Below are 43982 nucleotides of genomic sequence, written 5' to 3' on the forward strand. Positions count from 1 at the left end.
GCGGCTGCACAGTCGACATTGAGGTCGCCTGACCCACCGCCTTCGCAGCCTCGCTAAAGCTCGACAGCTCCCTCAGGGATTTGTGCAACGACGAAGATCCCCTGTGGGCGCTGGCTGGCCTGCGATAGCAGTGGTCAGGTACGGAAGCGACTGACCAACTGATTCAAGGTCTGCGACAACGCCGTCAACTGCTGCGCATCCTGGCGCGTAGAGTCGGCCAGGCTCGCCACCAATTGTGCATCCCCGTGGATCTGGCTGATATGCCGGTTGATGTCCTCGGCCACCTGATGCTGCTCTTCTGCCGCCGTGGCGATCTGGGTGTTCATGTCACGGATCACGTCCACCGATTCACGGATCAAACCGAAGCTGGCTCGCGCCTCATTGATCGACACCACGGTTTCCTGGGACACCTCCAGGCTCGCATGCATCTGCTTGCCCATCTGGTGAGTACGCCGCGCCAGGTTGCCCAACAACCCGTCGATTTCGCCGGTGGAGTCTGCGGTGCGCTTGGCCAATGCGCGCACTTCATCTGCCACCACGGCAAAGCCCCGGCCTTGCTCGCCGGCACGGGCTGCTTCGATGGCGGCGTTGAGCGCCAGCAGGTTGGTTTGCTCGGCGATGGAGCGAATGGTGCCGAGGATCGACTGGATGTCGTTGCTGTCTTTTTCCAACTGCTCCATGGCCTGGGCCGAATGGCCAATCTCATCACTGAGCCGCCCGACACTGCTGACTGCCGCGTCAATCTGCTGCTGCCCGGTATGGGCCTGGCGCTGGCCGTTGTCGGCGGAATCGGCGGCCTGGCTGCAGGAGCGCGCCACCTCATTGGACGTTGCCACCATTTCATGGAACGCCGTCGACACCATGTCCACTGCTTCACGCTGGCGCTCGGCAACGTCGGCCATTTCCACCGAGACTTCAGTGGCGCTGCCGGAGCTGCTGTGAATCTGCCCGGCGGCCTGGCCGATGCGCTGGATCAATGTGCGGATCGCCTCCAGGAACTGGTTGAACCAGCCGGCCAGTTGCGCCGTCTCGTCGCCGCCTTTGACATCCAGGCGTGCAGTCAGGTCGCCTTCGCCCTGGGCAATCCCTTCCAACCCACTGGCCACGCCGCGGATCGGCTTGACGATCAACCCGGCAAACCAGGCCCCCGCCACCGCGAACACTAGGCCGCACACCAACGCAATAGCCGCGATCAACCAGGTGAGCCGCGCCGCACCGGCCATTACCTCACTCTCGCGCACCAGCCCGACAAAACGCCAGCCCAAGGCCTTGGACGGCCACACCAGCGCCATGTAGCGCTCCCCCGCCAACTCCACTTGCACCAGGCCCTGGCCGGCTTCGCTCAATTGGCGATAGCCCTCACCCAGTTCGCCCAGTTTCTTGAAGTTGTGGGACGGCTCGTTCGGGTCCACCAGCACCGTGTTGTCTGCTTCCATCAACATCAGGTAACCGCTCTCGCCCAGCTTGATCTGTTTGACCAGGTCAGTGAGCTGCTTGAGTGACACGTCAATGTTCACCACCCCACCCACTTTGCCTTGGCGATCATTGAAGCTCTGCACGGTACTGACCAGCACCACATCGTCGGCGGCCCAGTAATAGGCTTCGGTGCGCAGGGTCTTGCCCGGTTGGGCCATGGCGGTTTTGTACCAGGGGCGTGTGCGCGGGTCGTAGCTGGCGAGCGCGGGGTCGCCGGGCCAAAACACATAGCCGCCGTCTTCAGTGCCCAGGGACAAGTAGGTGTAGGCCGAATGAGTCTTGGCCAGCCCTTCGAACAGCTTGAACAGGCGCTGATCGTGCTCGCCGGGTGCGACCTGCGCCGCGTCGCTGGCCAGGTAGCGCTTCACATCGCCATTGATGCTTTGCAACTGCGGGTGTGCCGCCAGGTAGGCAACGTTCTGGCTGATGCCTTCGAAAAACAGCTGCATGGCATTGTCGACCTGGCGGATCTCCCGCGCGCTGCTGTCGACAAAACCGTCCCGCGCTTCGTGGCGCACGTTGAGGATGATCAGCACCGCCACCAGAATCACCGGCAGGCTGGCGATGACGGCAAAGGCCAGGATCAGTTTTTGTTTTATGTTCATCAGGCTCGCCTTCCTTGTGAGGTGAGTGTGTCGCCGTTGGAGAGAAAAATTTTGCAGATATTCTGTATTATGGTATACCAACAATCAATCCGTCGACCAGCCGTCTCCCCTGATCGGTTTTACGTTGGCGAGAGCACTTGAGGGCCTGCAGTCGACAGGCCGATCACAATAGATCCGAGGTAAGCGCCATGAAGTTTTCCCTGTTCGTACACATGGAACGTTGGGATGAAAGTGTCAGCCACCGTCAGTTGTTCGAAGACCTGACCGAACTGACCCTGATGGCCGAGGCCGGTGGCTTCAGCACTGTCTGGATTGGCGAGCACCACGCCATGGAATACACCATCTCGCCAAGCCCGATGCCTCTGCTGGCTTACCTCGCGGCCAAGACCACCACGATTCACCTGGGCGCCGGCACCATCATCGCGCCGTTCTGGCACCCGCTGCGGGTCGCGGGCGAATGCGCACTGCTCGACGTGATCAGCAACGGACGCATGGAAGTCGGCCTGGCCCGTGGTGCCTATCAGGTGGAGTTCGATCGCATGGCCGGTGGCATGCCCGCTTCCAGCGGCGGCCAGGCCCTGCGTGAGATGGTGCCGGTGGTACGCGCGCTGTGGAAAGGCGACTACGCCCACGACGGCGACCTCTGGAAGTTCCCCACGTCCACCAGCGTGCCCAAGCCCATCCAGCAGCCCAGCCCGCCCATGTGGATTGCCGCCCGCGACCCGGACTCGCACAACTTCGCAGTGGCCAACGGCTGCAACGTGATGGTCACGCCGCTGATGAAGGGCGACGAAGAAGTCCTGGACCTTAAAAACAAGTTCCAGGCCGCACTCGACAACAACCCGAACGTACCCCGCCCGCAACTGATGGTGCTGCGCCACACCCACGTGCACGCTGAAGACGACCCGCACGGCTGGAAGGTCGGGGCCGAGGCGATCTCGAAGTTCTATCGCACCTTTGATGCCTGGTTCGGCAACAAGACCGTGCCGGTCAACGGCTTCCTGGCGCCAAGCCCGGAAGAGAAGTTCGCAGGGCGCCCCGAGTTCGAACTGGAGAGCCTGCACAAGACCGCAATGATCGGCACCGCCGCCGAAATCATCCCGCGCATCCGGTATTACCAGGCATTGGGGGTGGATGAGTTCAGCTTCTGGTGTGACAACAGCCTGCCCCATGCCGAGAAGAAGAAGTCGCTGGCGTTGTTTATCGAGCAGGTGGTGCCAGCGTTTCGCTGATAGGGGCTTGCCCCGCGCGGCAGTGTGTCAGATACCCCGTTGTTGCCTGGACGGACGCGGCGCGGGGCGAGCCCGCTCACTACACCCCCGTGATCAACCCGGCCTTGTAGTGAGCGGGCTTGCCCCGCGCCGCAGTGTGTCAGGTACCCCGTTTTTACTCGGACGAACGCTGCGCCGGACTAACCCGCTCACGACAAAGGCGTTCGGTGGCGCGCGCGACATTTGGTCTCAGCCCATCATCACAGCATCTGTAATAGTGTATTGCGGAGCATAATGTACTAACCAGTTACTTATCTTGCTAAAATCGCGTCTTTGCCCTCTCACCTTCGAGCATTTATCGATATGAAACGAGCATCGCGCGCCGCTGGCGTCTCTAGATTTATCCTGCTGGGCCTGGGCGTCGTTATCGCCCTGCTCGGCGTGGCGCTGGCCGTTGGCGGCGCCAGGCTGGTCAGCCTCGGCGGCTCCTGGTACTTCCTGGTCGGCGGCCTGGCCATGGCGGTTTCCGGCGTGCTGATTGCCCGGCGCAAGCCTGCTGGGGCGTGGCTGTTTGCGGCGTTCCTGGTGGGCACCGCCGTTTGGGCGGTGGCGGATGTGGGCCTGGTGTTCTGGCCGCTGTTCTCGCGCCTGTTCATGTTCAGCGTGATTGGCCTGGTGGTGGCGCTGGTGTACCCGCTGCTCGCGGGCAAGCCGGCACGCGGCGCCTATGGCGTTGCCGCCGTGCTGGCGGTTGGCGTGGCTGTCGCGGCGGGCAATATGTTCGTCGCGCACCCCAGCGTCGCACCCACCGGCGCAGGCCCAGGTGTAACCCCCGTGGCCCCGGCCGACGCACAGAAAGACTGGGCCCACTACGGCAATACCGAAGGTGGCAGCCGCTTCGCCGCGCTGGACCAGATCAACCGCGACACCGTCAACAAGCTCAAAGTGGCGTGGACCTACCACACCGGTGACGTGGCCATCAGCGACGGCAACGGCGCCGAAGACCAGCTCACCCCGCTGCAGATCGGCAACAAGGTGTTCATCTGCACCCCGCACAACAACCTGATCGCCCTCGACGCCGACACCGGCAAAGAGCTATGGAAGAACGAAGTCAACGCCAAGTCGGCGGTGTGGCAGCGTTGCCGTGGCATGGCTTACTTCGACGCCACCGCGCCGATTGCCGCGCCCACCCAGCCCAACAGCTCGCCGATCATCGCCGCCAGCGTGCCAGCCGGTGCGCAGTGCCAGCGTCGTTTGCTGACCAACACCATCGACGCGCGCCTGATCGCGGTCGACGCCGACACCGGCAAGTTCTGCGAAGACTTCGGCAACCACGGCCAAGTGGACCTGAAAGCCGGCCTGGGCAATGTCCCCGACAGCTACTACCAACTGTCCTCCGCCCCGCTGATGGCCGGCACCACCGTAGTAGTCGGCGGCCGTGTGGCGGACAACGTGCAAACCGACATGCCCGGCGGCGTGATTCGTGGCTTTGACGTGATCACCGGCCAGATGCGCTGGGCCTTCGACCCGGGCAACCCCGAAGACAAGCAAGCCCCGGCCGCCGGCAGCACCTACGTGCGCAGCACCCCGAACAGCTGGGCGCCGATGTCCTATGACCCGCTGATGAACACGGTCTTCCTGCCGATGGGCAGTTCGTCCACCGACATCTATGGCGTGGAACGTACCCAGCTCAACCACAAATACGGCGCTTCCGTATTGGCGCTGGACGCCTCCACCGGTGCTGAAAAGTGGGTGTACCAGACCGTCCACAACGACCTGTGGGACTTCGACCTGCCGATGCAACCCAGCCTGATCGACTTCACCCCACCGGGTAGCGACAAGGCGGTACCCGCGGTGGTGATCGGCACCAAAGCCGGCCAGATCTACGTGCTCGACCGTGCCACCGGCAAGCCGTTGACCGACGTGCGTGAAGTGCCGGTCAAGGCCGCCAACATCCCCAACGAGCCCTACTCGCCCACTCAGCCAAAATCCGTTGGCATGCCGCAGATCGGCGCGCAAACCCTGACCGAATCGGACATGTGGGGCGCCACGCCGTACGACCAGTTGCTGTGCCGCATCGACTTCAAGGGCATGCGCTATGACGGCCTGTACACCGCGCCGGGCACCGACAAATCCCTGAGTTTCCCGGGCTCCCTGGGCGGCATGAACTGGGGCAGCCTCTCCACCGACCCGGTACATGGCTTCATCTTCGTCAACGACATGCGCCTGGGCCTGTGGATCCAGATGGTACCGTCGCAAAACAAAGCCCAGGCCGCCTCCGGGGGCGAAGCGCTGAACACCGGCATGGGCGCCGTGCCGCTCAAGGGCACGCCGTATGCGGTGAACAAGAACCGCTTCCTGTCGGTGGCCGGCATTCCGTGCCAGGCACCGCCGTTCGGCACCCTGACCGCCATCGACATGAAGACCCAAAAGATCGCCTGGCAAGTGCCGGTGGGCACCGTTGAAGACACCGGCCCCCTGGGCATCCGCATGCACCTGCCGATCAAGATCGGCCTGCCGACCCTCGGCGGCACGCTGTCCACCCAGGGCGGCCTGATCTTCATCGCCGGCACCCAAGACTTCTACCTGCGCGCCTTCAACAGCGGCAACGGTGACGAAGTCTGGAAAGCCCGCCTGCCCGTCGGTAGCCAAGGCGGTCCGATGACCTACGTGTCGCCGAAAACCGGCAAGCAGTACATCGTCATCACCGCTGGCGGCGCACGCCAATCCACGGACCGTGGCGACTATGTGATCGCCTACGCCTTGCCATAACCCCTTCTGTTTGCGCGGCGCCTCCCCCGGCGCCGCGCTTTTTTTTGGAAAACGTCGCATGACCCCCACTTCTCAGATTTCCCTTGGGCGCCTGTTGCTGGGCCTGGCCCTGGGCGCCGCCCTGCCCGTGCAAGCCGATGACACCACCTTGACCGGCGACTGGGGCGGCCTGCGCCGCGAACTCGACGAACAAGGCATTCGCTTCACCGGCGACTACAGCGGCGAGACCGCCTACAACGCCGATGGCGGCCTGCATCGCTCGGCGCGCTACTCGCAGAACATCAAGCTCGGCGTGCAGTTCGACCTGGGCAAGCTGTACGGTTTCAACAATGGCGACCGCATCCAGGTCACGATCAACGACCGTCGCGGCAACAGCGCTTCAGAGGACTTGGTGGGCAACCGCCTGCCGATCCAGGAAAACTACGGCGGCCTCTACACCCGCCTCACCGAGCTGAGCTACGAGCGCACCCTGTTCACCCCGGTGCTCAACGTCAAGCTCGGCTACATGGCCATGGGCAACGATCTCGGCGGCCTGGACAGCGGCATCCTGTGCAACTTCATGAACGCCGGTTTCTGCGGCCACCCGCTGAACATGTCCGGAGGCAGCGGCTGGACCAACTACCCGAATGCCCGCCTGGGCGCGCGGGTGAAATACGACTTTTCACCGAACTGGCAACTGCGCGTGGCCGCCTTCAACGTGGACCCGGACAGCAACGGCAACTCCAGCCGCGCCTGGCGCCTGGACCCCAAGCGCACCACCGGCACCGTGCTGCCCATCGAACTGGTCTACAAGCACGCGGGCACCCTGCCGGGTGAATACAAGCTGGGGTATTACTACGACAGCTCCGACGTGAAACGCATCGGCAGTAAACAGGACGTCAGCGGGCGCAGCGGGCATTACCTGCTGGTCGACCAGGCGGTGTGGGCTTCGCACGCTTCCGCCGGCCGCGTGCTGCATGCCTTCGGCCAATACTCGGCAGCAAGCTTGGCCGCGTCGCCCTTCACGAAGTGGTATGGCGCAGGCGTGGTGCTGTATAAGCCGTTCGAAGGCCGCCCGCGCGACACCCTCGCCCTGGGCTATGGCCGCGCCGTGCCCAACCCGCGCAGCCGTGACGCGCAGGAACTGGCGGCGTTCAACGCCGGCACCGACTACCCCAACCTGAACAACGCCGAGCAGTTGATCGAACTCAGTTACGGCTACCAGGCCACACCCTGGCTGACCCTGCGCCCGGACGTGCAATACATCATCGAGCCCGGGGCGTTTTCCGGCAGCGACATCGACAATGCGCTGGTGCTGGGGTTGCAGATCAAGGCGAGCTTCTAAGGCGCCTCAGTAGTAGATGATCTGCACCACCATGATGGCTTCGAACGCCCCGATCTGAGGGTCCCCCTGGGCCACCACCGTTGCGCTGAACGGCACATCGATGTGGCTCACATTGGCCGCAAAGGTCGCCAGGGGGAACGGTTCGTTGATGGGCACCAATGCGTTACGCCCATCGCGCACCTGAATGCCGAACCCGCTGTCGGCCGTCGGCAACACCGTGTACAGGCCTTGCTGGTTGGCGGTCACAAAGGTGGCACCGACGTTGATGGCACTGCTGCACTTTTTCTCCAAGGCCAGGCTGAACGGCTTGGTCGGGCTGGGCGGAGACAGCCCGGTGGCGGTTTTCTGGATCACGCCGAAATCGACAATGCCCGGTTCCGGCGTCACCGTGACTTCGACCGTGCACGCCGTGCCGACAATGTTCTGCAGGCCGCTGAGCTTGAAGCGGAAGTTGTTGAACGGGTTGCCCACCCCACCGTTGAGACCGTACTGGCCGTCAAACTGGAACACGTCGTAGGTGTCCTGGGACGGGCGCTGCAAGGGCAGCAGCCCACGCTTGCGGATCACCACCTGAAACGCAATGTTCGGCGTGGCCAATGAACACGGCAGCATCTCTTCATTGTTGGTGGCCGCCGGGCAGCCACGGGACACGAACCCGGTATTGACGCCCAGGGTCGGGTCGGAACTCCAATCCCCATCCCAGGCCGTCACCTGCCGGTACACCAGGCCGAACTCGATGCCCCAGGCCGTCGCGTTGAGCCCCGCAGGGTTGCCGTAGAAATAGATCGGATCGTCTTCGTTGAAGTGCTGGTCACGCAGTTTCCAGCACTTGGCAGGCACCACGTGGGTTTGCGAGCGCCAGATGATCGTACCGTCGGGCACTGTGTCCGGCACCGACACCGGGCCAATGTATTCGCTGAGAAAATCGCCGTCGGACTGCGACTTGCAAATCAGCGCCCACGAGGCGCTGGAAAACCCCAGCATCAGCAGCGCCAGACCCACCCTGAGCAGTGGCTTGATGTTCACGGTTTCACTGCCTTGCACGCCTCGGCTGCGCACTGGAACAGCGTGTCGGTCTGGCCGCCGAAATCATTCATGTTCGACACCCGCAACTCACCGAGGGCGGTGGTGCTCAACGGCAACCGTGCACCGCTGAACGGCGCGATCATCACGGTCTCGACCGGCAGCTTGGTCATCTGCGGCCCGGCCAGCAGGCCCACCACGGTGATATGGAACGGTGACGGGTTGTCGATCAGCAGTTGCTTGCCGATGGGGTCGATTTTCAGGTTCAGCCGCTGGGCCAGGTCTTCACCGCGCTCACGCTTGACCGACGCCGGGCGGTAGAACAGCTTGATCTTCGATTGCAGGGCAATCTGCATCGCGTTGACCGCATCGCTTTTGGGCGGGATCTCGCGGATGTTGAGGTAGAACACCGACTCGCGATCCTTGGGCAGCGCGGTCTCGGGCAGCTTCACAATGCGCAGCATGCTGCTTTCATTGGGCTCGATGCGTTGCAGCGGCGGCAGCACCATGAACGGCGAGCTGATTTTCTTGCCGCTGGCGTCTTCGATCCATGACTGCACCACAAACGGCAGTTGCAGGTTCTTGTTGCTCACGGTGACGCTCACCGAGGAGGCGCCCTCTTCAAAAATCACCCGGGTGCGGTCGGGGATCACCGCGGCCTGGGCCAGCAGCGGCAGGCAAAACCCCACCAGGGTGGCCAGGCGTTTAAAGGTCAATCGAGGCATCAGGAGTCTCCATGAATCAGGGGTAAGGGGTGAGTCACAAACACCGCACGGTGGTGGCGACGTTGGTGACGACGTCTTCGTCGGGCAGCGTTGCCAACGCGCAGCTGTGGCTGTCATCCCAGCGCGCCACCAGCTCGGCGCCGGTCTTGGCACCCAGCAGGTAAGTCACCCCTGCCTCGCCGACGATGCCTACTTCCTTATGGCTGTGTTTGTCCTGGACCGAAGCTCCGAAAGGCACCGGCTGGCCGTCTGGCCGGATCAACTCGATAAAGGCGTTATGGCCCTGGGCGGCGGCAAAGCTGACGTAGCCGATGGCGCCCTCGGTCAACGCCAGGCGCTGGATCGGGTTGCTCACTTCGGTGCGCAGCGGCAGCTTCTCCAGGTTGACCCGTGCTTCGTAGGCTTGGAACGACGGCAAGCCGTCCATCACCGCATAGCCCTGGCTGTTGGTGCGCGCCCGGCCGGTGAAGGTCACGTCCGGCACGCCGTCGGTGGACACCAGCAAACGCGTGTCGCCGTTGGAACCATTGCCATGGGCCGCCACGCCGTAACGGGTCGCCACCAGCGAGCTGTCGAACTCGCCGGTGAGCGAGCGGTAGGTGCTGCCGTCGGTGGTGGCCGAGGCGTTGGCCCGGTAGGTCGCGGCACGTTGGCCGACGTAGGCGTTGACGTACTTGTTGTCACCCATGCCGCCGTACACCTGGTAGTTCATGCCGTCACCGTCGTCATAGCTGTAGCCGACGTTGGTCGAAGACGCGCCAGCGCTTGAACGCTGCACGTTGCTCGACATGATCGCGTTGCCCCCCAGCGGCACGCTCACGCCGAGGTAGAGCTGTGCGTCGCTGTGTTGCGCGTTCTTGGTCTGGTACGCCGACAAGTTCAAGTTGATGTTCTTGACGTTGCCCAGGGTGAAGCTGCGCGCCAGGGTCAGGCCGAACCGGTCGGACGGCGCGGCGTCCCAAAACGTCGAATGGTCGAAAGATAAGCTGGTCGACAGCCAGGCGAAGCGCTTGGCGAGCATCACCGAATAGCGTTGCTTGCCCGAGTTCAAGGCGTAGGAGTCCGGGTCGCCGACAAACTGCGAAAAGTTGGTGAAGGTGCGGTCGGAAAAGCGATAGCCGAGAAAGCGCAGGTCAGTGCCGATGGCATCGAAATGCTTGGAATAGTTGATGCGGTAGGAGTTGCCCACCGCCGTCTCACCGGTCCAGCGCAATTTGGCGCGCGACGTGGTGACGTCTGCCGACACCGCGCCGAACACTCCCAGGTCGCGGCCCACGCCCACGGCGCTGGACACGTAGTCGGTGGCCGCCAGCATGCCGCCGTACAGCGTCCAGTCACGGGACAAACCGTAGGCCAGTTCGGAGGCGACAAAGCTCGGTTCAGTGCCGCCCCTGCCTGTCAGGCGTGGCTGGCCCGCCGAGAGTTTGTAGCGCAACTCGCCTTCGCGGGCGAGGAACGGCACGGCGGCGGTGGTGACGGTAAATTTCTGCTCGGTGCCGTCTTCTTCGCGCACGGTCACATCCAGCGTGCCTTGCACGCTGCTGTTGATGTCCTGGAGGCTGAATGCACCCGGGGTCACCGTGGTGGAATACAGCACGCGGCCTTGCTGCGACACGGTCACCGTGGCGTTGGTGCGCGCCAGGCCGCTGATCAGCGGCGCGTAACCGCGCAGGTTCGGCGGCAGCATGCGGTCGTCACTGCTCAGGCTCGCGCCGCGCAGGGCGAAGGTGTCGAATACGTCGGAGTTCAGGTAGTCCTCGCCCACCGACAGTTTCGAGCGGATCGACGGCAGCGCCCGGTAGGCATACAGCCGGTTCAGTTGGAACGCCTGGCCATTGTTGCCGCCGCCCTGGTTACCGGTGACTTGCTGGGCCTGGTAATCGGCACGCAGCCGCCAGGCATCAACATTCAGGCCTGCCGTGCCGTAGCTCTGCAACGAGGTGGAGTCGCCGCTGGACGCCGAGCCTGTGGTCTGGCGGCTATTGGCGATGACCCGGTAATCGAGCAATGCGCCGTCGAGCCCTTCGCTCCAGGCGGCCGGTGGAATGTAGCTGGGGTCGTCATATTCGAATGACGCCTGCGGCAGGCTGATCAACAGGCGCCCCAGGTTCTGGGCGTAAGTGACGCTGGCGTTTTCGATCACGCTCAGGTCGACACATTGACCATCGGCAATGCGTGGCAGGCGCTTGTACAGGTCGGGCTTGAGCCCGAAGGTTTCGACCAGCGATGGCGGCAAACAGGCATAACTCTGTTGCGGTTGATCGCCGCTTTTGAATGCTATGGAGCGTGTTCCGAAATAACGTTGATTAACCACGATATCCAATACGTAGTTGCCCGGTACGGTGTAATGCGCATGGGTGAATTGTCCGAGGCTGACGCCGTCATGACCGTCAATATTTAAAAACTCGGTATTAAACTCCAGCGCATAGGTATAACCCGCGCAAGGCAGTAATACGCAAGACAGCATAAGTGTGCGGCAGTACACGGGCATTACCCTTTTATCAGCACCGGATCAGACAATAAAAAAGGGGCTTGCGCCCCAAAGTGTTACAACACCAACAACGAACACCGATAGACAAAACTTGTAGTGAGCGGGCTTGCCCCGCGCCGCGCCGGACCAGCCATCTCATTCCAACTGGAGACACTCAGGGCCCGGGCTGCTGCGGCGCGGGGCGAGCCCGCTCACTACAAGATCAAGGACGAACTCACCCGCGCACGTATCAGTTGTAGGCGACGGTGAAGTTGGCAACGCTGTCGGCTTCACCGGTGGTGACGGAAGCCGCGGTGGCTTCGTACATCGCAGCGAAGGTGACGGTGTTGTTGCCGTCTTGCAGCACCACCGGTGCGACTTGCTCAGTGCCGTTATCCAGCATTTCGCCAGCGCTGGCCTGCAGGCGGATGCCGACGTTCTGGGCCAGACCGGTGGTGGCGAACAGGCCCGGAACCACGGGGTCTTGCACGCCGCTGAAGGTGAAGCGGGCGTTCTTCTGGGTGGAGGTGTCGCACTCGGTCAGGACGATGTCGAACTTGGTCGGCGTCGAACGATCACCAATGGCCTTGAACTGGTTCGACGGCACTTGGCCCAGGGACACGGTCTGGTCCAGAGAGTTGGCATCGATACCGCAAGCGCCGGAAACGATTTCACCAATGAAGCGCACAGTGCCCGGATTGCCGGTGGCAGGCGTCGCAGCGTTGGCGAACGAAGCAAGACCCATAACAACAGTAGCGGCGGTAACAGCGACAAGCTTTTTCATGAGTACAACTCTTGGATTATTAATAGTGGGTTGCGCAAAGACGCTGAATCCTGAATACACAACAATGCGGCACGACAAGTTCCCCCACCAAACAACGTTCATCCGTTAAAACAACTCAAGCATCGACTTGAGTGTTCTCGTTGTTCAGTCAAGTGCAGCCAACATCATTGTTATTCAACAACTTCAACCATCTTTGGTGCGGGGCAAATAATGCGATGTATACCTGAGCCGAAATGTAAGCCCGTTCCGTCCAGGCTGTAGGAATTTTCCCCGCAGCTTCCCTCACAGATTTGTCCTATTGCACCTCATGGCGCCGCACAGGTGGCCGCCATCACACGGTAGCCATCCACCGGTTCGGTCTTGCTGATATCCAGTTCGAACGTGCAACGTTGCGCGGCTTTTTCGCCCCACTTCATGCTGAACCGGGTGCCTTCGCCCACCGCCATCAACACCTGCCCGGCCTGTCCGACCACGCCGACACTCAAGCCCTTGGCATCCAGCACCGAAGTGCCGAACGGTGGCAAGCCGCCGTCGGCGAGGCGCACCGTGGCCACGACTTTCTCCGAACGGCTGGCGGCGAATGTCGCCTTGACCACGGCACCGCGACGCGGCACCACGTTGGTCACGCCGTCCTCGATGTCCACCTGGCTGTCCAGTTCGCTGGTGTCCAGCGCCACGCGGTTCTTGCGATACGGCATCACATAGGGCACCAGCGCGTAGCCCTTCTTGTTGGTCAAGGTGCCAGGGGCATTGAGCACCCCCACGTTCGGCGTGTCCTTGACCTCCACCAGGGCCACGGTTTCGCCCAGGCTTTGCCCGAACTCCACGCCGTCGCCGTGGGCCAACACCGAACCTGCGGCACTCACCGACGTCTGGCGGTAACCACTGCCAACGCTGACACCCGCGCCCAGCTGAGCAAACGGCGCACGGTAGCCGACCAGGGCCGAGCCGTTATTGCCGGCGTTGTCCGAGCGGTTGGCGTTGACGTTGTAAGTCATCTCGCCATCGCGCCCACTGAGGCCCGCGCGCTGGTCCAGGCTGCCGTCGGTGTTGCGCGTGACGGCATAGGTGGCGGTGCTGCGGGTCTGGCCGATCGGCATCGACACGGTCAACACCACCTGATTGTTCTGGCCGAAGTTGTCGGTCAGGGTCTTGCTGGCATAGGCGCCATAGGTCACGCCCTTGTACTGGCTGCTGAAACCCAGTTGCATCTGCTTGTCCTGGCGCGATGAGCCCCAGTAGTTCTGCTGGCTCATGTTCAGGTAGAACGAACCGGCACTCCCCAGCGCCTGGTTGATGCTCGCCTCGACCTTGGAGCGGCGGGACAGGTTGTAGTAGCTGTCGGGCTCTTGCAGGCGCACGGCCTCGTCGAAGTCCCGGTAGCCTTCGGTGGAATAGCGATAGCCGGCAAAACGCACCGAGGTGCCTGTCTCGAAGGCCTTGCCGTAGCGCACGCTGACACTCTGGCCATTCTGTTTGCCTGCCGGGTTACCGGACGCCTGCGGCACCTCGGTCTTGGCTGCCGTCACGTCCATCGACACCGCACCCAGGCTGCCCAGGCTCTTGCCCATGCCGACCAGGCCGGCGTTGTAGAAATTAGCGCCGAGCAGGCCCCCGTACAGCGTCAGGTCGAACGGCAAGCCGTAGGCCAGCGAGGCCTGGGCGAACGAAGGACGCTGGCCGCCGTCGACGGCGTTGTACTCGCCGACGGTCATGCTGTAGCGCCAGGTCTTCTCGCGCAGCATGTTGCCCAGGGTCGCGTAAGGCTGGGTGAAACGTCGTTCGCGGCCGTCGGCCTCGGTAATCACGATTTCCAGGTCACCGCTGCCGGAGGCGGCGTTGAGGTCATCGATCTCGAACGCGCCTGGCGCCACATAGGTGGTGTACAGCGAGTAGCCGTTCTGGCGCACTTCGACCTTGGCCTGGGTTTCAGCGATACCGCGGATGATCGGCGCATAGCCCTGCATCGAGTCCGGCAACATGCCCATGTCCGAGGCCAACTGCACACCGCGAAACGGAATGCTGTCGAACACATCGCCCGGCGTGAAGCTTTCGCCCACGGTCAGCGTGCCTTTCATGGCCGTCACGTCCCGCTGTGCGTAGGTGTTGCTGCGCTGCCAATCCTGCTTGCCCTCCTCGTCCTGGCGGAACGACGAACTGGTGCGAAAGCGCCAGTCGCCCAGGTTGAAACCGCCATTGCTGTAGAGGTTGTATTGCGTACCGCTGCCCCGCGCGTCGGACTGGGTCTGGGCTGCCGAGAACTGATAGTTGAGCATCGCAGCGTTGATCCCGTTGTCCCACTCCTGCGGCGCCACGTAGCCGGCCGCGTCACGGCGCAGGGCGATCTGCGGCACGCTGATGTCGAGGGCCAGGTGGTTGGCGTCGAAGCTGACCGCAGCGCCGTCCACCAGCGCCGCGAGGTCGATGCACTCGGGCAGGGTTTCGCCGGGCACCTGGAAGGCATCCAGCTTGACCCCCAGCTCAGTGAGAAACGCTGCCGACAGGCACGCGCGCACTTCACCGGTTTTTTCGTCCTGGGTGAAGGTCATGTCGCGGCGATCAAAAAAGCTCTGGTTCAGGCGAATGAGCACCGGGTAGGTGCCAGGGCCGAGGCTGCCGCTGTTGGCAATCGCGTTCAGGTCCAGGTTCGGCCCGGCATCGGTGCCGCCAAAGGATTGCATGAAGCTTGAGTCAAACTTCACCGCGTCATCGGCCTGTGCCACACCGGCCATCAACGCAGCCAGGATGGCGGCGGACAGGCGCAGCGGGGCAAACGGCAGTGAAGACCAGTCGAGGTTCAGGGCATCGATTCGCATGACAATACTCAATGGGCCGCCATCACGTTGCCGCGTGGGCAACGTGGGAGCACCTTCGCAAGGACAAGAAAAGTGGGATCAGGGCGTGCTGGTCAGCGCGACTTTGGTCGGTTCGCTGTAGCCGCCGTAGTCATTGATGGCGGAAAACATCACCTCGCCGCCGCGGCCACTGAAGCCGGGCAAGGCATAACGCTGGCTGCTCATCGGCGCGACCATCTTCGGCTCTTCGACCTCCACGGTTTGTGCACCCGCCAACACCTTCACGCCGATGAAGGAGACGTGAAACGCCGACGGGTTGTTGACCACCAGCACCGTCTTGCCCTGCTCCTGCGCGAGGCTCCAGCGCAGTTGCGGCAACGCGTCCAGCGGGTTGCCCTTGAGGCCGGCCGGGCGATAGAACAGCTTGATGCGGGTACGCATGGCGATCTTCAGGGTGTTCTCGTCGGCCTTGCCGGCCACCGGGATTTCCTGAGCGTTGAAGTAGAACACCGACTCGCGGTCTTCCGGCAGCGCGCCCGGGACTTTCTGGATGCGCACCATCTGCTCTTTGCGCGGGTCCAGGCGAAACAGGGGCGGCGTGGCCACGAAGGGGGTAGCGCTGGTGTTGTCGTCAGCCTCGGTGTTGATCCAGGTCTGCACCGCATAGGGCTGTGTGGTGGTGTTGCCGACGCTGATGGACGCATCGCGCTTGCTGCCGTCGAACACGATACGCGTGCCGCCGAGCATCACACCGGCCTGGCTTGCGGTGCCAACCAGCGTCGTGGCGAGCAGCACGGCCAGCATCGCTGTGGCTTTGAATGGGGTCGCAAAACGTTTCATATCGGTCATCCTCTTGGCGCCCCAACCCGGCTGGGCTGGGGCGTGTCACAGGGCTTACTGGTAGTCGACGGTGAACGCGGCCTTGGCGTTGGCCGGGCCCGAGGTCGCAGCACCGGTGGCGATGTAGTTGGCGGTGAAGCGCAACGGTTGGGTCAGGTCCAGGTACGGCGAGGACTCCAGGCCCAGCTGCACGTCCTTGCCGGTGGCGTCCTTGATCTGTACGGCGACGTTGGTGGCCACACCCGGATCTGGGGTCAGGCCGATCCACTGGCCGCTGGCGCCGGCGTTGCCGCTCAGGGACAAGAACTTGACCACGGCTTTCTTGCCGCTGACGCTGCAGCCGGGCGCGGTGGTGTCGATGGTCAGGGTGAACGCACCGCCACCGGCGACTGCACCGGCGGTGGCCAGGGAGGTGGCCGGGACGCTGCCCAGGGTCACGTCACCTGCGCCGGCCGCACCGTTGAGGTCCGCCACCACCACCGGGCACGTGTTGTCGGTGACGCTGCCGATGAAGTTGATTTCGCCATCAGCGGCCATGGCCGCTTGCGATGCACCGCCCAGAACCAGGGCCAGGGTCAAACCTTTGAGAGCGTACTTTTTCATGATCACATCCACAGTTAAGAGAGGGGGTATCTGTGCACCTGCATCAGGCATCCAGACAAAGCGACGGGGCTACCCGACTGCGGGTCAGCGCGTTTCGTCTGGTGTCATTATTGGAAGTTGGAGGGGTACACCTATGTAGGAAACGTCCTCGTAGCTGTAGGAAATTTCCCACGAGCAGGCACCCTTCACCGGGCTGTAGAAACGCCAACGCCACAGGCGCGATGCACCTGTGGCGTTGGCGTTGTGGCGCTGGAACACCTCAGCGATAGGTCACGGAAAAACTCGCGTGGCCATTGGCGGTCCCCGGGGTGGGCGTGGGTCCGTCGGCGGTCTGGATGTAGCGCGCCTTGAGCGGCACCGTGGTGGTGCCGTTGACGATGCGCGTCAGGCGCACCGGCTGGCCCAGGTTCAGCGGCGTGTCGTTGGCCTGCAGCACCTGGATGGCCACGCCCTGGGCGGTGGAATCACTCGACAGGCTCAGGACGCCATTGGCCGCGTCCAGGATGGTCGAGGTCTTGTTACCGTCGACCTGGATATTGGCGTAGTTGCCGTTGAAATAGCCGCTGCCGTTGTTCGGGTAGTTGCTGCCCGCGATGCACGAGTCCAGCGTGACGGCGAAAGGCTGGGCGGGCGTGGTGGAGTGCTTGCCGTTGAACACACGCTTTTCCCAGGTGCCCATCGGCACATCGATCTGATTACCCGGCGCAGCCGGCATCGAACAGCCGGCGACCGTCACCGTGGCGGTAAAGGTCAGGTCGAAAATCGGCCCCCGATCAGACGTGCCCGTGGCCACCAGTTGATTGATGGTATGGGTGCCCGCCGGGATATCACCGGTCTTGACCAGGGCATAGCGCATCAAGGCCCCGGTCATGCCGGCGACGGCATAGGAAATATTCATGTTCAGCTCAAACGGAATGAACCGGCTGGGGTTGTCCGCCGACCCTCTCCACTCGGAAGCAAACCCGGTCATGTAGATGGCCAGGCCGATGCCGGGCACATTGGTTTGCAGCAACGAACTGGCGGGCACCCGCACCACATCCACCGGGACATCGGTGACAACGGGCCCGACCAGCGTGGTGGCGTAACGGGCCACCAGGCCACACACCAGGCGGTCGTTGAACGGCACCGTGCGAATCGGTGCGTTGTTGTTGAGCGTGGTGCCAATTGGCACATCCCGCGGTGCGAACACCGTACCGGCGCCCAGCGTCAGTTGCTTGGGCGTGCCGTTGTTGGAGGCCCAGGTACAGGCCGCCATGGCGGGTGTCGCCGCCAGCGCCAGGGCGACGGCGGCAAGGCCGCTGGTGAGCATTGAGCGTGCTTTCATGATTGAAGTCCCCGTAAGAGTAACTGCAGGCATGGACGGTCTTTGGCCTCACCAGAGGGGTCAGGCACAAGAACCGGGTGAAACCTGATTATCGAAAACAGTCATCGGCCAACCCGTAGCCGATATCCCGCCAACTCGTAGGAAATTTCCTACGGTCAGCGATAGGTCACGGTGAAACTCGCATGCCCATCGGCGGTGCCCGGCATCGGTGTCGGCCCGTCGCCGATCTGGATATAGCGCGCCTTGAGCGGCACCGTGGTGGTGCCGTTGACGATGCGATTGAGGCGTACCGGTTGGCCCAGGTTCATGGGCGCGTCGTTGGCCTGCAACACCTGGATGGCCACGCCTTGGGCCGTGGAGTCGCTCGACAGGCTCAGGATGCCGTTGGCCGCATCCACGATGCTGGAAGTCTTGTTGCCATCAATCTGGATGTTGGCGTAGTTGCCATTGAAGTAACCGTTGGCGTTGTTGGGGTAGTTGCTGCCCGCGATACATGCACTCAGCGTGATGGCAAACGGCGTGGCGGGCGTGGTGGAGTCCTTGCCGTTGAACACGCGTTTTTCCCAGGTGCCCATGGGCACATCGATCTGGTTGCCGGGTGCGGCCGGCATCGAACAGCCCGCCACGGTGATGGTGGCGGTGAACGTCAGGTCGAACATGGGGCCGATGTTCGTCGTGCCAGAGGCCACCAACTGGTTGATGCTGTGGGTGCCGGCCGGAATATCACCGGTCTTGACCAGCATGTAGCGGAACATCACCGAAGGCATCTCGGCGATGGTGCCCGAGGCGTAGGTCAGGTTGAGCGGCACAAACCGGTTCGGATTGTCGGCCGGCCCGCGCCAACCGGCGGCAAAGCCGGTTATGTAGACCGCAAGGCCGACCCCGGGCACGTTGGTCTGCAACAGCGCGTTGGCGGGCACGTTGAGGTAATCCACGGGAATATCGGCGGCCAACGGGCCGATCAGCGCCACGTTGTAGATCGACGACGAACCGCACCGCAGCCGATCACCGAAGTTCACCGCACGGATCGGCGACGGGTTGTTCAGTGTGGTGCCGATCGGCACGTCGCGTGGTGAGAAGACAGCGCCGGCGTTGTACGTCAGCGCCTTGGCCGTCGTGCCGCCCGAGGTCCAGGTGCAGGCCAGCGCGGGGATCGCAACCATCGACAGGGCTGACAGCCCCAGGTAACACAAGAGCCTAGATAGGAATTGCATGGGTGTAATCCTGCTGAGCATGACTGCAGGCAGGAGTTGCCATCAGCCTGTCGGTTGATCGGGTTCGGGCACCAAGGCCCGATGAAGCGCGATTATGGGAAGCCGCCATTACCCAACGCGCAGCCGATTTCCCACCAACTTGTAGGAAATTTCCTCAGGATTATGTTTTCACTCACACCAGGTTGTTGCGCTTGGCAAAGTCGGCCAGGTACACCACCGACTTGACGTTGAGTTTTTCGATCAGGCGGGTCTTGTAGGTGCTGACCGTCTTGTTGCTGATCAGCATGGCATCGCCGATCTGCTTGTTGGTCATGCCCAGGGCCAGTTGCTTCAAGATGCTCAGCTCACGGTCGGACAGGCGTTGCACCAGGTCATGGTCTGAACGCTGGGTATCGCTGCGCCGCACGGTATTGCTGGCCAGGTCGGGAAAGTACGTGTAGCCGTTCATCACCGCTTCGACCGCCTTGACCAGTTCACTCAACTCGTTGCACTTGGAGACAAACCCCGCCGCCCCTGCCTTCATGCAACGCGCGCAATAGAGCAGCGCTGGCTGGGAGGTCAACACGAGGGCCTTGCTGGGGCCATTCGCCCCTGTGACCTTTGCAATCAGCTCCAGCCCGTCGAGCCTGGGCAAGGTGAGTTCAAGAATGATCAGGTCCGGCGCGTTTTCGCGAACGCGGCGAATCGCTTCAACCCCATCGCCGGCCTCGGCGATGACGGTAAAGCCAGCACTGGCCAGCAGCATTTTGACCGAGGAACGGATAAAGGGGTGGTCGTCCACCACTAATGCGCTAGACATAGGTTTCCTTTCTACAACACAAAGCGGCAGTCGGCTTTCCCTGCTGTTCGATGGGTGCAACACGCGAGAGAACGTCGATCGTCCTTCAATCATTGAGGAAGGTGAATGATGGGCACTGGGATTGAATGGTGGCGTAGGACCGATCCCTGCAAATCGTAGGATTTTTCCTGCCAGCCATGAATGTTGTACGCCACGTTGCCTCTGTAGGAGCTGGCTTGCCGGCTCCTACAGGGAAACTGTGGTTATTTGAGGTAGCGTGCCGCAGGCCTGGCGTTGCCGAACTTGCCCGAGATCGCGCGGCGCCCGGCCTCCCACTCGTCCCACGCCTGGCCTTCATGCAGCCCAGGAATGGTGACGCGCTCGCCCAGGTCCAGCCCTGCCAATGCGGCGTCCACCAGGTCGCTGGCCGACATGGTGATCGGGCTCTCCTTCTGCGGCGCATAGCCGGCCACGTCCCAGAACTCGGTGGCGGTTGCACCTGGCAGCACGCTCTGGATGCGCACGCCCTTGTCGCCGAGGTCGCGTTGCAAGGCGTGGCCGAAACTCAACACGTAGGACTTCGAGGCGCTGTAGACACCGTTGAGCATCTCCACCGCAATGCCCACCACCGACGCGATATTAATGATCGTACCGCTGCCTCGCGCCACAAAGGCCGGCGCCACCGCGTAAGTCAGCCGCGTGAGGGCGGTGATGTTCAGGCCGATCATGGCGTCCATCGTTTCCACATCGCCGTCGAGCACGGACGCCACCGAGCCCACCCCGGCATTGTTGACCAGCACGCTGATGCTCGCGTCTTCCCGCAGCACGGCCTCGACCTTCGCCAAGGCGGTCTTGTCGTTCAGGTCGGCGACCAGCGTGGTGACACTACGCCCGGTGTCGGCGCGCAGCCTGGCCGCCAGGGTATCCAGGCGCTCGGCGTTACGGGCCACCAGGATCAGGTCATAGCCACGCTTGGCCAAACGGTCGGCATAGACCGCGCCGATACCGGTGGAAGAACCTGTGATAAGGGCCGTGCCCTTGGACGCTACAGTACTCATGAGGTGTCTCCAGGAAAATGAGCCGACAAACTTCGGTGATTGATCGTACGGCTTCCCCTGCACGTCACAAATGTCGTATATACACCTTTTTAGGACACGCCTTCCCAGAGAGCGGTACATGTAATGAAAACCATCGGCCTTGTGATCTACCCGGGCTTCCAGGTACTGGGGCTTGCTGTTTCAGCAGTCTTCGAAACGGCGAATGACCTGCACGGCGCGCCCTATACGCTGACGGTGGTGTCGGAACACGGCGGCATCGTGCACTCCTCCCTGGGCTTCGGCATGGAGTCGCAGTCATTCAAGGGCGCGCACTACGACACACTGGTCGTGATCGGCAATAACCGCCTGGACGATGTGTCGCCAGGACTGCTCGACTACTTGCGCAACGCCACTTCACAGCGCATCACCGCGGTGTGCACCGGCGCCTTTGTGCTCGCCCAGGCGGGCTTGCTGGAAGGCCGGCGTGCGACCACCCACTGGGCCCACGCCCGGGCGTTTCGCGACGCCTACCCCGGCGTGCGGATGGAAGAAGACCGCATCTTCGTGATCGACGGCGCGCTGTGGACCTCGGCCGGCATGACCGCCGGCATCGACCTTGCGCTGGCGATTGTAGAGAAGGATTTGGGCACCGAGATCGCGCGCAGTGTTGCCAAAAAAATGGTCGTGCACCACCGTCGTTCGGGCGGGCAATCGCAGTTTTCGACGCTGTTGGACCTCGACCCGAAAACCGACCGCATCCAGAGCACGCTGCTTTACGCGAAAGAACACCTGGATGCCGAGCTGTCGGTGGAAGAACTGGCCGAGATCGCCCACCTGAGCCCGCGCCAATTCAGCCGGATCTTCAAGGAAGAAACCGGCCAATCGCCGGCCAAGGCCATCAAGCACCTGCGGGTTGAAGCGGCGCGGATCATGATGGAGGAAGGCCGCTACTCTCTGGACGTTATCGCCCGGGAATGCGGGTTCGGCGAACGGGAGCGGATGCGTCGATCGTTTTTGCGGGCATTCGGCCAATCGCCCCAAGCAATCAAGCGCGTCACACCGCAACTGTAGGCGCCGGCTTGCCAGCGATGAGGCCCTTGATATGAGTGCATATCTTAAGGGTGCCATCGCCGGCAAGCCGGCTCCTACAGTGGACGATGGCGTCGGATTATTGGGAGACCGGCATGACGAACTCAGCGCTTTGCTCGATGCTCTCCAACCAGCGCTGCAGACCGACGTGCGCTGGGCATGTCGATGCTGCATGTGGACAGTTACTGGCAGATAAGTGATATCAAGTTTTTGCTATCAGAAGTCGCTCTAAAACCTCGAAGAGGCCTGAGCTTGGCGCATACCCAATCAATCAGCGATTTCCCCATCAAAGATATGGTTAACAATCTTTGGCTTCGTGGTAGGCGACGAAAGATATACAAACAAGGTTCCATCCGACTCCTTGACGGCCATAACTTTCATAAACTCATTAGGGCCTATTGCGAGATGATCCGGCATTTTTTTCGTAGACAAATTCATTTTGGGTACTGACTCATCAAATACATAAACCACTTTCTGGGTCGTACCTTTTTCTTTGTTTGGTTCAGTCTGCGCCCAGGCATCCAAATCAACTAAACCCTGCAGGGTCGTCGCGGCAGATTGCACACCGGAATCTTGCAATACCTTGCCAACACTATCTTTGATCCTTTTTGCCGCTTCTGCAGTGACAAACGTTGAGCGTTAGGCTTTTTCCTGAGATACGGTCATCTGGTAGAATTCCTTAAGGAAATTTTCTATTTCTGGGGAGGTTCTGCCCGATCGCAAAGGTCCATTGACTGTATCTGAGCCTGCCTCAACATAGCCCTCTACCAAAGGGTACTGATCGGCATTACTTCCCTCCAAAAGATTCTTAAATTTTTCAGTAAGCTTTAGCTGCTCTTCACCCGAGAGTGGGTGTAATCGCTGTTTATAGTTAGCAGCAACTTCCTCCAAGGAGTCGCGCGCTTGCAAATGTTTTTTTGAAAAGTATCTTTTTATTCCGTCGACCCCGACCATACCGCGTTCTTTCCAATCGCCCTTTTTATCAAGCCCAGCAATGATATAGCTGCTTCTCAATTTCTCCGGATTCTTAGTGTCTCGCACATACAATATAAAATGGACACCGTCCCCTGCATCAGGGTGCTCAGCGGCAAAATAATGATTACCCCGTATCTCGACCTCGCGCATTCCCGAAAAAGAGGTAGTTCCCTCAGGCGTCGGGACTACATCAGCCATGTGCGGTTTTGAAATCGGCGCTTCATCATCCAGCGTTTTATACTTTGGCAGGGTTTGTAGCTCAATTTCATTCGTACGCGAACTGCGCCGCCACGTGTACTGCTCAGTCTGGGAACGGTTGATCGTCGGAACCGGTTCACCCGGTTCAACCTCGCCGCCTACTGGCAGAATTTCGTGCGCCAACTGTAAAGCCGAGATAACAGCCGCAGCACCACCACCCACTCGGTCGTCGGCGGTCATGCCATCAATTGCATCGTGTATGCCAAATACAACGTTGCCGAGGTTGCCAACGATAGGCACGTAACCGAACGTATTACTCCACAGTTCCTTCGCGGCTTTCCAACCTTGCTGCGAGGAGCCAAAGACTTCAGTCTGGTCAGACCAGAGGGCATTTTTGGCATTCACTTCCTGGAATTTGGCGGCAATACCAGCATTCAGGTCACCGAATTTCAACCGGTATTCGCCCCCTCTCGATTCGGTATAGTTGAAGGTTTCCCCTACCGGCACCTCTTTATCTTTGACAAGGTTTTGATACCCAGGGTAAGTCGCATTGCTACCTGCAATCAGTGTGTCAAGTACATCGCCGGCTTTCGGCCAATGCGCATCTTTGCCGCCTTGCTTATCGCTGGCATTGAAACTATTCAGTATATTGTCGCGGTTGTGTTTCGCCCAGTCGGCAAAATCAGCGTCGCTGTGAATTTCACGCGCACTACCGTTCTTCAAATCAATGATCACGCCCTTGTTGGGCCTGTTCGCGTAATTCCCATCAAATTCGCTAAAGGGAATAAAGGCATACCCCGCCATAGGGTAGCCATAGATATTTGGAATAATAACTTGCCCATTTTTTTGCAGCGTACGGTTGATCGCCGCCAGCCCTTCGGCACTTAAAAGTCCCGAGGCATCATTATTATTAACCAGACTTTGTAAGGTGCCACGAACGACATAAGCGTCCGCTTTTCCTGAGCGACTCGCCAATCCCCCCGAAGCGTCGCGCATGGGCGTGGCGACGTCCTCTTTCCAATGGGATTGGAGGCTGTCGCCGAGCGACTCAAGCTCGTCGATCGTGCTCCGATCTTTCGGTTCGATATGCATAAATTGGAAATTGATCGGGCCACCACGCGGAACCTTATCGTGCTGAAGAGCACCGGCTGCGATCTCCCAGGCAAAATAGGTGCGTTCTTCGGTGCCGGTCAATGTATCTGGCGATCCTCGTCCGGTATAGCTGCGGAAGGTCACCGTGAACTTTTCATGAGGGTCACGACCTGCCGCCAACAGCCCGCCGCTGAAGTAACCCGCCGGCTCCAGAAACTTACGAATCTGCTGAAACTTGACATTACGTTCACCTTCGCTGCCACTTTCGATGTTCTTTATATGCGTCACCACTCGCTCGGAATACGCTTTTATAAGCTCCATTCGTTGTGACAACGTGTAATATTTGGTAGGTGGCAATGCGAAGTCAGAATTATAAATAACCGAATTATAATAATTCGCCAGTGGCGCAGGACCAGTGTGTTCACTGATCGCAGGCGCGCCAGCTAGCTGGCTGAAACTGGGGCGCAATTGAGCGACATTTGAGATGCTGTCTCCACGTAGCGAAACCGACGGCAGGGAGGGAGAATAAACATTCATGGGCGACGTCCTTCTTCAGGCGACTACAGTTAAACAACTCATTCACGGAATATAAACTTGGATTGAGCGTCCACTGCTCCCGTTCAAACACCGCATTAGTGGTTTTTGAATAGACTGCTGTAATTTTTCGCACTCAAATTACGAAACAACCCTTACATTAGTCGCTGTATAAGTCGCCCCAGAAAGTAAATGAGTTCCTTAAACAAGAAGGGCGGTTGTTACACGCTATTTTCACAGTACACCCTAGGCCAGATCCTCAAATTCCTGAAACACAAGTAAAAATGTGGGAACGGACAAGTCCGTTCCCACATTGGATCCAGCACAATATTGAGTTACTTCGATACCGGCATCGCGAACTCCGCACCCTGTTCGATACTCTCTGACCACCGCTGCATGATCGATTTCTGCTTGGTGTAGAAGCGCACGCCTTCGGTGCCGTAGGCATGCATGTCGCCAAACAGGCTCTTCTTCCAGCCACCAAAACCATGCCAGGCCATCGGTACCGGGATTGGCACGTTGATGCCGACCATGCCCACTTCAATGCGCCGTGCAAACTCGCGGGCGATGTTGCCGTCGCGGGTAAAGCAGCTCACGCCGTTGCCGAACTCGTGGTCGTTGACCAGCTTCACCGCTTCGGCGAAGTCGGCAGCGCGCACGCACGCCAGCACCGGGCCAAAGATCTCTTCGCGGTAGATGCTCATGTCTTTGGTCACGTGGTCGAACAACGTCGCGCCGAGCCAGAAGCCATTTTCCAGGCCCGCTTCAGCAGGCACATAGTCACGGCCGTCGAGCAGCAGTTTGGCACCGGCTTGCACGCCTTGTTCGATATAGCTACTGATGCGCTCCAGCGCGGCGCGGGACACGATCGGTCCCATCTCGGCTTTCAGGTCGCGGCCGTCAGTGATGCGCAGTTGCTGGGCACGCTCGGTCAGGGCCGCGATGACCTTGTCACCCACATCCCCCACCAGCACCGCCACCGAAATGGCCATGCAACGTTCGCCGGCACTGCCGTAGGCCGCGCCCATCAAGGCGTCGACGGTTTTTTCAATATCGGCGTCGGGCATCACCACCATGTGGTTCTTCGCGCCGCCCAGGCCTTGCACGCGTTTGCCGTGGCGGGCGCCGGTCTCGTAGATGTACTGGGCGATCGGCGTGGAGCCGACAAAGCTCACCGCCTTGACATCGGGGTGTTCGATCAGCGCATCCACCGACTCCTTGTCACCCTGCACCACGTTGAACACCCCTTTGGGCAGGCCGGCTTCGCGCAGCAGTTCAGCCATGAACAACGAGGCACTCGGATCGGTCGGGCTTGGCTTGAGGATGAAGGTGTTGCCCGCCGCGATGGCGATCGGGTACATCCACATCGGCACCATCACCGGGAAGTTGAACGGCGTGACACCGGCCACCACTCCCAGCGGTTGGCGCAGGGTCCAGTTGTCCATGCCACGGGAAACCTGGTCGGAGAACTCACCCTTGAGCAGGTTGGGAATGCCACAGGCAAATTCGAGGATGTCGATGCCACGGTCCACTTCACCCTGGGCGTCGGTGAACACCTTGCCGTGCTCGGCGACGATGATGCGCGCCAGGTCGTCCTTGCGCTCACGCAGCAGGTGCAGGTATTCGAACAGCACGCGGGCACGGCGGATCGGCGGGGTGTCGGCCCAGCCGGCGAACGCGGCCTGGGCAGCGGCGACGGCTTCGGCGACGGTCTGGCGGCTGGCCAGCGCGACGCGGCCGGTCTTTTCGCCGGTGGCCGGGTTGAAGACATCCTGATAACGATCATCGCGGGACACGCGCTGGTCGTTGATGTAGTGCTCGATGGTGGTGGTCATGGCAGTGGTTCCCAGGTGGGTAGCGATGGGAACCACGATAGGCTTTTGGTTTGTTCCAAACCAGAGCAGAATCCAGAACTTATTGTCCACCTATGCGAACAATACTCCCATGGAAAAAGCTGAGATCGAAGGGCTGTGGACCCATATCCACTGGCTGTCGGTGCTGGAAGAACAGGGCACCTACACCGCTGCGGCGGCGCGACTGGGCGTGAGCAAATCGGCGGTCAGCCAGCGCATTTCCGACCTGGAAAAAGCCACCGGCACCCGGCTGGTCACCCGTACCACGCGCAGCGTGCGGCTGACGGATGCCGGCCTGTCGTTGACCCGCGAAGTGCGCAGCGCCTACGAACACATCGCCCGCAGTTTCTCGTCGGTGCGTGACTCAGTAGGCGAGATTCGCGGCCTGGTGCGCCTGACGGCGCCGGTGGCGTTCGCCCGCCAGCAACTGGTGCCGCACCTGTCGGCGTTCCTGCAGCAATACCCGCAGGTGCGTATCCAGCTGGACGTGTCCGACGCGCTCAGCTCACTGGCGGCCGAAGGCTATGACCTGGCGGTGCGGCATGGCTTCCAGGTGCCGGAAACCCACGTGGCCTGGAAACTGTGCGACACCGCCTCGGTGCTGGTGGCGACCCGGGAATACCTGCAACGCCACGGCGAACCCCGCGAGCCTGGCGACCTTACTGCGCATAACTGCCTGTTCTACCCGCGCGGCACCGATCAGCCGGCGTGGACCTTCGAGCGCGGCATCAAGAAGGTCAAGCGCCTCACCGTGCCCATCGCCGGCAGCTTCGCCACCAACAACAGCGAAGCCCTGCGAGACTCGGCCCTCAACCACTTGGGCATCGCCCTGCTCCCGGATTTCAGCGCCCATGCCGCGCTGGCCAGCGGCAAGCTGGTGCAGGTGCTCAAGGACTGGACGCTCAAGGGGGTGTTTGCCGATGAGATCTACTTGATCCGGCCGTATTCGCCCCATGTGCCGAAGTCGGTGAGTGTGTTGGTGAGTTATCTGAGGGACGCGCTGTCGGGTGGCTTCAGTGTTGTTACGCCACTTTAGGCACGCACTTCTGTGTTCGAGCAAAAAACCTGTCACTAGTGACAGGTATTCGCTTCATACAACGGGCCAAGTAAACCCCCGCCTTATTACTTTAAGCGGAATCATTCTCGACAACTAAGCTCTTCCCCGTTACTTATAGCCAACCGCAATAAATCACGCGCCACAGGCAACAACATTGCAATTAAACCGGCACTTTCCAACCCCGCTGCCAACGGCTTCTTGACGCCCACTGAAAGACCATACAACTAATTGTAATTATTGAATTAATGCGCGCAAAAACCCTCGCCTACACGTCCCTTTTGAAACTCCTTACTGCACCCGCTTGCAAAACAACCACAACCGTCTACGTTCATGAATACCGTAAAAGCCATCAGCCACTATTGATAAAACCACCCTGCCGGGCGAGGGATTTTATTGCACTGAAAAAAGACCAGACGCTGCTTTAACTCAAGACACGGAACTTAAGTCTTAACTCTCAGAAGGGATGCTTTGATGAAGCGCAGCCAGTGGTACCGTGCGTTCTCGAAAAAGGGGCCAGTCGATCATTTCTGGCTGTCGTTGCTGTGCTTTTGCGGCCTGGTCATCGCCAGCTTCCTGTTGTTCGAGCAACAGATCCAAGACTTCCTCGCGCACCTGAACCTGTACCAACCTTCGACGCCCGCGCAAACACTCAACCTCGCCCTGTTGCTGGTCGCCCTGCTCGCGCTGGACGTGGTGCTGCCGGTGCCGTCGAGCGTGGTGGCGCTGCTGGCGGTGGCGCTGTTCGGCAGCCTGGGCGGTTACCTGGTGATCTTTATCGGGCTGTGCCTGGGCGCCGGCTTGGGGTATGCGCTGGGGGCCGGGTATTTCCGGTTGTTGTCCAGCCGCCTGGGCCTGCATCAGCGCCGGCCGGGGCAGTTGGGGTATCGCTTGGGCACGCTGTCGCTGATTTGCCTGCGCGGCGTGCCGGTGCTGGCGGAAACCTCGGTGGTCGCGGCCGGCATGCAACGCTATCCGCTGCGGGCGTTTTTGCTGATCACCACCCTGGCCAACGCCGGGCTGGCGCTGGCCTACACGGCCATCGGCACCTTCCTGATCGAACAGAACGCGCTGCTGGTGACGGTGCTCGCCAGCATGGTGTTGCCGCTGCTGTTCGTCGCCGGCTACAGCCTGCTCAAGACCCTGCGCAAACCCGCCAAGGATCAACCGCTGCACGGGCGCTTCGAGGTGAGCTACGACTACCCGGTGGTGTTCACCGATCACCTGTTCGACCCACTCAACCCGTGCCTGCACGGCCAGCTCACCGCCCACCACGCGGGCCCGGTGACGGTGATGGTGTTTGCCGACGCCCAGTTGCTGCAAAGCGCTCCGCAATTGGGTGAGCAGATCGACGCGTATTTCGCCGCCCATGACGACCTGCACCTGCAAACGGCCCCTGTCGCAGTGCCGGCCGGTGAGTTGAGCAAGACCGCCCAGGTGCTCGAACAGCTCTACCGCGACATGTTGAACCACGGCCTGGATCGGCACTGCTACGTGCTGGCCCTGGGCGGTGGCGCGGTGCTGGACGCCGTGGGCTACGCCTGTGCCACGTTCCACCGAGGCATCCGCCTGATCCGCCTGCCCAGCACGGTACTGGCCCAGAATGACGCCGGTATCGGCGTGAAAAATGGCATCAACGCCTTCGGCCAGAAGAACCTGCTGGGTGCCTTCTACCCCGCCACCGCCGTGATCAATGACTTCCAACTGCTCACCAGCCTGACACGCCGTGACCAGATCGCCGGCCTCGCCGAGGCGGTCAAGGTGGCACTGATCAAGGACCAGGCCTTCTTCGAATGGATGGAACAGCACGCCGACGCCCTCGCCCACTTCGAACACAGCGCCAGCCGCTACGCGATTCGCCGCTGCGCCGAATTGCACCTGGGGCACATCACCGGTGCCGGCGACCCGTTCGAACGCGGCAATGGCCGGCCGCTGGACTACGGGCACTGGGCCGCGCACAAGCTGGAAAACCTCAGCCACCACCGCTTGCGCCATGGCGAAGCGGTTGCCGTGGGCATGGCCCTGGATGGCCTGTACGCCAACGCCCTGGGGCTGTTGAGCGATGCCGACAGTGAACGGGTGATGAACCTGCTGCGCACCTTGGGCTTCAACCTATGCCCGGCGGAACTGGGCCTCAAGGACAGCCAAGGTCGCTCGCAGGTATTGCTCGGCCTGGAAGAATTCCGCCAGCACCTGGGTGGGCAGCTGTCGATCCCCATGCTCAACCGGATCGGCCAGTCGGTGGACCTGCACGAGATCGATGACGCGCACATGGAAGCCGCCCTGCAACGCCTGATGGCCAGCAGCGCGCGCCCCTTGCCCCTGCACGAGGGCTACGCCAGATGAGCCAGGCCGACGTAAAAACCTGGCTGACCCTGGGCCGCGTGTCCAACCTGCCCACGGTGTGGACCAACACCCTGGCTGCCGCCCTGCTCGCCAGCAGCGCCGGAGCCCTGGCGCCACCGTCGTCGCTGGTGTGGCTGCTGTTGCTGTTCACGCTGTCGCTGCTGTACCTGGCCGGCATGCTGCTCAACGACTTGCTGGATGCCGATTGGGACGCACAACACCACAACCCACGCCCGATCACCCTGGGCCTGGCCAGCCGCCAACAGGTGGGGCGCGCCACGGCACTGTTGCTGACCCTGGCCGCCGTGGCGGTGCTGGGCCTGAGCCGGTTGATTGACCAGCCCCATTGGCTGCTCGGCGGCGTGGTACTGCTGGTGGGCTGCATCTTCGGCTACAACCTGCTGCACAAGAAATACGCCCACAGCGTGTGGTTGATGGGCGCCTGCCGCTCGGCGCTGTACCTCACCGCCGCTGCCAGCCTGGCGGTGCCACCGGAGCCGATCTGGCTCTGCGCGATGTTGCTGGGCGTGTACATCAGCGGCCTGACCTACCTGGCCCGCCAGGAACACCGCAACAGACTGATCAGCCGCCTGCCGGTGCTGCTGATGCTCAGCCCGCTGGCCCTGGCGCTCTACTCCAACAACCTGTGGTTCTGGCCGGTGCTGGCGCTGTGGCTGGGCTGGTTGGGCTGGCATTACGTCAAGCACCTGGCCAACCCCCAGCACCGCCAGGTGCGGGCGTTTATCGGCGCGGGCCTGGCGGCGTTACCGCTGTTCGATGCCCTGGTGCTGGCGGTGGCTGACCAGCCGTTGGGCAGCCTGCTGTGTGTGCTGGTGTTTTTCCTGCTCCCCCACTTTCAGCGCTGGATCAAACCCACATGAACATGCGCCCCGAATGCCTCACCGAACAGCATCACACCCTGGCCCAGCAACTGAATGCCGCCGAGTTGCACTGGTGGCAGCAGGCACAAGAGCAACTGGCCCAACAGCCAAGCGCGACCACAACGGCGCTGTTGAGCGGCCAATGCAAACGCCACCTGAACGCCGCCGTCGTTGACCGGGCACGTGCCTTGTTGCTGAGCCAGCTACTCGAACAGGCACCTGTCGACGAACGCCCGGCGCTGCTGCGCCAGCTGTTCCTATGGGGCGATGACCACGAAAAAGTCGCCACCCTCAAGGCCCTCGACTGGCTCGACAGCGAGGGTGTGTGCCTGGAACTGGCGCTCCAGGCCGGGCGCACCAGCAACCCCCAGGTGTTTGCCGCCCTGGCGCTGGACACTGCCTACCCGTCGCGGCACTACCCCGAGCGCGCCTTTCACCAGTTGGTGCTCAAGGCCCTTGGCATGGGCCTGGACATCACACGCCTGGTCGGCCTGGAACAACGCCAGGGCGTCACGCTCAACCAGCTCGCCCTCGACCTGCTGGACGAGCAACTCGCCGCCGACCGCCCCGTGTCACCCGGACTGCCCCACGCCATTGCCTTCCACCTGCTCAGCCCTGCGCAACGCCAGCGCCTGGGCGGCCTGCGCCTGCCGCAGGAGTGGCAGGCCTACCTGAATTGAGCCCCACCGCCAGCCCCTTTCCCTTGACGAGGATTCACCATGCTCAAGTACTTCGATCCGCATATCCACATGGTCAGCCGCACCACCGACGACTACCAGAACATGGCCGCCGCCGGCATTACCGGGGTGATCGAACCTGCGTTCTGGCAGGGCCAGGCGCGCACCAGCGTCGGCAGTTTCGTCGACTATTTCGACACACTGCTGGGGTGGGAGCGCTTTCGCGCGAGCATGTTCGGCATCCATCATTTCTGCACCATCGGCCTGAACCCCAAGGAAGCCAATGACCTGTCGATTGCCAATGAAGTGCTGGAGATCCTGCCGCGCTACCTGGTCAAGGATGGCGTGGTGGCAGTGGGTGAAATCGGCTATGACGACATCACCCCCGAAGAAGACCGCTTTCTCGCCGCGCAGCTGGAGCTGGCCAAGCAATTCAACCTGCCGGTGCTGGTACACACCCCGCACCGCGACAAAATCGGCGGCACCAAGCGCACCCTCGCAGTGGTCCGCGAAGTGGGGATTGCCGAACACCTGGTGATCATCGACCACCTCAACGAACTCACCCTGCCCCTGGTACTCGATAGTGACTGCTGGCGCGGCCACTCGATCTACCCCAACACCAAGATGTCCGAGCAACGCATGGTGGCCCTGCTCAAGGAATACGGCACCGAAAAAATGGTGGTCAACAGCGCGGCGGACTGGGGCATCAGCGACCCGCTCAAAGTACCCAAGACCGGCCAGGCCATGCTGGCAGCAGGCTTCAGCGAAGCCCAGGTCGAGCAGGTGCTGTTCCACAACCCCGTGGACTTCTTTGCCCAGAGCGGCCAGTTGGACAAGGCCCTGGTCAGCACCCCATTGCCCATCGACCAGCGCAAGCAGTGGCAGGAAAACTCGGCCCTGCGCGGCCAGGAACCGGTGGTCAAATGAGTGCCGCCAGTGGCTGGACGGCCGCCCAGGTCGGCTATTGCAGCAATGTGCATCCCACCCGTGACCTGGCCGGGCTCAGCGCGTCCATCGCGCAGCATTTCCAGGGCGTGCGCAGCCTGCGCGGGCTTTTGGAACAGGACAGCGGCCTGTGGATCTGCGCCCGCGCTGCCGAGCAATTGCGCGACGCCTCGGCACGGGCGCACTTCCTCAAGCTGCTGCACACCAGTGGCGTGCGCCTGACCTCGCTGAACGGCTTTCCCTACGGTGAGTTCCATCAGGGCGCGGTGAAAGCCGAGGTCTACCTGCCGGACTGGGCCGACCCGCAGCGGCTGGGCTACAGCCTGGACCTGGCGCGTATCCTCGCCGACGCCTTGCCGCCCGGCTGTCGCCAGGGCGTGATTTCCAGCGTGCCGCTGGGCTATGCCGCCACCTGGACGCCTGCCTTGCAACGGCGGGCTGAAGAGCACCTCAACCGGCTCACCGCTGCTCTCGCCGACCTGCACCGGGAAACCGGCAAGAAGATCGTGTTCTGCCTGGAGATGGAACCGGACTGCGTGCTGGAAACCACCGAGCAGTCCATCGCGTTCTTCCAGCAGCGGCGCGTGACCGACCCGAACCACGCCTACCTGGCGCTGTGTTTTGACGTGTGCCATCAGGCGGTGATGTTCGAAGACTGTTATCAGTCTCTGGACCGCCTGCGCCAGGCCCGGGTACCGGTGGGCAAGATCCAGCTGTCCAACGCCATGATCTGTCGCCTGCCGTCGCAAGGCGACGCGCAACGCCAACCGGTACTCGACACCCTGGCGACCTTTGCCGAAGCGGTCTACCTGCATCAGGTCAAAGCCCTCGACGCGCAAGGCCGGGTGGTCGCCTGGCCGGACTTGCCTGCCGCCCTGGCGGGTTGCGACCGTTTTCGCGAGCTGCGCATTCACTTCCACGTGCCGCTGTTCAGCGAACACTTGTTGCTGCCCGAACTCAGCGGCAGCCAGGTGGCATTGGCGCAAACCTTCGATTACCTGGCGGGCCATCCCGAGTTCCGCCCGGTGCTGGAGGTGGAAACCTACAGCTGGGGCGTGCTGCCCGCCGAGCTTAGGCCCGCCTCCGAGCAGGCCCAGTTGGCGGGCATCGCCGCCGAGCTGACCTGGGTCGAGACGCAGCTGCGCCAACGCAACCTGCTGCGTTCCCCGGTGCAGGAGGCTTACGCCCATGCCCTCTGATCAACCGTTGTTGCTGATCAATGTGGTGGGGCTGACGCCCGCGTTGCTCGGCGAGGCCACGCCGCATATCAATGCGCTGCTCAAGACCGCGCAGATGGCCCACTTGCAACCGGTGTTCCCGGCCGTCACATCGACGGTGCAAGCCTCGATCCTCACCGGCGCACCGCCATCGGCCCACGGCATCGTCGGTAACGGCTGGTACTTTCGCGACCAGGCCGAGGTGAAATTCTGGCTGCAACCCAACGCGCTGATCCAGGGTGAAAAGGTCTGGCACACCCTCAAGCGTGCACTGCCGGGGTTTCGCTGCAGCCAGCTGTTCTGGTGGTACAACATGTATGCCGACGTGGACGCCGCCATCACCCCGCGCCCCCATTACCCCGCCGATGGGCGCAAACAGTTCGGCCTGTATTCGTCGCCGCCCGAGCTGCACGCCCGGATCGAAGAGCAGATCGGCGAGTTTCCGTTTCCCGGTTTCTGGGGGCCAGCGGCGGGTATTCGCTCCAGCCGCTGGATCGTCGATTGCGCCATCGCCGAATTCCAGATCAATCGGCCGCACCTGCAATTGATCTACCTGCCTCACTTGGACTACAGCCTGCAACGCGTGGGCCCCGACCACCCCTCGATTGCCGATGAAGTGCGCGCCATCGACCTGGAAGTCGGGCGTTTGCTGGCATTTGCCGAGGATCAGGGGGCGGCGGTGATGGTGCTCTCCGAGTACGGCATCGAAGCGGTCGAGCAGTCGATTTCGATCAACCGTGTGCTGCGCAGCGAAGGCCTGTTGCAGGTGCGCCAGTCCCTCAGTTGGGAGCTGCTCGACGCCGGTGCCAGTGCGGCGTTCGCGGTGGCCGACCATCAAATCGCGCATGTCTATGTGAAGCAGGCGCAGGACATTCCCCGCGTCAAAGCGCTGTTGCAGCGCCAGCCGGGCATTGAGCAGGTGCTGGATAAAACCGAACAATGCGCCTGGCAACTGGACCACCCGCGCAGCGGTGAGCTGGTGGCGGTGGCCGCCGCCGGGTATTGGTTCGATTACTACTACTGGCTGGATGATCGCAAGGCACCGGACTTCGCGCGCACCGTGGACATCCACCGCAAGCCCGGCTACGACCCGCTGGAGCTGTTTGTCGACCCGGCCATCCGCTTCCCCCGGCTGAAAGTGGCGCGCCGCCTGCTGCAGAAAAAACTCGGCTTTCGCTACTACATGGACCTGATCCCGCTGGACACCCGCCTGGTCCGTGGCAGCCATGGCCGCCTGCCGAGCAGCGTGCAGGGCGGCCCGTTGCTGATCACCAATTGCGACCTGGCGTTGCCGCAGCAGCTTGCGGCGACGGCAGTCAAGCAACTGCTCCTGGAACACTTCCTGGGGCGCCCACACACCAAACTGGCCACAGCCAAGGAGCTTCCATGCGGCGAGCCTTATCAATCACTGTCCTGAGTGCACTGGCCGGATTGGCCCAGGCCCAGGCCCCCAGCACCTTCGATTGCAGCAACTTCCTGCAGTTTGGAGGCAACCTCAATGCCACCCGAACCCTCTTCACCCAAAGCCCCGAGACCCTGGCCTGGAACTGGTTCGCCTGCCTCAACCAACCCACGGCCGCCCAAAGCCCGGACCGGGTCTGGGAAACCCTGAAACCGTCAGACCAGGTCTACCTGAAAAATGGTGCCCAACCGCTGCCGTACGCCCAGCGCGTGCCGGTACCCGCCGCCGTGCTCACGCAGGCCAAAGCGCTGGGCATGAACACCAGCCGTCTGTTTCACAACCTCAACGCCACGCAGCAGGTGGACGGGCTGATCCTGCAAATGGGCGGCCAGGTGCCGGCAGCCGAGAAAGGCCAGGCCGTGCGCTTTCAGCTGTTGATGGGCCAGGACACGTTCAATTACATCGTCCAGCAGAACGTCTACAACGTGAACGGTCAGGCGGCGCTGACCAGCGACCTGAACTTCCCCTCCACCGCCTGGGAGCTCAAGGCCGCCTGGCTGTGGATCGGCAGCGACGCCACCTATCAACAGCAACTGGCCAACGACGGTTACTACATCGCCCAGGCCTACTACCAGCAAGGCGATACGTACCAGGTGGGCTACGCCGCGTTGAGCGGTTTGCACGTGATCAACAAGCTGAACCCCAACTGGGTCTGGACCACCTTTGAAAACGTCAACAACAGCAAGTACACAGTGACCAACGCGACGCCGGCCACGCCCATGACCAACAGCACCGGCCCGACTGCGGCGGCACAACCGGTGAACACCAGTTTCCAGGCCGCCAACCCGACATTGGCGCAGTACGAGTTGATCGGCGTGCAGTCGGAAACCAACCCCACCCTGTTGGCCAACTCCCAACTGGAGTCGGCGTTCCAGAGCGAATCATCGTGTTTTGCCTGCCACGGCACGGCGGCGTACTCACCCAAGCAGGGCTACTTCAATTTCGCCCTGAAGCAACAGGGCGGCATCGTCTACCCCACCGCCGAGTTGCCGGCCGCCGACTTCGTCGGTTACCACAAACTGGACTTTGTCTGGTCGCTCAAACGCGCCCAGTGGCAACGTTAAGGAGCCTGACATGAGCGTATTGAATTTTCCTCGGATCTACGTCAAAGGCCACATGTTCTGGAACCCGCCAACGGCCAATAACAACGACATGTTCCCGGTGTATGACGCGGTGAAGATGCAGATGAACTGGCCGTTCCTGGAGTCCTTTGGCATTACGCCACTCAATGCAGCCAGCACACTGCTGCCCTGGACGATTGCGCCGCTGCCGGTCAACCAGATTCCTGACTATGTGCTGCAAGTACCGGGCAATGCCCCACAAGTGACCACGCCGATGATCCCCGGCGAATGGAACCTGTTCGGTGACAATGCTTGCGGCACCGTGAGCTATCAGCAGACCCAATCGGTGATCAGTGGCGGTGAACTGCCTGGTGGCGGTTACGTCGCCACTGACTCGCTGATCAACCAGCCCTACCAGCTGGTGGGCAACCCCTTTGGCGGCGCAGGCCCTACGGCGGCGCGTTTTGTCGACGTGAGCCCGTGGCAGAACACCTTCACCGCGCTGTACTTCGACAAGCTGGTACTGGGCACCCCGCAATGCGGCCTGACCCTGAACCGCGAGCATCGCATGCTCGACCGCTTGCTGAATTTCAACTGGGCGGGGCTCGGCGGCCTGAGCTACGTCACCACGACCTGGCAGACGTGCTTCCCGAAAGAAAACCTGGCATGGGCGGTGGGCGACTCGGCGCTGCTGCAAAACCTGCAAACGCAGATGCAGCAACAAAACGCCAAGGGCCTGATGTTCCGTTTTACCACCTACCTCACGTGCTACGACAAGAACGGCATCCTCAACGACTTCCCGCCCATCGACACCCACTCCTCCACCCCGGAGGCGCTGGCCAAGGTGCAAGCCATGTACCAGCAGGGGCTGGACAACGTCGGCGATATTTTCTTCAACCCGGCCTACAGCCGCACGGTCGGCACCCTCGGCCTGTGGTTCGAGGATGAGTTCCCCACCGCACCTGCCGGCATGCGCCTGGTGCCGGCCGCCAAAGTGCCGATTCACATCACCCCAGGGGACAGCCCAAAACAGGTACAGCTCGGCGTGACCTCGGCGCAGATCCATGGCAACACCTTGTCGCTGGACCTGGGCAACACGTTTCCGTTCTATCCGGTCGACAAAAGCGCCCCAATCCCTGTGGCCGCCAAGTACCTGGCGGGCGACTATGCGATTGGCATCCGCCAGGGCACGCTGTTCAACGAATTGGCCCGCTTCGGCTATGCCGATTACCAACAGGCACAGTTCGACAAGCGCTCGGGCATCCTCGACCTGCCCTTCACCGTGGCCGCGCAGACCCTGCTGCAAAACGGCACGCTGGAACTGCAGTTGCAGGGTAGCCCGAATGTGGTCGCCGCGACCCAGCAACGATGGACCGCCGAGGTGGTGGAGAGTGGCAGTTTCATCGATGTAGGCGCCACCCAGACGCTGCAGATCATGGTGCAATGCGACGGCCAGCCGGCACCGAAGGGAACCACGTTGTGGATCGCGGAATACGGCAATGCCTACATGCTGTGCACCACCGACTACTACCTGGCGTTCAACAACTCGGCCGACTTCAAGCTGTTCGACAGCTTCCCTCCCACGTTCCTGCAAAACACCGCTAACCTGCCGCAATTCAACGGCGTTGCCCCGCTGCTTGGCCAAGTGACCGAAGGCACCGGCCGCCAGTTGGTGTCCATACGGCTGGCCGACACCAATGCCACATCGGTGCCCGTGACGTATCAGGAATACTTGAAGACACCTGCATCTGTCGCCCTGAGCCCGACGCTGGAGTTCGCCAACCCGATCAACCGGCAAGGCACGCTGCGTGACGCGTCCAACAGTGTCGTGCAATACAGCGTGACCCAGATACAGACCGACGACCAAGGTATCGCCTACCTCACGGTCACGGGGAAAGCGGCGGGGTTTCCGACCCTGCGTTTCTTTGTGCAAGAGGGTCAGCAAGCGCCGGATATCCCGTTCAGCTTCGCGCTCACCCAGGCCTACACAGACTTCCTCGCACCGCTGCGGGTGTTGCCGCTGGAGCCCGAGTTACAGAAAAACTTCGTCGATACCTGGAACCGCGTGTACCAGCGCGAGGACGCCGGCGTGGTGATCTGGGAAACGTTCATCTTCCCCTTCATCCTCAAACCCTATTACTACCTCTACCCGATCATGAACAAGTTCATGCCGCTCAATTCCCTGACCCGGATCGAAGGCGCCATCGACCAATTGATCGTGCTGATCAGCAAGGAGTACCAGGAAGAAAGCACCCTGGCGATGCCCATCACCCGCGACATGCCGCAAAGCCGTCGCGCCGTGCTGGAGCTGTGGGCGCAGGCCTTGGTGAAACGCAATTACCCACCCGTGCCGCTCAGCATGAGCGACTACCAATAACGCTGTAACGCCAGGACCACCGGGTGACGCCTGCGTCACCCGGCACTGCACAGGAGTGTCATATGAACGCCAACTTCTTGCGTCGATTCTTGCTGCTGGTGCTGCTGCTCAGCCCCGCAGCGTTTGCTGCCAGTGACAGCGGCGCGGTGTACTTCACCAACGGGGTGCACAACACCGAAGGCTGCAACAAGAAAAATGGCAACTGCATCGCCAAGCGCACCGCCAGCGACCCATCCGACCCGTTCTTCCCGGCGCAATGGATCAGCGACTGGACGATGTACCGGGTGATCCACAACTACCAGAAAAACCCGCCGCCCTACAGTGACCCGCCTTCCACCCTGACGCCGGCCGACTACACCGTGTCCAAGGGCACCAGCTACTACGACACCACCTATATCCCGGCGGACGGCGACGGTTACGGCGCGATGATGGAGCACTACGAGAAGTACTGCCTGCCGATCTTCCCGATAGAGGACAACAACTACACCTGCACCTTCGTGTCCCTGGGCAACAAGGCGTACTTCCTCACTTATCCGGAAGACCGCCCGAAAGACATGCCGGCCTGCTGCATGTTCTCGCCGATGAACCATCCGCCACGGCAGAGCTTCATCGAGCACCTGCCCTATAGCGCCGAGCGCAGCAAACACCTGGGCGGCAGCCTGCAAGCCTATGCCATGGACTTGAAGTCTCCCGCAGGGCCGATCCTGTTTGGCTACGCCTTCAACAAACAACCGACCGGCAGCCCGCCCTACCGGCAGCCGCAGTCGTTCTTTTTCTCGGGGGATACCAGCGTCGCCAACGCGCCCATCGTGAGCCAGAACTACACCAACTTCCGCATCGCCCCCCCCGACCCGAAGGACACCTGGGACCAGGTGGCCGCCATGTGCCCGGCGAACCCGCCGCCCTGCCAGCTGTTCGTGCCACCGGCAGGCGAGAGCAACGGCCACAAGGCGCAATGGAACCAGCTCATGCAACCCTGACCCCGACATCAAAGGAAGGATCCGCCATGAAAACCCTCGTGTGTTTTTCCATGCTGTTACTGGGGCTGGCAGGCCTGCCGGCCCAGGCCAGGGAGGCGACCCAGCCGTCGGCCCTGGCCACGTCGCTGAGTTGCCAACTGCCCGGCGCCGCGCCGGCTGCTGGCGCCGGCCAGACACCGTTTGATGAATACAGCTGGCAGCTGTTTGTGGCCTTGAACTGGCCGGCCAAGGACGGGCAACGCGGCAGCCCCGACTGCACCAAACAGCCCGGTGGCAGCGGTTATACCGTGTGGCAAACCTACAAGAGCGTGGAGGAAATCTTCCTGCCGAATGCGGCCAACCCCGGCCCCTGGAACAGCGTGCTGACCGCCAGGAGCCTGGGCCTGATCAATATCGCCGCGCTGAAAAACACCAGCCTGCAGAACCACGTCGACCAGGCCATCGGCGGCTGGCTGATCGACCAGGCGGGCAACCCGACCTACTACGACATTGCTGCCAACGAGACCTCCTATAACTACATCGTCGCCAACAACTTCTACAACGCGGACGTGGTGTCCAACGCCAGCAGCATCAAGTTCCCCAACGGGGTCATCGAGGTCAAATCCAGCTGGCGCATCCTCACGTCCAAGGACAATGCCAGCCGCTACCTGAACATGATCGCGCAGGTGACCACGTTCGACGCCCAAGGCAAGCCCAACGGAGTCGCCCAGCAACTCCTGGGGCTGGTGGGGCTGCACATCATCACCAAGCCCGTCGGTTACCCGCAGTGGGTGTGGTCGACCTTCGAGCAAATCGACAATGTGCCGGCCGACCTATCAACCAACGGCAGCTACTACGACCCGACCGCCACCACCGTCAACCAATCGCCGTGCAACTGGAACACCCAAGGGGCGCATCCGGTGTGCGTGCCGGTGAACGGCACCACGTTCCAGACACCCGACCCGCTGACCCGTGTCACTGCCATTGATAGCGCCACCGACACGGTCAACGCCACCTACCGCGCCGACCCTGGCCTGCAAAACAGCCCGTTGAAGTACTACAAGCTGATCACCACCCAGCGGCCGCTCAACCCCAACATGATCGGCAACCCGATGGGCACGCCCACCCCCACGCTGTCAGCCAACGTGACCATGGAAAGCTATATCCAGCCCACCAGCAGTTGCATGGCGTGCCATTCGATGGCGACGCCGCCCAAGAGCGCGATCAAGTCCGACTACTCCTACCTGTTCAAATTCGCCCAAACACCGGGCGCCACCCCTTCCCAGATCAAGGAATAGATCATGAGTATCCTCAACGGACCCCGCCTGAATTTCTGGGGCGGTATCACCACCGACGTCAGCGTGTCGAACAACACCCCGTGCCTGCCCCAGAACGCGGACAACGGTTGGCCGGTGTTTGACCTGGCGCGTTCTATCGTGGCCCCCCAGGCCGAGGCTTACAGCGATGACGAACTGAACGCCATGATCGATACCCCGAGTGCGGTGCGCTATACCCTCGGCGGCTGGAACCACTTCGGAGACCATCAGGTCTTCATGGAAAACGCCCTGGTCAGCTCCCAGGGCAGCCCGGGCAGCGTCAGCACCAGCGGTGACCTCGTTGGCCAGCCGATCGGCCTGCTTGGATCGGTGGACCCGGTTACCGGCCAGGGGCCTTTCACCGGTCCGATGATGGTAGACCTGGACCCGACAGCGTCGACCACCACCCAGATCTTCGTCGGCGGCCTGCAAATAGGCACCGATGACGACCTCCAGTTACTGATTCACTGCAACACCGTGTGCAGCAGTTTCGACGTGCAGACCCGGGTGCTGAAGCCAAACACCATGGACGCACCCGGCTCGTTCCATGCCAGCGGTACGTTCCAGCTGACGTTCCCGCTGAGTAGCATTGTCCAATGGAACCGCAACAGCGCGGGCCTCAAATCGATCATCGAGGCACCCGGGGCGACGGGGATCGTGCTGCGCTTCGTGATGTTCGAAATGTGCCCCAAGATGACCACGGCCGAACTGAACGCCGACTATGCGGCCAACAAAAACGACCCCAACCCGAGTATCGGCCGGGTCATCGGCACACTGGCACCGGCGTTTGCCAATGAGCCGTTGAACTGTCAACCCAGTCGCCAATTGATCAACCAGGACACGGACAATGCCGCCTATGCGGAGCTTGCCAGCAACGGCCTGCTGAGCATCGACATGGTCAACCTCATCCCCAAGCAAACCTTCCGCGCTGACCGTACCGACATCACCAGCCCCATCGGGCCGAATGCGAATTACGGCCCTGTCAGCATTACCGCTGGCACCACTCAGCTCACCACGCTCGACCCAACGAGCAGCCCACTGGTTGACTACTACGTGTATGGCGGCATCGTCGACCTGCCCCTGAGTGCCACCCAGCAGCAAGCTGCGCAGACGTCGGCCCTGGCGGTCAATGCCCCGGGTACCGTCGATGATTCGACCCTGCAGGCCCTCGAATCGGAGTACCGGGTGTACGGCGATCTGCGTAACGTCTACCTCGAGGACTACCCTGACGGCCTGTCGATCACGTTGCAGGTTCGCTACCTGGGCGGTCCGGTGCCCGCTGCCACAGCGATCAGTATTGAACAATCGCCACCGGCGCTGTACACCGCCCCGCAGGACTACGAGTTTCTCGATTTCCCCGCCACGCTGACGGTGGAGGCCGGCCAACGCTCGATCAGTGTCCCTGTGGCCCTCAAGCCGGGCAGCGAAGCCCAGGCGGGTTTCGTCGCGTTGAACTGCACCGCCAACGGGCTCGACAGCAGTGGCTACTTCACCAGCTTTCGCAAATACGCCCAGACCGACTTCGGTATCCCGGTCGGTACGCTCATCACCTGGGACATGGTCTACCCCCACGTCCTGCGTTTTCACTACCTGGCCTTCCCGGCCATGTCGCGCTACGTCGCATTGAACAAGCCGGATGCGGTCATGGGCGCGAAAAACACGATCCTCGCGCGCATCGCGGATGTGTACAAAGGCACCACGCTGTACATGCCGGTGGTGCGTTCGATGTCGCCGTCACAGCGCGCCCTGTTGAGTGCCTACCTCACCCAAACCCCTTGGCAACCGCCGCAGTAGGAGGACACCGCCATGACGCTACGTATACCCGCGCAGCCCAGCGAAACCCTGCGCCCCAGCACGCTGATCGCCGAAGGCCTGCTCAACCCCCGTGGCCTGTGCCTGCAACCCGACGGCAGCCTGTTGCTGGCCGAGGCCGGCTCGGGCTTGCCGGACCAGACCTTCAGTGGCCGCATCAGCCTGTTGCACCCCGACCCTGAACGACCCGGCGCCTACCTTCCGGGGGAGCCCCTGGCCCAGGGCTTTCGTGCGATGAACATGCAGGCGCGCATGCTGCGCGATGAAATCATGGGCCTGTCGGACATTGCCTGCGGTGGCGGGCGTTGCCTGGCCAGCCAGACCGATTACATAGGCGGTTCCAAGTTGCTCGACCTGCAATACAGCCCGCCCGAACCGGTGTACCACAGCCGGGGCAACCTGAATGCGCTGTGCTACCACCCGACCCGACGCAGTTGGCTGGCGGTCAAGCCCGATACCAACCAGCTGGTGGAATTCGGCGACGGTGAAGACGAGCGTGTGCGGGTGCAACTGCCTGGCCTGGACCAGGGCCAGGAAGCGGTGCCCGTCACCCTCGTGTATGAGCCGCAGACCGACGCGGTGTTGATCAGCCTGTTCTCCGGTGAACTGCACGGCGATCCGGCCCGCAAGGGCATCGACTTTGCCGACCACGCCGGCCAGGTGATCCGGGTACACCCGGCCAGCGGGCAGATCGAGGTGCTGATCAGCGGCCTGCAACTGCCCACCGGCCTGGCATTGCGCGCCAACGGCCATGTGCTGGTGCTGGAGCTGTGCAGCCACCTGCAACAACCGTTGCCGCCTGACTGGAACGGCGAAACCCTGCATGGCGGCTTTACCCGATTCTCGGGGCGCCTGCTCGACTGCGACCTGCACAACGGTGACGTGAAGGTGCTGGCACGTGGGCTGGATACACCGTCCAACCTGTGCCTGGTGCCCGGTGGAGTGGTGGTGAGTGAAGGCATGGGATTGACGGGCCGGCCATTACCGACCCCGGATGGCAACGTTGTGCCATTAACCGGAAGACTGCGCCGCATCGACCTCTGATTGTAGTGAGCGGGCTTGCCCCGCGCGGCGGTGTGTCAGCCGAATACAAGGCGCCAGGCAGACCGCAGCCCGCGCCGTGGTGTGTCAAGTAATGTGATGTGCCTGATAC

32 protein-coding genes and 1 pseudogene are annotated in these 43982 nt (G+C 61.9%); 17 read left to right on the forward strand and 16 right to left on the reverse strand.

The genetic code is table 11. The features are described 5' to 3' along the window. Nucleotides 1-134: 134 nt before the first annotated feature. Both HX803_RS33275 and HX803_RS33280 read right to left on the reverse strand, forming a co-directional pair. Nucleotides 135-902: a methyl-accepting chemotaxis protein gene (locus HX803_RS33275; protein WP_372339955.1), complete on the reverse strand. Its 768-nt coding sequence runs from the start codon at nt 900-902 to the stop codon at nt 135-137. Nucleotides 903-992: 90 nt separating this feature from the next. Further along, a pseudogene (locus tag HX803_RS33280) lies at nt 993-2081 on the reverse strand (cache domain-containing protein); the annotation flags it as partial. A gap of 188 nt (nt 2082-2269) precedes the next feature. Here HX803_RS33280 and HX803_RS30950 point away from each other — a divergent pair. The 3 genes from HX803_RS30950 to HX803_RS30960 all read left to right on the forward strand — a co-directional run bounded on the left by HX803_RS30950 (nt 2270) and on the right by HX803_RS30960 (nt 7388). Beyond that, nucleotides 2270-3313 carry an LLM class flavin-dependent oxidoreductase gene (locus HX803_RS30950; RefSeq protein ID WP_178925886.1) on the forward strand — a complete coding sequence of 348 codons (1044 nt, stop codon included), beginning with the start codon at nt 2270-2272 and terminating at the stop codon, nt 3311-3313. 342 nt (nt 3314-3655) lie between these two features. Then, nucleotides 3656-6064: a glucose/quinate/shikimate family membrane-bound PQQ-dependent dehydrogenase gene (locus HX803_RS30955; RefSeq protein ID WP_178925887.1), complete on the forward strand. Its 2409-nt coding sequence runs from the start codon at nt 3656-3658 to the stop codon at nt 6062-6064. A gap of 58 nt (nt 6065-6122) precedes the next feature. Then, on the forward strand, nt 6123-7388 hold the full coding sequence (locus HX803_RS30960) for a carbohydrate porin (protein ID WP_178925888.1): 1266 nt from the start codon (nt 6123-6125) through the stop codon (nt 7386-7388). Nucleotides 7389-7394: 6 nt separating this feature from the next. Here the strand turns inward: HX803_RS30960 and HX803_RS30965 are convergent, their stop codons facing one another. The 11 genes from HX803_RS30965 to HX803_RS31015 all read right to left on the reverse strand — a co-directional run bounded on the left by HX803_RS30965 (nt 7395) and on the right by HX803_RS31015 (nt 21002). Further along, a complete protein-coding gene (locus HX803_RS30965; protein ID WP_372339954.1) occupies nt 7395-8414 on the reverse strand; it encodes a fimbrial protein in 1020 nt (339 codons plus the stop codon). Next, on the reverse strand, nt 8411-9136 hold the full coding sequence (locus HX803_RS30970; RefSeq protein ID WP_178925890.1) for a molecular chaperone: 726 nt from the start codon (nt 9134-9136) through the stop codon (nt 8411-8413). The genes HX803_RS30965 and HX803_RS30970 overlap by 4 nt, the downstream gene beginning before the upstream one ends. Nucleotides 9137-9170: 34 nt before the next feature. Next, the gene (locus HX803_RS30975) at nt 9171-11603 is read right to left on the reverse strand and encodes a fimbria/pilus outer membrane usher protein (RefSeq protein ID WP_178925891.1); all 2433 of its coding nucleotides are present in this window, start codon (nt 11601-11603) and stop codon (nt 9171-9173) included. A 253-nt stretch (nt 11604-11856) separates the two neighbouring features. After that, complete coding sequence (locus HX803_RS30980; protein WP_176997650.1) at nt 11857-12390, reverse strand: fimbrial protein; 534 nt, start codon at nt 12388-12390, stop codon at nt 11857-11859. A 305-nt stretch (nt 12391-12695) separates the two neighbouring features. Continuing rightward, nucleotides 12696-15206 carry a fimbria/pilus outer membrane usher protein gene (locus HX803_RS30985; protein ID WP_178925892.1) on the reverse strand — a complete coding sequence of 837 codons (2511 nt, stop codon included), beginning with the start codon at nt 15204-15206 and terminating at the stop codon, nt 12696-12698. Between the two features lie 78 nt (nt 15207-15284). Next, the gene (locus tag HX803_RS30990) at nt 15285-16025 is read right to left on the reverse strand and encodes a molecular chaperone (protein WP_178925893.1); all 741 of its coding nucleotides are present in this window, start codon (nt 16023-16025) and stop codon (nt 15285-15287) included. A gap of 54 nt (nt 16026-16079) precedes the next feature. Then, on the reverse strand, nt 16080-16628 hold the full coding sequence (locus tag HX803_RS30995) for a fimbrial protein (RefSeq protein ID WP_178925894.1): 549 nt from the start codon (nt 16626-16628) through the stop codon (nt 16080-16082). Between the two features lie 259 nt (nt 16629-16887). Then, complete coding sequence (locus HX803_RS31000) at nt 16888-17952, reverse strand: fimbrial protein (protein WP_256732982.1); 1065 nt, start codon at nt 17950-17952, stop codon at nt 16888-16890. Nucleotides 17953-18107: 155 nt separating this feature from the next. Next, nucleotides 18108-19166 (reverse strand): fimbrial protein, encoded by a 1059-nt coding sequence (locus HX803_RS31005; RefSeq protein ID WP_178925895.1) that lies wholly within the window; start codon nt 19164-19166, stop codon nt 18108-18110. A gap of 172 nt (nt 19167-19338) precedes the next feature. Further along, nucleotides 19339-19965, reverse strand: coding sequence for a response regulator transcription factor (locus tag HX803_RS31010; RefSeq protein ID WP_178925896.1), 627 nt, complete (start codon nt 19963-19965; stop codon nt 19339-19341). 242 nt (nt 19966-20207) lie between these two features. Next, nucleotides 20208-21002, reverse strand: coding sequence for an SDR family oxidoreductase (locus tag HX803_RS31015; protein ID WP_178925897.1), 795 nt, complete (start codon nt 21000-21002; stop codon nt 20208-20210). Between the two features lie 123 nt (nt 21003-21125). Here HX803_RS31015 and HX803_RS31020 point away from each other — a divergent pair, with 123 nt between their 5' ends. Then, nucleotides 21126-22052: a GlxA family transcriptional regulator gene (locus HX803_RS31020; protein WP_178925898.1), complete on the forward strand. Its 927-nt coding sequence runs from the start codon at nt 21126-21128 to the stop codon at nt 22050-22052. Nucleotides 22053-22337: 285 nt separating this feature from the next. On the opposite strand, the gene HX803_RS31025 is transcribed toward HX803_RS31020, so the two are convergent. The 3 genes from HX803_RS31025 to HX803_RS31035 form a co-directional block, all read right to left on the reverse strand. Then, nucleotides 22338-22634, reverse strand: coding sequence for a hypothetical protein (locus tag HX803_RS31025; RefSeq protein ID WP_178925899.1), 297 nt, complete (start codon nt 22632-22634; stop codon nt 22338-22340). A gap of 75 nt (nt 22635-22709) precedes the next feature. Beyond that, complete coding sequence (locus HX803_RS31030; protein ID WP_178925900.1) at nt 22710-24872, reverse strand: hypothetical protein; 2163 nt, start codon at nt 24870-24872, stop codon at nt 22710-22712. A 332-nt stretch (nt 24873-25204) separates the two neighbouring features. Then, nucleotides 25205-26704, reverse strand: coding sequence for a CoA-acylating methylmalonate-semialdehyde dehydrogenase (locus tag HX803_RS31035; RefSeq protein WP_178925901.1), 1500 nt, complete (start codon nt 26702-26704; stop codon nt 25205-25207). Nucleotides 26705-26813: 109 nt separating this feature from the next. On the opposite strand from HX803_RS31035, the gene HX803_RS31040 reads away from it, so the two are divergent. The 13 genes from HX803_RS31040 to HX803_RS31100 all read left to right on the forward strand — a co-directional run bounded on the left by HX803_RS31040 (nt 26814) and on the right by HX803_RS31100 (nt 43873). After that, entirely contained in the window at nt 26814-27758 is a 945-nt protein-coding gene (locus HX803_RS31040; RefSeq protein ID WP_178925902.1) for a LysR family transcriptional regulator, read from the forward strand. Between the two features lie 492 nt (nt 27759-28250). Next, entirely contained in the window at nt 28251-30122 is a 1872-nt protein-coding gene (locus tag HX803_RS31045; protein ID WP_178925903.1) for a 3-dehydroquinate synthase, read from the forward strand. Next, a complete protein-coding gene (locus HX803_RS31050) occupies nt 30119-31003 on the forward strand; it encodes a UbiA family prenyltransferase (protein WP_178925904.1) in 885 nt (294 codons plus the stop codon). Before HX803_RS31045 ends, HX803_RS31050 begins: the two co-directional genes overlap by 4 nt. After that, nucleotides 31000-31683 (forward strand): EboA domain-containing protein, encoded by a 684-nt coding sequence (locus tag HX803_RS31055; protein ID WP_178925905.1) that lies wholly within the window; start codon nt 31000-31002, stop codon nt 31681-31683. Before HX803_RS31050 ends, HX803_RS31055 begins: the two co-directional genes overlap by 4 nt. Before the next feature lie 39 nt (nt 31684-31722). Beyond that, the gene (locus tag HX803_RS31060) at nt 31723-32607 is read left to right on the forward strand and encodes a TatD family hydrolase (protein WP_176997635.1); all 885 of its coding nucleotides are present in this window, start codon (nt 31723-31725) and stop codon (nt 32605-32607) included. After that, complete coding sequence (gene eboE, locus HX803_RS31065) at nt 32604-33824, forward strand: metabolite traffic protein EboE (RefSeq protein WP_178925906.1); 1221 nt, start codon at nt 32604-32606, stop codon at nt 33822-33824. Before HX803_RS31060 ends, eboE begins: the two co-directional genes overlap by 4 nt. Beyond that, nucleotides 33814-35259, forward strand: coding sequence for an alkaline phosphatase family protein (locus HX803_RS31070; RefSeq protein ID WP_178925907.1), 1446 nt, complete (start codon nt 33814-33816; stop codon nt 35257-35259). Before eboE ends, HX803_RS31070 begins: the two co-directional genes overlap by 11 nt. After that, a complete protein-coding gene (locus HX803_RS31075; RefSeq protein WP_178925908.1) occupies nt 35229-36368 on the forward strand; it encodes a hypothetical protein in 1140 nt (379 codons plus the stop codon). The genes HX803_RS31070 and HX803_RS31075 overlap by 31 nt, the downstream gene beginning before the upstream one ends. Nucleotides 36369-36378: 10 nt before the next feature. After that, nucleotides 36379-38742: a hypothetical protein gene (locus HX803_RS31080; protein ID WP_178925909.1), complete on the forward strand. Its 2364-nt coding sequence runs from the start codon at nt 36379-36381 to the stop codon at nt 38740-38742. A gap of 62 nt (nt 38743-38804) precedes the next feature. Continuing rightward, nucleotides 38805-39722, forward strand: a complete 918-nt coding sequence (locus HX803_RS31085; RefSeq protein ID WP_178925910.1) for a hypothetical protein — start codon at nt 38805-38807, stop codon at nt 39720-39722. A gap of 26 nt (nt 39723-39748) precedes the next feature. Further along, complete coding sequence (locus HX803_RS31090; protein ID WP_178925911.1) at nt 39749-40999, forward strand: hypothetical protein; 1251 nt, start codon at nt 39749-39751, stop codon at nt 40997-40999. A 3-nt stretch (nt 41000-41002) separates the two neighbouring features. Further along, the gene (locus HX803_RS31095) at nt 41003-42811 is read left to right on the forward strand and encodes a hypothetical protein (RefSeq protein WP_178925912.1); all 1809 of its coding nucleotides are present in this window, start codon (nt 41003-41005) and stop codon (nt 42809-42811) included. Between the two features lie 12 nt (nt 42812-42823). Continuing rightward, entirely contained in the window at nt 42824-43873 is a 1050-nt protein-coding gene (locus HX803_RS31100) for a hypothetical protein (protein ID WP_178925913.1), read from the forward strand. The last annotated feature ends 109 nt before the right edge of the window (nt 43874-43982 follow it).

Source organism: Pseudomonas sp. P7548, from assembly GCF_013386585.1.
Lineage (GTDB): Bacteria > Pseudomonadota > Gammaproteobacteria > Pseudomonadales > Pseudomonadaceae > Aquipseudomonas.

Excerpts from the sequence above, each read along its gene's own strand:
- HX803_RS30960 (WP_178925888.1), top strand. The coding sequence starts at position 6,123 with ATGACCCCCACTTCTCAGATTTCCCTTGGGCGCCTGTTGCTGGGCCTG.
- HX803_RS31020 (WP_178925898.1), top strand. The coding sequence starts at position 21,126 with ATGAAAACCATCGGCCTTGTGATCTACCCGGGCTTCCAGGTACTGGGG.
- HX803_RS33275 (WP_372339955.1), bottom strand. The coding sequence starts at position 902 with ATGGCCGACGTTGCCGAGCGCCAGCGTGAAGCAGTGGACATGGTGTCG.
- HX803_RS30970 (WP_178925890.1), bottom strand. The coding sequence starts at position 9,136 with ATGCCTCGATTGACCTTTAAACGCCTGGCCACCCTGGTGGGGTTTTGC.
- HX803_RS31070 (WP_178925907.1), top strand. The coding sequence starts at position 33,814 with ATGCCCTCTGATCAACCGTTGTTGCTGATCAATGTGGTGGGGCTGACG.
- HX803_RS31040 (WP_178925902.1), top strand. The coding sequence starts at position 26,814 with ATGGAAAAAGCTGAGATCGAAGGGCTGTGGACCCATATCCACTGGCTG.
- HX803_RS31005 (WP_178925895.1), bottom strand. The coding sequence starts at position 19,166 with ATGCAATTCCTATCTAGGCTCTTGTGTTACCTGGGGCTGTCAGCCCTG.
- HX803_RS31000 (WP_256732982.1), bottom strand. The coding sequence starts at position 17,952 with ATGAAAGCACGCTCAATGCTCACCAGCGGCCTTGCCGCCGTCGCCCTG.
- HX803_RS30985 (WP_178925892.1), bottom strand. The coding sequence starts at position 15,206 with ATGCGAATCGATGCCCTGAACCTCGACTGGTCTTCACTGCCGTTTGCC.
- HX803_RS31030 (WP_178925900.1), bottom strand. The coding sequence starts at position 24,872 with ATGAATGTTTATTCTCCCTCCCTGCCGTCGGTTTCGCTACGTGGAGAC.
- HX803_RS30955 (WP_178925887.1), top strand. The coding sequence starts at position 3,656 with ATGAAACGAGCATCGCGCGCCGCTGGCGTCTCTAGATTTATCCTGCTG.
- HX803_RS31095 (WP_178925912.1), top strand. The coding sequence starts at position 41,003 with ATGAGTATCCTCAACGGACCCCGCCTGAATTTCTGGGGCGGTATCACC.
- HX803_RS30980 (WP_176997650.1), bottom strand. The coding sequence starts at position 12,390 with ATGAAAAAGCTTGTCGCTGTTACCGCCGCTACTGTTGTTATGGGTCTT.
- HX803_RS31010 (WP_178925896.1), bottom strand. The coding sequence starts at position 19,965 with ATGTCTAGCGCATTAGTGGTGGACGACCACCCCTTTATCCGTTCCTCG.
- HX803_RS31045 (WP_178925903.1), top strand. The coding sequence starts at position 28,251 with ATGAAGCGCAGCCAGTGGTACCGTGCGTTCTCGAAAAAGGGGCCAGTC.
- HX803_RS31100 (WP_178925913.1), top strand. The coding sequence starts at position 42,824 with ATGACGCTACGTATACCCGCGCAGCCCAGCGAAACCCTGCGCCCCAGC.
- HX803_RS30975 (WP_178925891.1), bottom strand. The coding sequence starts at position 11,603 with ATGCTGTCTTGCGTATTACTGCCTTGCGCGGGTTATACCTATGCGCTG.
- HX803_RS31075 (WP_178925908.1), top strand. The coding sequence starts at position 35,229 with ATGCGGCGAGCCTTATCAATCACTGTCCTGAGTGCACTGGCCGGATTG.
- HX803_RS31090 (WP_178925911.1), top strand. The coding sequence starts at position 39,749 with ATGAAAACCCTCGTGTGTTTTTCCATGCTGTTACTGGGGCTGGCAGGC.
- HX803_RS31050 (WP_178925904.1), top strand. The coding sequence starts at position 30,119 with ATGAGCCAGGCCGACGTAAAAACCTGGCTGACCCTGGGCCGCGTGTCC.
- eboE (WP_178925906.1), top strand. The coding sequence starts at position 32,604 with ATGAGTGCCGCCAGTGGCTGGACGGCCGCCCAGGTCGGCTATTGCAGC.
- HX803_RS30990 (WP_178925893.1), bottom strand. The coding sequence starts at position 16,025 with ATGAAACGTTTTGCGACCCCATTCAAAGCCACAGCGATGCTGGCCGTG.
- HX803_RS31085 (WP_178925910.1), top strand. The coding sequence starts at position 38,805 with ATGAACGCCAACTTCTTGCGTCGATTCTTGCTGCTGGTGCTGCTGCTC.
- HX803_RS30950 (WP_178925886.1), top strand. The coding sequence starts at position 2,270 with ATGAAGTTTTCCCTGTTCGTACACATGGAACGTTGGGATGAAAGTGTC.
- HX803_RS31015 (WP_178925897.1), bottom strand. The coding sequence starts at position 21,002 with ATGAGTACTGTAGCGTCCAAGGGCACGGCCCTTATCACAGGTTCTTCC.
- HX803_RS31060 (WP_176997635.1), top strand. The coding sequence starts at position 31,723 with ATGCTCAAGTACTTCGATCCGCATATCCACATGGTCAGCCGCACCACC.
- HX803_RS31080 (WP_178925909.1), top strand. The coding sequence starts at position 36,379 with ATGAGCGTATTGAATTTTCCTCGGATCTACGTCAAAGGCCACATGTTC.
- HX803_RS30995 (WP_178925894.1), bottom strand. The coding sequence starts at position 16,628 with ATGAAAAAGTACGCTCTCAAAGGTTTGACCCTGGCCCTGGTTCTGGGC.
- HX803_RS31035 (WP_178925901.1), bottom strand. The coding sequence starts at position 26,704 with ATGACCACCACCATCGAGCACTACATCAACGACCAGCGCGTGTCCCGC.
- HX803_RS31055 (WP_178925905.1), top strand. The coding sequence starts at position 31,000 with ATGAACATGCGCCCCGAATGCCTCACCGAACAGCATCACACCCTGGCC.